This window comes from Kribbella sp. NPDC055110 (assembly GCF_053607525.1).
In genome coordinates, this window is the sequence record NZ_JBSGTS010000014.1 from 34,858 (window position 1) to 92,292 (window position 57,435).

General features: G+C 69.2%; 51 protein-coding genes (1 of these 51 only partly in view). 15 read left to right on the plus strand and 36 right to left on the minus strand.

What is annotated here, in order from left to right:
* Positions 1-126 precede the first annotated feature (126 nt).
* The 4 genes from pyk to gltB all read right to left on the minus strand — a co-directional run bounded on the left by pyk (position 127) and on the right by gltB (position 9,327).
* Positions 127-1,578 (minus strand): pyruvate kinase, encoded by a 1,452-nt coding sequence (pyk, locus tag ACWF0M_RS22320; RefSeq protein WP_452237600.1) that lies wholly within the window; start codon positions 1,576-1,578, stop codon positions 127-129.
* Positions 1,579-1,677: 99 nt separating this feature from the next.
* Positions 1,678-3,228, minus strand: a complete 1,551-nt coding sequence (locus tag ACWF0M_RS22325) for a metallophosphoesterase family protein (RefSeq protein WP_452237601.1) — start codon at positions 3,226-3,228, stop codon at positions 1,678-1,680.
* Between the two features lie 94 nt (positions 3,229-3,322).
* Positions 3,323-4,789 (minus strand): glutamate synthase subunit beta, encoded by a 1,467-nt coding sequence (locus tag ACWF0M_RS22330; RefSeq protein ID WP_452237602.1) that lies wholly within the window; start codon positions 4,787-4,789, stop codon positions 3,323-3,325.
* The gene (gltB, locus tag ACWF0M_RS22335) at positions 4,789-9,327 is read right to left on the minus strand and encodes a glutamate synthase large subunit (protein ID WP_452237603.1); all 4,539 of its coding nucleotides are present in this window, start codon (positions 9,325-9,327) and stop codon (positions 4,789-4,791) included. The genes ACWF0M_RS22330 and gltB overlap by 1 nt, the downstream gene beginning before the upstream one ends.
* Positions 9,328-9,671: 344 nt before the next feature.
* Here gltB and ACWF0M_RS22340 point away from each other — a divergent pair, with 344 nt between their 5' ends.
* From ACWF0M_RS22340 to ACWF0M_RS22350, 3 genes are all read left to right on the plus strand, one after another.
* Positions 9,672-10,280 carry a phosphotransferase family protein gene (locus tag ACWF0M_RS22340; RefSeq protein WP_452237604.1) on the plus strand — a complete coding sequence of 203 codons (609 nt, stop codon included), beginning with the start codon at positions 9,672-9,674 and terminating at the stop codon, positions 10,278-10,280.
* On the plus strand, positions 10,274-10,402 hold the full coding sequence (locus ACWF0M_RS22345; protein WP_452237605.1) for a hypothetical protein: 129 nt from the start codon (positions 10,274-10,276) through the stop codon (positions 10,400-10,402). The genes ACWF0M_RS22340 and ACWF0M_RS22345 overlap by 7 nt, the downstream gene beginning before the upstream one ends.
* A 135-nt stretch (positions 10,403-10,537) precedes the next feature.
* Positions 10,538-11,002, plus strand: coding sequence for a hypothetical protein (locus tag ACWF0M_RS22350; RefSeq protein WP_452237606.1), 465 nt, complete (start codon positions 10,538-10,540; stop codon positions 11,000-11,002).
* Here the strand turns inward: ACWF0M_RS22350 and ACWF0M_RS22355 are convergent.
* Positions 10,912-11,718 (minus strand): hypothetical protein, encoded by an 807-nt coding sequence (locus ACWF0M_RS22355; RefSeq protein ID WP_452237607.1) that lies wholly within the window; start codon positions 11,716-11,718, stop codon positions 10,912-10,914. The two genes, ACWF0M_RS22350 and ACWF0M_RS22355, sit on opposite strands and share 91 nt — an antisense overlap.
* A 26-nt stretch (positions 11,719-11,744) precedes the next feature.
* Between ACWF0M_RS22355 and ACWF0M_RS22360 the strand changes: the two genes are divergently transcribed.
* The gene (locus ACWF0M_RS22360) at positions 11,745-12,794 is read left to right on the plus strand and encodes a 1-aminocyclopropane-1-carboxylate deaminase (protein ID WP_452237608.1); all 1,050 of its coding nucleotides are present in this window, start codon (positions 11,745-11,747) and stop codon (positions 12,792-12,794) included.
* Here ACWF0M_RS22360 and ACWF0M_RS22365 read toward each other — a convergent pair.
* From ACWF0M_RS22365 to hisI, 12 genes are all read right to left on the minus strand, one after another.
* Entirely contained in the window at positions 12,755-13,423 is a 669-nt protein-coding gene (locus ACWF0M_RS22365) for a VIT1/CCC1 transporter family protein (protein WP_452237609.1), read from the minus strand. The two genes, ACWF0M_RS22360 and ACWF0M_RS22365, sit on opposite strands and share 40 nt — an antisense overlap.
* A 49-nt stretch (positions 13,424-13,472) precedes the next feature.
* A complete protein-coding gene (gene lgt, locus ACWF0M_RS22370) occupies positions 13,473-14,582 on the minus strand; it encodes a prolipoprotein diacylglyceryl transferase (protein WP_452237610.1) in 1,110 nt (369 codons plus the stop codon).
* 51 nt (positions 14,583-14,633) lie between these two features.
* Entirely contained in the window at positions 14,634-15,338 is a 705-nt protein-coding gene (locus ACWF0M_RS22375) for a DsbA family protein (RefSeq protein ID WP_452237611.1), read from the minus strand.
* Positions 15,335-15,805 carry a DoxX family protein gene (locus ACWF0M_RS22380; RefSeq protein WP_452237612.1) on the minus strand — a complete coding sequence of 157 codons (471 nt, stop codon included), beginning with the start codon at positions 15,803-15,805 and terminating at the stop codon, positions 15,335-15,337. The genes ACWF0M_RS22375 and ACWF0M_RS22380 overlap by 4 nt, the downstream gene beginning before the upstream one ends.
* Entirely contained in the window at positions 15,802-16,458 is a 657-nt protein-coding gene (locus ACWF0M_RS22385) for an SCO family protein (protein WP_452237613.1), read from the minus strand. Before ACWF0M_RS22385 ends, ACWF0M_RS22380 begins: the two co-directional genes overlap by 4 nt.
* A gap of 7 nt (positions 16,459-16,465) precedes the next feature.
* A complete protein-coding gene (gene trpA / locus ACWF0M_RS22390) occupies positions 16,466-17,290 on the minus strand; it encodes a tryptophan synthase subunit alpha (RefSeq protein WP_452237614.1) in 825 nt (274 codons plus the stop codon).
* On the minus strand, positions 17,283-18,485 hold the full coding sequence (gene trpB, locus ACWF0M_RS22395) for a tryptophan synthase subunit beta (RefSeq protein WP_452237615.1): 1,203 nt from the start codon (positions 18,483-18,485) through the stop codon (positions 17,283-17,285). Before trpB ends, trpA begins: the two co-directional genes overlap by 8 nt.
* A 74-nt stretch (positions 18,486-18,559) precedes the next feature.
* Positions 18,560-19,366, minus strand: a complete 807-nt coding sequence (gene trpC / locus ACWF0M_RS22400; protein ID WP_452237616.1) for an indole-3-glycerol phosphate synthase TrpC — start codon at positions 19,364-19,366, stop codon at positions 18,560-18,562.
* Positions 19,367-19,379: 13 nt separating this feature from the next.
* Positions 19,380-19,637 (minus strand): HGxxPAAW family protein, encoded by a 258-nt coding sequence (locus tag ACWF0M_RS22405; protein ID WP_452237617.1) that lies wholly within the window; start codon positions 19,635-19,637, stop codon positions 19,380-19,382.
* A gap of 56 nt (positions 19,638-19,693) precedes the next feature.
* Positions 19,694-20,236, minus strand: coding sequence for a Trp biosynthesis-associated membrane protein (locus tag ACWF0M_RS22410; RefSeq protein WP_452237618.1), 543 nt, complete (start codon positions 20,234-20,236; stop codon positions 19,694-19,696).
* A complete protein-coding gene (locus tag ACWF0M_RS22415; protein ID WP_452237619.1) occupies positions 20,233-21,735 on the minus strand; it encodes an anthranilate synthase component I in 1,503 nt (500 codons plus the stop codon). The genes ACWF0M_RS22410 and ACWF0M_RS22415 overlap by 4 nt, the downstream gene beginning before the upstream one ends.
* Positions 21,736-21,853: 118 nt before the next feature.
* Positions 21,854-22,186, minus strand: coding sequence for a phosphoribosyl-AMP cyclohydrolase (gene hisI, locus ACWF0M_RS22420; RefSeq protein ID WP_130379534.1), 333 nt, complete (start codon positions 22,184-22,186; stop codon positions 21,854-21,856).
* A 65-nt stretch (positions 22,187-22,251) separates the two neighbouring features.
* On the opposite strand from hisI, the gene ACWF0M_RS22425 reads away from it, so the two are divergent.
* Positions 22,252-23,343 (plus strand): dipeptidase, encoded by a 1,092-nt coding sequence (locus ACWF0M_RS22425; RefSeq protein ID WP_452237620.1) that lies wholly within the window; start codon positions 22,252-22,254, stop codon positions 23,341-23,343.
* Positions 23,344-23,366: 23 nt separating this feature from the next.
* Here the strand turns inward: ACWF0M_RS22425 and ACWF0M_RS22430 are convergent, their stop codons facing one another.
* Positions 23,367-24,233 (minus strand): GNAT family N-acetyltransferase, encoded by an 867-nt coding sequence (locus ACWF0M_RS22430; RefSeq protein WP_452237621.1) that lies wholly within the window; start codon positions 24,231-24,233, stop codon positions 23,367-23,369.
* Positions 24,234-24,425: 192 nt separating this feature from the next.
* On the opposite strand from ACWF0M_RS22430, the gene ACWF0M_RS22435 reads away from it, so the two are divergent.
* Complete coding sequence (locus ACWF0M_RS22435; RefSeq protein WP_452237622.1) at positions 24,426-25,433, plus strand: hypothetical protein; 1,008 nt, start codon at positions 24,426-24,428, stop codon at positions 25,431-25,433.
* 124 nt (positions 25,434-25,557) lie between these two features.
* A complete protein-coding gene (locus ACWF0M_RS22440) occupies positions 25,558-25,857 on the plus strand; it encodes a Fe-S cluster assembly protein HesB (protein WP_452237623.1) in 300 nt (99 codons plus the stop codon).
* Between the two features lie 82 nt (positions 25,858-25,939).
* Here ACWF0M_RS22440 and ACWF0M_RS22445 read toward each other — a convergent pair whose 3' ends face one another.
* Complete coding sequence (locus ACWF0M_RS22445; RefSeq protein ID WP_452237624.1) at positions 25,940-27,730, minus strand: ABC transporter ATP-binding protein; 1,791 nt, start codon at positions 27,728-27,730, stop codon at positions 25,940-25,942.
* A complete protein-coding gene (locus ACWF0M_RS22450; RefSeq protein ID WP_452237625.1) occupies positions 27,727-29,496 on the minus strand; it encodes an ABC transporter ATP-binding protein in 1,770 nt (589 codons plus the stop codon). The genes ACWF0M_RS22445 and ACWF0M_RS22450 overlap by 4 nt, the downstream gene beginning before the upstream one ends.
* Before the next feature lie 180 nt (positions 29,497-29,676).
* Here ACWF0M_RS22450 and ACWF0M_RS22455 point away from each other — a divergent pair, with 180 nt between their 5' ends.
* The gene (locus ACWF0M_RS22455) at positions 29,677-30,318 is read left to right on the plus strand and encodes a TIGR03085 family metal-binding protein (protein ID WP_452237626.1); all 642 of its coding nucleotides are present in this window, start codon (positions 29,677-29,679) and stop codon (positions 30,316-30,318) included.
* Here the strand turns inward: ACWF0M_RS22455 and ACWF0M_RS22460 are convergent.
* From ACWF0M_RS22460 to ACWF0M_RS22475, 4 genes are all read right to left on the minus strand, one after another.
* On the minus strand, positions 30,304-30,885 hold the full coding sequence (locus ACWF0M_RS22460) for a DedA family protein (RefSeq protein WP_452237627.1): 582 nt from the start codon (positions 30,883-30,885) through the stop codon (positions 30,304-30,306). The two genes, ACWF0M_RS22455 and ACWF0M_RS22460, sit on opposite strands and share 15 nt — an antisense overlap.
* Positions 30,882-31,646, minus strand: coding sequence for an MBL fold metallo-hydrolase (locus ACWF0M_RS22465; protein WP_452237628.1), 765 nt, complete (start codon positions 31,644-31,646; stop codon positions 30,882-30,884). Before ACWF0M_RS22465 ends, ACWF0M_RS22460 begins: the two co-directional genes overlap by 4 nt.
* A gap of 3 nt (positions 31,647-31,649) precedes the next feature.
* Positions 31,650-33,749 carry an alkaline phosphatase family protein gene (locus ACWF0M_RS22470; protein WP_452237629.1) on the minus strand — a complete coding sequence of 700 codons (2,100 nt, stop codon included), beginning with the start codon at positions 33,747-33,749 and terminating at the stop codon, positions 31,650-31,652.
* 69 nt (positions 33,750-33,818) lie between these two features.
* Positions 33,819-35,117, minus strand: coding sequence for a family 43 glycosylhydrolase (locus ACWF0M_RS22475; protein ID WP_452237630.1), 1,299 nt, complete (start codon positions 35,115-35,117; stop codon positions 33,819-33,821).
* 218 nt (positions 35,118-35,335) lie between these two features.
* Here ACWF0M_RS22475 and dacB point away from each other — a divergent pair, with 218 nt between their 5' ends.
* The 4 genes from dacB (at position 35,336) to ACWF0M_RS22495 (ending at position 39,929) form a co-directional block, all read left to right on the plus strand.
* Positions 35,336-36,889 (plus strand): D-alanyl-D-alanine carboxypeptidase/D-alanyl-D-alanine endopeptidase, encoded by a 1,554-nt coding sequence (gene dacB / locus ACWF0M_RS22480; RefSeq protein WP_452237631.1) that lies wholly within the window; start codon positions 35,336-35,338, stop codon positions 36,887-36,889.
* Between the two features lie 40 nt (positions 36,890-36,929).
* Positions 36,930-37,883 carry a GNAT family N-acetyltransferase gene (locus ACWF0M_RS22485; protein WP_452237632.1) on the plus strand — a complete coding sequence of 318 codons (954 nt, stop codon included), beginning with the start codon at positions 36,930-36,932 and terminating at the stop codon, positions 37,881-37,883.
* A gap of 177 nt (positions 37,884-38,060) precedes the next feature.
* Complete coding sequence (locus ACWF0M_RS22490) at positions 38,061-38,648, plus strand: ArsR/SmtB family transcription factor (RefSeq protein ID WP_452237633.1); 588 nt, start codon at positions 38,061-38,063, stop codon at positions 38,646-38,648.
* A gap of 24 nt (positions 38,649-38,672) precedes the next feature.
* Positions 38,673-39,929, plus strand: coding sequence for an MFS transporter (locus tag ACWF0M_RS22495; protein WP_452237634.1), 1,257 nt, complete (start codon positions 38,673-38,675; stop codon positions 39,927-39,929).
* On the opposite strand, the gene ACWF0M_RS22500 is transcribed toward ACWF0M_RS22495, so the two are convergent.
* From ACWF0M_RS22500 to ACWF0M_RS22520, 5 genes are all read right to left on the minus strand, one after another.
* The gene (locus tag ACWF0M_RS22500) at positions 39,926-41,524 is read right to left on the minus strand and encodes an MDR family MFS transporter (RefSeq protein ID WP_452237635.1); all 1,599 of its coding nucleotides are present in this window, start codon (positions 41,522-41,524) and stop codon (positions 39,926-39,928) included. The genes ACWF0M_RS22495 and ACWF0M_RS22500 overlap by 4 nt on opposite strands.
* Positions 41,524-42,030 carry a MarR family winged helix-turn-helix transcriptional regulator gene (locus ACWF0M_RS22505; protein WP_452237636.1) on the minus strand — a complete coding sequence of 169 codons (507 nt, stop codon included), beginning with the start codon at positions 42,028-42,030 and terminating at the stop codon, positions 41,524-41,526. Before ACWF0M_RS22505 ends, ACWF0M_RS22500 begins: the two co-directional genes overlap by 1 nt.
* Before the next feature lie 987 nt (positions 42,031-43,017).
* Complete coding sequence (locus ACWF0M_RS22510; RefSeq protein WP_452237637.1) at positions 43,018-43,695, minus strand: MarR family transcriptional regulator; 678 nt, start codon at positions 43,693-43,695, stop codon at positions 43,018-43,020.
* Positions 43,692-44,453, minus strand: a complete 762-nt coding sequence (hisF, locus tag ACWF0M_RS22515; protein ID WP_452237638.1) for an imidazole glycerol phosphate synthase subunit HisF — start codon at positions 44,451-44,453, stop codon at positions 43,692-43,694. Before hisF ends, ACWF0M_RS22510 begins: the two co-directional genes overlap by 4 nt.
* A gap of 80 nt (positions 44,454-44,533) precedes the next feature.
* Positions 44,534-45,745, minus strand: a complete 1,212-nt coding sequence (locus tag ACWF0M_RS22520) for an aminopeptidase (protein ID WP_452237639.1) — start codon at positions 45,743-45,745, stop codon at positions 44,534-44,536.
* A gap of 74 nt (positions 45,746-45,819) precedes the next feature.
* Between ACWF0M_RS22520 and ACWF0M_RS22525 the strand changes: the two genes are divergently transcribed.
* Entirely contained in the window at positions 45,820-46,434 is a 615-nt protein-coding gene (locus ACWF0M_RS22525; RefSeq protein ID WP_452237640.1) for an ArsR/SmtB family transcription factor, read from the plus strand.
* A gap of 6 nt (positions 46,435-46,440) precedes the next feature.
* On the opposite strand, the gene ACWF0M_RS22530 is transcribed toward ACWF0M_RS22525, so the two are convergent.
* From ACWF0M_RS22530 to priA, 5 genes are read right to left on the minus strand one after another with little or no spacing between them, the layout of a single operon-like run.
* Positions 46,441-47,373 (minus strand): lysophospholipid acyltransferase family protein, encoded by a 933-nt coding sequence (locus tag ACWF0M_RS22530; RefSeq protein WP_452237641.1) that lies wholly within the window; start codon positions 47,371-47,373, stop codon positions 46,441-46,443.
* On the minus strand, positions 47,373-48,953 hold the full coding sequence (locus tag ACWF0M_RS22535; RefSeq protein WP_452237642.1) for a lactate racemase domain-containing protein: 1,581 nt from the start codon (positions 48,951-48,953) through the stop codon (positions 47,373-47,375). Before ACWF0M_RS22535 ends, ACWF0M_RS22530 begins: the two co-directional genes overlap by 1 nt.
* 34 nt (positions 48,954-48,987) lie before the next feature.
* Entirely contained in the window at positions 48,988-50,187 is a 1,200-nt protein-coding gene (locus ACWF0M_RS22540; RefSeq protein WP_452237643.1) for a zinc-dependent alcohol dehydrogenase, read from the minus strand.
* The gene (locus ACWF0M_RS22545; protein ID WP_452237644.1) at positions 50,184-52,472 is read right to left on the minus strand and encodes an HAD-IB family hydrolase; all 2,289 of its coding nucleotides are present in this window, start codon (positions 52,470-52,472) and stop codon (positions 50,184-50,186) included. Before ACWF0M_RS22545 ends, ACWF0M_RS22540 begins: the two co-directional genes overlap by 4 nt.
* Complete coding sequence (priA, locus tag ACWF0M_RS22550; protein ID WP_452237645.1) at positions 52,469-53,206, minus strand: bifunctional 1-(5-phosphoribosyl)-5-((5-phosphoribosylamino)methylideneamino)imidazole-4-carboxamide isomerase/phosphoribosylanthranilate isomerase PriA; 738 nt, start codon at positions 53,204-53,206, stop codon at positions 52,469-52,471. The genes ACWF0M_RS22545 and priA overlap by 4 nt, the downstream gene beginning before the upstream one ends.
* A gap of 500 nt (positions 53,207-53,706) precedes the next feature.
* Between priA and ACWF0M_RS22555 the strand changes: the two genes are divergently transcribed.
* Entirely contained in the window at positions 53,707-54,156 is a 450-nt protein-coding gene (locus ACWF0M_RS22555; protein ID WP_452237646.1) for a hypothetical protein, read from the plus strand.
* Between the two features lie 25 nt (positions 54,157-54,181).
* On the plus strand, positions 54,182-55,294 hold the full coding sequence (locus ACWF0M_RS22560; RefSeq protein WP_452237647.1) for a cytochrome P450: 1,113 nt from the start codon (positions 54,182-54,184) through the stop codon (positions 55,292-55,294).
* 30 nt (positions 55,295-55,324) lie between these two features.
* On the opposite strand, the gene ACWF0M_RS22565 is transcribed toward ACWF0M_RS22560, so the two are convergent.
* Entirely contained in the window at positions 55,325-56,035 is a 711-nt protein-coding gene (locus ACWF0M_RS22565) for a class I SAM-dependent methyltransferase (RefSeq protein WP_452237648.1), read from the minus strand.
* Positions 56,036-57,010: 975 nt separating this feature from the next.
* A protein-coding gene (locus ACWF0M_RS22570) for a hypothetical protein (protein WP_452237649.1) crosses the window boundary here: on the minus strand, positions 57,011-57,435 show its 3' portion. The gene runs 88 nt beyond the window's last position; the window shows 425 of its 513 coding nt (coding positions 89-513); the start codon falls outside the window, past its right edge; the stop codon is at positions 57,011-57,013.

Here is a 57,435-nt window from a genome sequence, read left to right on the forward strand (position 1 = left end):
GCGCCCCCCCCCCGCCCGCACCCGGCTTGGTGCCCCGCCGCCAACCGGGCCCTATTTGAGCTCGCCCCCGCACCTAAATTTCGGCGGGGGGGGGGCCCACCGCCCCCCCCGCCTCGACCACTTCTGTTACGGGTTGGGGCTGCGGTAGGCGGGGGCGTTGCCTTCGATGGCGTCGCCCATGCGGTGGACTCGGAGGGCGTTGGTGGAGCCGGGGATGCTGGGTGGGGAGCCGGCGACGATGACTACCAGGTCGCCCTTGTTCAGGATGCCGAGTTCCAGGAGGCGCTGGTCTACCTGGCGGACCATTTCGTCGGTGTGGTCGACGGTGGGGACGATGTGGGTGGTGATGCCCCACACGACGCTCAGCCAGGAGCTGACCGACGGGACCGGTGTGAACGCGAGCAGCGGCACCTCGGTGCGGTAGCGCGCGAGACGCAGCGCGGTGTCACCGGACTGGGTGAACGCGATCAGGTACTTCGCGTCCAGCCGCTCCGCGACATCCGCGGCCGCGCGGGCGATCACGCCGCCCTTGGTCTTCGGCTCCCACTCGATCGCCTGGACGCGGCTGAGGCCGTGCTCCTCGGTCGACTCCACGATCCGGGCCATCGTCTTGACGGTCTCGATCGGGAACCGGCCGACGCTGGTCTCACCGGACAGCATGACCGCGTCGGCACCGTCGAGTACGGCGTTGGCGACGTCGGACGCCTCGGCCCGGGTCGGCCGCGGCGCGGAGATCATCGACTCGAGCATCTGGGTGGCGACGATGACCGGCTTCGCGTTCAGCCGGGCCTGGTCGATGATCAGCTTCTGGACCAGCGGGACCTCTTCGAGCGGGAGCTCGACGCCGAGGTCGCCGCGGGCCACCATGAACCCGTCGAACGCCTCGATGATCTCGTCCAGGTTGGCGACCGCCTGCGGCTTCTCGATCTTGGCGACGACGGGGAGCCGCAGCCCCTCCTCGTCCATGATCTTGTGCACGAGCTGGATGTCGGAGGCGTCCCGGACGAACGACAGCGCGATCATGTCGGCGGGCAGGTGCAGCGCCCAGCGCAGGTCCTCGGCGTCCTTCTCCGACATCGCCGGCACGCTGACCGCGACGCCGGGCAGGTTGATGCCCTTGTGGTTCGACACCGGGCCGCCGACGGTGACCCGGCAGATCACGTCGGTCTCGGTGACCTCCTCGGCGACGAGCGCGATCCGGCCGTCGTCGATGAGCAGTTGGTCACCCGGCTGCACGTCACCGGCCAGACCGTCGTACGTCGTTCCGCAGATGGTCTGGTCACCCGGGACCTCGCGGGTGGTGATGGTGAAGCGCTCGCCGTAGGTCAGCGTGGCCTTTCCCTCGGCGAACTCGGCCAGCCGGATCTTCGGGCCCTGCAGGTCCACCAGGATGCCGACGTTCTTGCCGGTTTCCGCGGCAGCGGTCCGAATCCGCTGGTAGATGCGCTCATGCTCGGCATGGGCGCCGTGGCTCAGGTTCAGCCTTGCGACGTCCATGCCTGCTTGGACAAGTTCCATGATGCGCTCCGGGGCGGCCGTAGCCGGGCCGAGCGTACAAACGATCTTTGCGCGACGCACGTCACAAAACCCTACTCCTGCAAACCACTGGGTCCGCTGGTCCGCCCCCGTTACTGGTCAGTTAACAGTAGAAGACGAACCGCGACATCGCCTGAATCGTCAAGAACCCAAGGGGGTGTAGGGCCCGACGGTCACGTCGCCACTCGGCTGCGCGGTGACCGCCTGCAGACCGACCGGCAGCCCTTTCTGGTACGTGATCAGCGTGACCTCGCCCGGTCTCCGCAACGTGTAGCCCAGCGCGAACGCGTACGCCGCTCCCCCGGTAGTGCTGTTCGTGTACGTCGTGACCGCGCGGTCGTCGACCACCCGGTGCTCGGGCCCAACCTGGCGGTGCAAATGACCGGACAACAGCAACGTCGCGCACCCGCGGGCGGCGGTGTCGGCGTACGACGACGGGTCGTGCACCACCATCGTCGAGATCCGCTTGTCGTCCGGCTGGTCGCAGGCGACGTCCGCGAGCCGCTGCGACTGGTGCTCGATCGTCTCGTCCCCCGGGCTGTCCGCGCTGCCCAGACCGGTGCGCGTCGGGTCGCTGTCGCCGAGGAACCGGATCCCCTCGACCTCGACCGGCTTGCTGTCGAGCACGGTGAACCCGGCCTTGCGCATGAACTCCTCGACGTGGCCGCCGGCGTCGTGGTTGCCGGCCACCGCGACCACCTTGAAGTCCTTGAAGTGCTGCCGCAGCGAGTTGATGCTGAACGCTTCCCAGCTCTGCCCGGACGAGGTGTCGTCACCGGCGTCGATGAGCAGCTTGGCGCCGCCGCGCTTGGCCACCTCGGCCGCGAAGCCGTCGATGCCGATGTTGTCGTGCCGGTCCGCGACCAGCAGCGCGACCGTCTCGTTCTCGTTCGGCTTGTGCAGTTGCGGGGCGACGTCGGCGACCCGGTCCATGAGCTTGCCGTACAGTTCGGTGGACTTGCGGTACGTCTCGACCAGCGTCCGGATGATCCCGACCCCGCCGGTGGTGGAGAACCCGGACGCGACCTCGACCGACTTCAGCCGGTCGTCGAACGACATCTCCGGCAGCAGCTTGAACAACGGCTGCCACTGCGTCGTCGGCACCTCGGCGGTCCGCATCCGTCCCGGCCCGTAGATCGACGCGATGGTGATCAGCATCGCGACCAGGACGACGATCATCCGGTGCTCGGTACGCCGTTCGTGCCGGTGCACCAGGTGCCACAGCTCACGCCGCCGCCGTACCCCGAGCGCTGTCCACAGGGTCGCGACCACCACGACCATGAGCAGGCCGGATCCGGCCCCGGCGACCGCGTTGTCGACCGCCATCTCCTCGATGACCTGCTGGATCCGCCCGATCTCACCGTCGGGCTGGGAGGCGATCAGGGTGTCGCGGGTGAGCAGGTCGGTGAGGTTGTCGGCGTCGGTCTCCTGGACGTCGACGTTGACGCCGATGCCGCCCGGTGTACTCGTCGGGATCCGCAGCCGCGGCAGGATGGCGCCGAGGTCGAGCGTCGCGTGCCCGTCGAAGGTCGGTGACACGGTCGCCGCGTGCGCGCCGATCGTGACCCGCTCGGAGTCGTTCACGAACCCGAACAGCCCGACCACGACCGAGGTCAGCACGAAGAGCAGGCTCAACCCGGCCCAGGGCGCGATCGCCCGCAGCCGCTCCCTCGTCACCAGCCGTACCGCCATACTCACCAACCTACCGAGAAGCCCCACCTTGAGCACCGACCAACCGTTTCCCGTGGCGGGTTTTGGTTGCCCGGGGCCCAAGGTGGGGCCGCCGTCAGACGGTGAGGGGGCGGGCAGTGGGCGGGATCGGGGTGGGGAGCGTCGATGATCCGGTGAGGTGGGCGTCGACGCCGCCGGCGCAGGAGCGGCCCTCGGCGATCGCCCAGACGATCAGCGACTGGCCGCGGCCGGCGTCACCGCAGGCGAAGACCCCCTCGACCGACGTCTGGTAGTGGTTGTCGCGGCGAACGTTGCCGCGCTCGTCGAGCTCGACACCGAGCTGCTCGAGGAAGCCCTCGCGCTCCGGGCCGAGGAAGCCCATCGCCAGCAGTACGAGCTGCGCCGGGATCGTCCGCTCGGAGCCCTCGACCGGGTTGAACTTCCCGTCCTTGAACTCCACCTCGACCAGGTTCAGCCCCGAGACGTTGCCGTCGGCATCGGCCTCGAAGTTCACCGTGGAGACGGCGTACACGCGGTCGCCGCCCTCCTCGTGCGCGGAGGCGACCCGGTAGATCATCGGGTACGTCGGCCACGGCTGGTTGCCCGGGCGGTCGTCGGAGGGCCGCGGCATGATCTCCAGCTGGGTGACCGACCGCGCGCCCTGGCGGTGCGCCGTACCGAGACAGTCCGCGCCGGTGTCGCCGCCGCCGATGATCACCACGTCTTTGCCGGTGGCAACGATCTGGTCCGCGACGGTCTGCCCGAGCGAGGCCCGGTTGGACTGCGGCAGGTACTCCATCGCCTGGTGGATGCCGCCGTACTCTCGGCCCGGCACCGGAAGGTCCCGCGCGGCGGTGGCGCCGGTGGCGATCACGACCGCGTCGTACCGCTGCTTGAGCTGGGTGCCCGTGACGTCCACGCCGACGTTGACGCCGGAGCGGAAGACCGTGCCCTCTTCCTTCATCTGCTGGATCCGGCGGTCGACCTGGATCTTCTCCATCTTGAACTCGGGAATGCCGTACCGCAGCAGGCCGCCCGGGGCGTCGGCGCGCTCGTAGACCGCGACCGTGTGACCCGCGCGGGTCAGCTGCTGCGCGGCGGCCAGGCCGGCCGGGCCGGAGCCGACGACCGCGATCGTCTTACCGGTCAGCCACTCCGGCGGCTGGGGCCGGACGTCGCCGGTCTCCCAGGCCTTGTCGATGATCGCGACCTCGACGTTCTTGATCGTCACCGGGTCCTGGTTGATACCGAGCACGCACGCGGTCTCGCACGGCGCCGGGCAGAGCCGGCCGGTGAACTCCGGGAAGTTGTTGGTCGCGTGCAGCCGCTCGATCGCGCTCGACCAGTCGTCGCGCCAGACCAGGTCGTTCCACTCCGGGATCAGGTTGCCGAGCGGGCAGCCGTTGTGGCAGAACGGAATGCCGCAGTCCATGCAGCGGCCGGCCTGCTTGGTGATGATCGGCAGCAGCGCCTTGCCGGGCCCGCCGGGGTAGACCTCTTTCCAGTCCTGCACCCGCTCGCCGACCGGCCGCCGGTCGGCGACCTCCCGGCCGGTGGTCAGGAATCCCTTGGGGTCAGCCATCAGATGGCCTCCATCATCGCTCGCGTGGTGGCGTCCTCGTCCAGGCCGTCGCGCTCGGCGGCCGCCTTGGCCGCCAGCACCCGGGCGTAGTCGCGGGGCATCACCGTGGTGAATCTGGCAGCCGCGGCCGGCCAGTCGGCGAGCAGCTTGGCCGCCCGTTCCGAATCGGTCTCCTCGAAGTGCCTGCGGACCAGGTCGTGCAGCAGTTCGGACTCGTCCGTGGTGACCGGGTGCAGATCCACCAGCTCCGGGTTCACCAGGGTGTGGTCCAGGTCGAGCACGTGGGCCACGCCGCCCGACATGCCCGCCGCGAAGTTCCGGCCGACGGCGCCGAGTACGACGACGCGCCCGCCGGTCATGTACTCGCAGGCGTGATCGCCGACCGACTCGACGATCGCGGTCGCGCCGGAGTTCCGGACGCAGAACCGTTGCCCGACGCCGCCGCTGATGAACAGTTCGCCGGACGTCGCGCCATACGCGATGACGTTGCCGGCGATGATCTGGTCGGCCGCGTCGAACCGCGCGCGCCGGTCCGGCCGGATGACCACGCGGCCACCGGACAGGCCCTTGCCGACGTAGTCGTTCGCGTCACCCTCGAGTCGCAGGGTGACTCCGTTCGGCACGAAGGCGGCGAACGAGTTGCCGGCCGACCCGGTGAAGGTCAGGTCGATGGTGCCGTCGGCCAGGCCGGCTGCGCGGTACCGCTTGGTGATCTCGTGGCCGAGCATCGTGCCGACGGTCCGGTTGACGTTGCGGATCGCGAGCTGCGCCCGGACCGGTTCACCGTTGTCCAGGGCCGGCCGGCAGATCCGGATCAGCTCGTTGTCGAGCGCCTTGTCCAGACCGTGGTTCTGCTCGACGGTCTGGTGCAGCGACGCGCCCTCGGGCAGCGCCGGCACGTGCAGGACCGGCGACAGGTCGAGCCCGTCGGCCTTCCAGTGGTCGACGGCGCGCTCGACGTCGAGTACTTCGGCGTGCCCGATCGCCTCGTCCAGCGTCCGGAACCCGAGCTCCGCCAGGTACTCGCGGACCTCCTCGGCGATGAACTCGAAGAAGTTCACGACGAACTCGGGCTTGCCGGAGAACCGCTCGCGCAGCACCGGGTTCTGCGTCGCGACACCCACCGGGCAGGTGTCCAGGTGGCAGACCCGCATCATGATGCAGCCCGACACGACGAGCGGCGCGGTCGCGAAACCGTATTCCTCCGCGCCGAGCAGCGCCGCGATGATCACGTCCCGCCCGGTCTTCAACTGACCGTCGGTCTGTACGACGATGCGGTCCCGCAAACCGTTGAGCAGCAGGGTTTGCTGCGTCTCGGCGAGGCCCAGCTCCCACGGACCGCCCGCGTGCTTCAGCGACGTCAGCGGCGCCGCACCGGTACCGCCGTCGTGGCCGGAGATCAGTACGACGTCCGCGTGCGCCTTCGAGACACCGGCGGCGATCGTGCCGACGCCGACCTCGGAGACCAGCTTCACGTGGATCCGCGCCTGCGGGTTCGCGTTCTTCAGGTCGTGGATCAGCTGCGCCAGGTCCTCGATCGAGTAGATGTCGTGGTGCGGCGGCGGCGAGATCAGGCCGACACCCGGTGTCGAGTGCCGGGTGTTCGCCACCCACGGGTACACCTTCGGGCCGGGCAGCTGCCCGCCCTCGCCGGGCTTCGCACCCTGCGCCATCTTGATCTGGATGTCGTCGGAGTTCGTCAGGTACTCCGCGGTGACGCCGAAGCGACCGGACGCGACCTGCTTGATCGAGCTCCGCCGGGTCGGGTCGTACAGCCGGTCGGCGTCCTCGCCGCCCTCGCCGGTGTTCGACTTGCCGCCGAGCTGGTTCATCGCGATGGCGAGCGTGGTGTGCGCCTCGGCGCTGATCGAGCCGTAGCTCATCGCACCGGTGGAGAACCGCTTGACGATCGCGCTGACCGGCTCGACCTCCTCGATCGGGATCGACGTACGGTCGCCCTTGAAGCCGAACAGGCCCCGCAACGTCATCAGCCGCTCGGACTGCTCGTCGACCTTCGACGTGTACTGCTTGAAGATGTCGTACCGCCCGGTCCGGGTGCTGTGCTGCAGCCGGAAGACCGTGTCCGGGTCGAACAGGTGCGGTTCGCCTTCACGGCGCCACTGGTACTCGCCGCCGATCTCGAGCTTGCGGTGCGCCGCCAGGATGCCGTCGGCCGGGTACGCGCGCAGGTGGCGACGCCGTACCTCCTCGGCGATCGCTTCCAGGCCGACGCCGCCGATCCGCGACGACGTACCGGTGAAGTAGATGTCGACCAGGAACGGGGACAGCCCGTTCGCCTCGAAGATCTGGGCACCCGTGTACGACGCGACGGTCGAGACACCCATCTTCGACATGACCTTGAGCACGCCCTTGCCGAGCGACTTCACCACGTTGCGGACCGCCTGCTCGGGCTCGATGCCCGGCAGGTAGGTGCCGCGCCGGCACAGGTCCTCGACGGACTCCAGCGCCAGGTACGGGTTGATCGCGGCCGCGCCGTACCCCATCAGGAGCGCGACGTGGTGGACCTCGCGGACGTCACCGGCCTCGACGACCAGACCGACCTGCGTGCGGGTCTTCTCCCGCACCAGGTGGTGATGCACCGCGGAGGTCAGCAGCAGCGACGGGATCGGCGCGCTGTCGGCGTTCGAGTGCCGGTCGGACAGCACCAGGATGCGGGCGCCGTCCTCGATCGCGGCGCTCGCCTCGGCGCAGATCTCGTCGAGCCGGGTCCGGAGCGCCTCGCCGCCGCCTTCGACGTCGTACACGCCGCGCAGCACCGTGGTGGCCAGGCCGGGCATGTCGCCGTCGAGGTTGATGTGCCGGAGCTTGGCCAGCTCGTCGTTGGTGATCACCGGGAACGGGATCACCACCTGCCGGCAGGATGCCGGGCTCGGGTTGAGCAGGTTCGACTCCGGGCCGAGGCTGGACGACAGCGAGGTCACCAGTTCCTCGCGGATCGCGTCCAGCGGCGGGTTCGTGACCTGCGCGAACAGCTGTGCGAAGTAGTCGAACAGGAGCCGCGGGCGGTCACTCAGTACGGCGATCGGCGTGTCGGTGCCCATCGAACCGATCGGCTCCGCGCCGGACTTCGCCATCGGCGTGAGGATGACGCGCAGCTCCTCCTCGGTGTACCCGAAGACCTGCTGGCGCCGGGTCACCGACGCGTGGCTGTGGACGACGTGCTCACGCTCGTGCAGGTCCTCGAACCGGATCAGGCCGGCGTGCAGCCACTCGTCGTACGGGTGCTCGGCGGCGAGCGCGTTCTTCACCTCGGCGTCGGTGATGATCCGGTGCGCGTCGACGTCGACCAGGAAGATCCGGCCCGGCTCGAGCCGGCCCTTCTCGGTCACCGTGGCCGGGTCGATGTCCAGGACGCCGGCCTCGGAGGCGAGTACGACGAGACCGTCGTCGGTGACCCAGTAGCGCGAGGGACGCAGGCCGTTGCGGTCCAGGACCGCGCCGACCTTGGTGCCGTCGGAGAAGACCACCGACGCCGGGCCGTCCCACGGCTCCATCAGCGTCGAGTGGAACTCGTAGAACGCGCGCCGCTGCGGGTCCATCGTGGCGGCGTTCTCCCACGCCTCCGGGATCATCATCAGCATCGCGTGCGGCAGCGAGCGGCCGCCGAGGTGCAGGAGCTCGAGGACCTCGTCGAAGGACGCCGAGTCCGACGCGCTCGGCGTACAGATCGGGTAGAGCTGCTCCAGGTCACCCGGGATCAGGTCGCTGGCGAGCAGCGCCTCGCGGGCGCGCATCCAGTTCCGGTTGCCCTGGACGGTGTTGATCTCACCGTTGTGCGCGATGTACCGGTACGGGTGGGCCAGCGGCCAGGACGGGAACGTGTTCGTGGAGAACCTGCTGTGCACGATGCCGATCGCCGAGGCGAGGTCCGGGTCGGTCAGCTCGGGGAAGAACTTGTCCAGCTGGTCGGTGGTCAGCATCCCCTTGTAGGTGATGGTCCGGCCGGACAGCGACGGGAAGTAGGTGTCGGTCTCCTTCTCGACCCGCTTCCGCAGCCGGAACGCCATCCGCTCCAGCGCCAGACCGAGCACGCGGCCCGTCTTCGCGGTCACGAACAGCTGCCTGAAGGTCGGCATCACCGAACGCGCGGTCGCGCCGAGCAGGCCGGGCGTGGTCGGGATGTCCCGCCAGCCGATCACCGTCAGCTGCTCCTCGTCCGCCAGCTCCTCGATCCGGTCGATCGCCTTCGCGGCGTCGTCGGCGTCGGCCGGCAGGAACGCGATACCGGTCGCATAACTGTGCGGCGCCGGCAGCTCGAACTCGCACACCTTGCGGTAGAAGGCGTCCGGTACCTGGATCAGGATGCCGGCGCCGTCGCCGGAATCGGGCTCGGCACCGGACGCGCCACGGTGCTCGAGGTTCCGCAGGGCGGTCAAGGCCTTGGCCACGATGTCGTGGCTGGGAACACCCGTCAGGGTCGCCACGAACGCGACACCACAAGCATCGTGCTCGTGGTTCCCGTCGTACAGACCCTCGCTCGGGCGGTGCCGGTTTTGGGCAGGGGGGACACCAAACATTCAGGAGCTCCCGTCGTCCTACGGTCAACACAACTGGCCGCGGGACAACACTGGCCCAAGCCGGGAGTCCCGAGACTACCTCATGACGCCCGCCAGTTGGACTTCCTGTCCACCGCGCAACGCCTTGATGACCCTCAGTAAGCAAGCGCTCACTACTAGCCTCCCATCATCCCAGCCCACCTCCCTGACAACCACCCACGCGCCCCTGAAATTCACCTGCTGAGACCGCCGGATCCTGATAGACGAGCTCTATGCCCTGGCACCCGTCCCCCGACTGGCAACCACTCACCTCCGGCACCGGCCAAGCGACAGGCGGCGTCTGGCGAACCTCAGACGACGAAGTGGTGAAGCGCCTGGTCCCCGGCGTACAAGACCCTCGGCACCACGCCTACTGGGAACGGCAGGCGCTGGTCGCCGAATCCGGTGTGGTCGCAGGTACGCCGGGACTTCGCGCACCCACCTGTTTGGGCGTCGAGCGGGACGCTGACGGCATCACGCTCCGGATGGCCTACATGCCCCCCGCTGAGCGGCCTCCCGAGGCGCTGGCCGGGGCCCTGGGGCGCTTTGCGACCTCCTCCGTGGCAGAGCCTCGCTGGGCCGCTCACGACGTACTACGTGACCGTCTGCGGACTGTAGAGCGGCGCGGCGGGTGGGCGTCGCTGAACCGGGCCGGACTCGCGTCGCCCGCGATTGACGAGCTGTGGAGGCAGCGGGACAGCGCACTAGCAGTGCTAGACGGTCTGCCTCGGGTGCCGACGCATGGTGATGCGCATCCGGTGAACCTGCTCGGCCGCGACGGCGACGACGTGGTCGCGATCGACTGGGAGCAGTTCGGCCTCGGCCCTGCCGGGTTCGACCTCGGCTACCTTCGCTCGCGGTCGACGTCCCGCTCGACGAACTGGTGGCGGCGCATGGCGGTGACGTGGCTGCTGTACGGCGTGGAGCTGTGCTGACTGCGGCGTACACCTGCGTGTCGCGTGCGGCGTGGGCGCTCGCCCAGCCGGAGCCCGGCGATCACGTACGGCGCATGCTCGACCTGTCCCCCGTTGTGGAAGAGGCCGCCGGCTATCTGTGATGCGTACCGAAGGACGGGTAGTGGTGTGCCGAGTCCAGGGGTTGCGGATGGGCGCGTGCGGGCGCGGAGCCGTCGGGCCTGACCACTACCCGTTCTTCGGTACGGAGTTGACCAATCGTTTGATAGATCTGCTCGATGGTTTGGCGACCGGGGCGTGACTGGATCCTGCTCAGCGTGGGCAACGGACGGGCGGACGGCGGCGTGTGGAGCACGCCGGAGGGCTTCGTCGCCAAGCGGCTGGTGCCCGGCGAGGGGCGGCCCAGTCACTACGCGTACTGGCGGCGCCAGGCCGACGTCGCCGCGAGTGGTCTACTCGAGGACCAGTTCGGCATCGGCCCCTTGGGCTTCGACCTCTCGTACCTGCTGCAGTTCACCGAGGTGCCGATCGCCGACCTGGTGACCGCCTACCAGACGGGCAGCGCAGCCACGTGGCCGCGCGATTTGGTACGGCGTGGCGCCGTGCTGATCGCCGCCGTCACCCTTGTCGCCCGCGCGGCGTGGGCGCTCGCTCAGCCCGATCCCGGCGTGCACCTGGAGCGGTTGGTGAGGCTGTCCGCGGTCGTCGACGAAGCCGTCAGCCACGCCTCGTGGAACGCCTGATAGCTCGAGAACCGCGCAGTCGTCGCCTCGAGGAGAACGTCTTCGAGCGCCGGCGGCGGGTCGGGCAGGAGGATCAGGCCGGCCCGCGCGAGGGCGTACGCGGTGGTTCGGGAGTCGATGGGAGCACCTAGGGCGAGCTCCTCGGGGGCCATGAAACGGGTGGAGCCGAACATGCGGCCCATGGTGTTGCGGTAGGCGCCGCGGTGGTAGGAGTCGAGGTCCATGACGGTGAGGCGATGGGCTGCGAAGTCGTAGAGCAACGACCCGTCGTAGAAGTCGCCCTGGACCCAGCCGGCTGCGTCCAGGGCGGCATGCAGGTCGTAGAGCGTGTCCAGGGCGGTGCGGATCTCCTCGGTCGGGAGGGCCTGGAAGCGCTCGCGGACGGCCGGGTCGTGGAGCAGGTCACCGTCGCGCCAGTCGTAGACCAGGAGCGGACCGGCCGGGGACTCGATCACGGCGTGCAGGGTCGGGAGCGCGGGGTGGTCGACCGAGCGGGCGAGCTCTGTCCCGTTGCGGAGGAGGGCTACGCGGTCGGCGAAGTCGAGGTACGGCTCGGCGTTGGCCGGGTCGCCTGCGGTCTTGACGAAGTACCTCGCGGTGGCGGTCTGCACGGCGTACGAGATGTTGCCGGAGTCCTGGGTGTCGAAGCGGGTGAAGATGGTGCCTAGTTGATCGAGGTACGTGGCCGGAAGGACATCGATCTCACCGGGGAACATTCCGCCGATCGTAATGGGAGGAACTGATGGGGCTCAGTGATTTTCCGAGGTATCCGTTGCTGTTCGGGCCGAGTCCGGTGCATCCGCTGGAGCGGCTCTCGGCGTACCTGGGTGGGGCGAAGGTGTGGGCGAAGCGGGAGGACTGCAACTCCGGGCTCGCGTACGGCGGGAACAAGACGCGGAAGCTGGAGTACCTGATCCCGGACGCGCTGGCGCAGGGCGCCGACACGTTGGTGTCGATCGGCGGGTACCAGTCGAACCACACCCGCCAGGTGGCCGCGGTCGCGGCGAAGGTCGGGCTGAAGGCGGTGCTCGTCCAGGAGAACTGGGTGAACTGGCCGGACGCGCTCAACGACCGGGTCGGGAACATCCTGCTCAGCCGGATCATGGGCGCCGAGGTGCGGCTCGACCCGGCCGGGTTCGGGATCGGGTTCAAGGACAGCTGGAAGCAGGCGCTCGCGGACGTCGAGGCTCGCGGCGGTACGCCGTACGCGATCCCGGCCGGCGCCTCGGACCATCGGCTCGGCGGGCTGGGGTTCGCGCACTGGGCGTACGAGGTGGAGCAGCAGGAGCGCGAGCTCGGAGTCTTCTTCGACACGATCGTGGTCTGCTCGGTGACCGGGTCGACGCACGCCGGGATGATCGCCGGGTTCGCAGGCCAGGACCGCCCGCGGCGCGTGATCGGGATCGACGCCAGCGCCAAGCTCCAGGAGACCCGCGACCAGGTCGAGCGGATCGCCCGCGGCACCGCGGAGCTGATCGGCCTCGGCCGGGAACTCCGCGCCGACGAGATCACCGTCTTCGAGGGCTGGGCCGGCGACGAGTACGGCGTACCTGTCCAGTCCACCCTCGACGCGATCCGGCTGACCGGCCAGCTCGAGGGGATGATCATCGACCCGGTCTACGAAGGAAAGTCCATGGCCGGCCTGATCGACCTCATCCGCACCGGCGACATCCCCAAGACCTCAACCGTCCTCTACGCCCACCTCGGCGGCCAACCCGCCCTGAACGCCTACAGCAGCCTCTTCACCCACACTCAGCCGATTCCGGGGCCGACCAGTGATCCGACGAAGTAGGTGAGGGCGGCGGCTGCGGCGCCGAGGAGGAGTTGGCGGAGGCCGGAGTACCACCAGGAGCGGCTGGTGACGCGGGAGACGACGGCGCCGCAGACGAAGAGGGCGGTCAGGGCGAGGATCAGGGACGGTACGACGCTGCCGGCGCCGAGCAGGTACGGCGCGAGCGGGACGAAGGCGCCGACGGCGAAGCAGATGAACGACGAGGCGGCCGCGATCACCGGGTTCGGGAGGTCGGTCGGGTCGATGCCGAGCTCCTCGCGGACGTGCTCCTCGAGGGCCTGGTCCGGGTCGGCGTGGAACTGCTTCGCGACCTTGCTGGCCAGGTCCGGGTCGAGGCCCTTCGCCCGGTAGGTCTCGGCGAGCTCGATCTCCTCGTCGATCGGGTGCTTCTTGATCTCGGCGCGCTCGACCTCGATCTCCGCGTGGGCGAGCTCGCGCTGCGACGCGACCGAGGTGTACTCCCCCGCCGCCATCGAGAACGCGCCGGCAGCGAGACCCGCGAGGCCGGCCAGCACGATGAACTTCGAGCCGGAAGTGGTGCCGCCGTCCATGCCGGCGATCAGCGCGAAGTTCGACACCAGGCCGTCCATCGCGCCGAACACCGCCGGGCGCAGCCAGCCGCCGTTCACATCACGGTGCGTATGGTCACCGTGATGCTCAGCAGAAACCTCCGGCGTCTCAGTCACGAGACCCGTCGCTGGCTTTAGCGGCGGTCGCGTCGCCGGTCGCGCTCTCCGTGTCCGCCTTTGCTTCGCTCGGCTCGGTGGCGTCCGCCTTCGCTTCGCTCGGCTTGGTGGTGGTTGTGCCGACCTGCGCGGGCACGCCGTCGGCCTCCGCGGCCGCGTCGCCCGCCTCCGGCGTCGTGCCGTCGTCCGCCGCGTCCTGCTTTGCGTCACTCTGCTTGGTGACGTCCTTCGCTGCGTCAGCCGGTTTGCCGGCGGCGGGGCCGGTGGCTATGTCTTCTTGGCCTGGGTGGCGCTTGGCGCTGATGACGAAGGCGACTACTGCGAGGACGAACAGGATGATCGCGGTCCAGACGTTCAGCCGGAGGCCGAGGACGTGGTTCACGTCGTCGATGCGCATGTTCTCGATCCACGCGCGGCCGGCGGTGTACGCCGCGACGTACAGGAAGAACGCCCGTCCGTGACCGAGCTTGAACCGGCGGTCGGCGAGCAGCACGAGGGCCACCACACCGAGGTTCCAGACCGCTTCGTAGAGGAACGTCGGGTGGAACGTGGCGAAGTCGGCGTACCCGGGCGGCCGGTGACCCGTCGCGATCTCCAGGCCCCACGGCTTGGTGGTCGGGCCGCCGAAGAGCTCCTGGTTGAAGTAGTTCCCGAACCGGCCGAAGATCTGCGCCAGCGCGATCCCCGGCGCCATCGCGTCCGCGACCGCCAGGAACGGCACCTTGGCGCGCCGGCAGGCGATCCAGGCGCCGAGCGCGCCGAAGCCGACCGCGCCCCAGACCCCGAGCCCGCCGTGCCAGATCTTCAGCGCGTCGATCGGGTGCTTGCCGGCGCCGAAGTACAGCTCGGCGTCGGTGACCACGTGGTAGATCCGCGCGCCGATCAACCCGAACGGGATCGCCCAGAACATGATGTCGGCGAGCACCGGCGCCGAGCCGCCGCGCGCCACCCAGCGCCGGCGGCCGAGCCAGTAACCGGCGAAGATGCCGGCCAGGATGCACAGTGCGTACGCGCGGATCGGCAGGGGGCCGAGGTGCCAGACACCCTGGCTCGGACTGGGGATGAACGCCGGAACCATCACGGCGGGAAGCAGACTAGACATGGCAAGTGGGAACGCTACTCGACCCACCAGACGACGGCCACCAACCCGGGGTCACGATGCGATCGCGTCGACGGCCTTTTGCAGGCCCTCGGCGGTGAGTTGGTCGGTCGCCAGTTGCTTGCCGTTGACGTAGACGGTCGGCGTACCGGTCACGCCGCGGTCGTCGGCCGCCTTGCCCACGGACTCCAGCCAGCTCGCGTACGTGTTGTCCTGCACCGCCTGCTGGAACTTCGCGTCGCCGACCCCGAGCTGCTTGCCGAGCTCGAGCAGCTGGTCGGTGGTCCAGGACTTCGAGAAGTCGCCGTACAGCTCGTCGGCGAAGCTCAGCGCCTTGCCGTTCGCGGCCGCCGCGGCGAACGCGTTCGCGAGCCGTGGTGAGGCGTCCGGGCTGACGAACTGGAGCGGCCAGTACGTGAGCGTCGCCGTACCGTCCTGGACGAGCTTGTCGACGGTAGCGCCGCTGGCTTCCTCGAACTCCGCGCAGTGCGGGCAGCGGAAGTCGAGGTACAGGTCGATGTTCACCTTCGCGTCGGACTTGCCGACCGTGACGCCCTTGCCGGACGTGCCGGGACCGGTGACGACCGCGGGCTCCGCACGGCCGTTCGAGCTCACCTCGACCTTGGAGTGGCCGCGGTAGTACTGCACGCCGACACCCGCGCCGAGGGCCAGCACCAGGACGATCACCACGATGATCCCGGGTGAGATCCGGCGCTTCTGCTGCTGCAGCAGCGGATTCACGGGGGCGTTCTTGCTCACGACGCGGTGGCTCCTTGCGGTTCGGATACAACAGCGAACTTACTGACCGGGTTCAACCACAGCCAGCCGGCCAGCACCAGCAGGCCGACGTCCCTAAGGATCTCCTGCAGGTACTTCGTTTGTCCCGGCGCGACCTGACCGCCGCCGCCGAAGCAGCCGCAGTCGATCGACAGGCCGCGGGCCCAAGCCGACGACACCGCGGCGATGAAGACGATCATGAAAACACCCGCGGCCGCCGCGGACGCGCGGACACCGAAGCCGATGATCAACAGCAACCCGATCGCGATCTCCAGGAACGGCAGCCCCCAGCCGACCGGTTCGACCAGGGCCGACGGGAGCAGCTCGTACGCGCGGACCGCCTGGGCGGCGGTCTCCGGATCGGTCACCTTGAGCGCGCCGGCGACCAGCATCACGCCGCCGAGCACCAGCCGCGCCACCAGGGAGACCCAGGGAATCCACGGCTTCACCGGTTGTCCTCCACCAGCTTCCCGAAGTCGTGCACGAGGTCGCCGATGGCGGCGTTCGACAACCAGAGCACGTTCGCCTTGTCGTTCTTCCCGAAGCCGATCACCTGCGCTCCGTGACCGACCTCGTACCCGCCGGAAGGAAGCTTCTGCATCCCTTCCACCGGTACGCCGACGGCCTTCGCGATGTCCTTGATCGAGGTGAGCGATCCGGTCAGGCCGACGAACGCCGGGTCGAACCGGTCCAGGTACTTGCGGATCACCGGCCCGGTGTCGCGCGCCGGGTCGGTGGTGACGAACAGCATCTGGATCTGGTCCTGCACCTGGTCGTCGAGCTTGGTGAGCGCCGACGCCACGTCGGCCATCACCGTCGGGCACACGTCCGGGCAGTTCGTGTACCCGAAGAACACCAGCGTGACCGGCTTCTTCGTGGACGTGACCAGGTTGAACGGGTTCCCGGCGGTGTCGGTCAAGGTGGCCGCGGGCATCGAGTACGGCCGGTCGAGAGTGGCGCCGCGCAGCCCGTTCGGGTCCTGGCTGCTGCGGATGATCGCGCCGCCGGGGTTGTTCGGCTTCTCTTCCTTGCCGCTGCAGCCCGCGAGGGCGAGCAGAGCCACCGCCGCCAACAGCAGCACGGCGTTCCTCGATCGACTCACGGCGGTTCTAACGTCCGGCGTTCGTGCGAGGTTCCCGGCGGACGCCTTCGGCCAGGTCCTCGGTGAGCGCGCGGACGCCGGCCGGGCCGCCGTCCTGGAGCGCCTTGACGAGCGCCGCGCCGACGATCGCCGCGTCCGCGAACGCCGCCACACCGGCCGCCTGGTCGCCGTTGGAGATGCCGAGGCCGACGCCGACCGGCAGACCGGTCGCCGCTTTCACGCGCGCCACCAGCGGCGCCGCGAGATCGGACGGCTTGTCCCGCGCACCGGTGACACCCATCACAGCAGTCGCGTACACGAAGCCGCGGCAGTTGGCCGTGGTCATCGCGATCCGCTCGTCGGTCGACGACGGCGAGACCAGGAACACCTTGTCGAGGTCGTGCTTGTCGGCGGCCGCGATCCACTCCGCGCCTTCGTCCGGAATCAGGTCGGGCGTGATCAGCCCCGCTCCCCCGACACCGGCGAAATCGGCCGCGAACCGGTCCACGCCGTACCGCTCGACCGGGTTCCAGTACGTCATCACGAGCACCGGTACGTCGGCGTACGCCGTGATCTTCTCGACCGTGCTCAGCACGTCCCGGGTCCGCAGCCCGCCGGCCCGTGCGATCTCGGTGGCGCGCTGGATCGTGACGCCGTCCATCACCGGGTCGGAGTACGGCAGACCGAGCTCGATCACGTCGGCGCCGCCGTCGATCATCGCCTTGACGCCGTCCACAGCACCGTCGTACGTCGGGAAGCCGGCCGGCAGGTACCCGATCAGGGCGCCGCGACCCGCGTCGTTCGCCTTCCGGATCGCGACCCCGGCGTTGCCCAGGGCAACCACGTCACTCATCAGAACCCCCCAGGCCGAACCACGTCGCGGCCGTGTCCATGTCCTTGTCGCCGCGACCGGAGAGGTTCACCAAGATGGTTGCCTCCGGCCCCAGTTCCTTAGCGATGTCGAGAGCGCCGGCGACCGCGTGCGCGGACTCGATCGCCGGGATGATGCCCTCGGTCCGGGACAGCAGCTTGAAGGCGTCCATCGCCTCGGCGTCGGTGATCGGCCGGTACGTCGCCCGCCCGGTCTCCGCCAGCCACGCGTGCTCCGGGCCGACACCCGGGTAGTCCAGTCCCGCGGAGATCGAATGCGACTCGATCGTCTGCCCGTCCTCGTCCTGCAAGAGGAACGACCGCGCACCATGCAGTACGCCGACCTGCCCGGCGGTGATCGTCGCCGCGTGCCGGCCGGTCTCGAACCCGTCGCCGCCCGGCTCGATGCCGTACAACTTCACGTCCTCGTCGGGAATGAACGCGGTAAACAGGCCGATCGCGTTCGATCCGCCGCCCACCGACGCGACCGCGGCGTCCGGCAGTTTGCCCAGCAGGGCGAGCGACTGCTCGCGCGCCTCGTCGCCGATCCCGCGCACGAAGTCGCGGACCATCGCCGGGAACGGGTGCGAACCGGCCGCCGTACCGAGGATGTAGTGCGTCTTGTCCACGCTGGCGACCCAGTCGCGCAGCGCCTCGTTGATCGCGTCCTTCAGCGTCCGGCTGCCGGTCTTCACCGAGATCACCTCGGCGCCGAGCAGCTTCATCCGGGCCACGTTCAGCGCCTGGCGCTCGGTGTCGACCTCGCCCATGTAGACCACGCACTCCAGGCCGAGGTACGCGCAGGCGGTCGCGGTCGCGACGCCGTGCTGCCCGGCGCCGGTCTCCGCGATCACCCGCGGCTTGCCCATCCGCTTGGTCAGCAGCGCCTGGCCGATCGCGTTCCGGATCTTGTGCGCGCCGGTGTGGTTCAGGTCCTCGCGCTTCAGCAGGATCCGCGCACCGGCGACGTCCGACAGCCGCGTCGCTTCGTACAGCAGGCTCGGGGCGCCGATGTAGTCGCGCAGCATCCGCTCGAACTCACCCGTGAACTCGGGGTCGGCCATGGCCTCGCGCCACGCCTGCGTGAGCTCGTCGAGCGGCGCGATCAGCGCCTCCGGCATGAACCTGCCGCCGAAACGGCCGAAGTGCCCGAACTGGTCGGGCAGCACAGTAGACATCCGACAAACCTTCCAACCCGGCACTACGGCGCGGGACAGTTACGGCCCCGCACCGTTTGGACCGGGCGGGAGTTCTAGTGCCGCTGCTGGATGGCGGGGTGCGATCCGGCGGCGACGAGGTCGGCGACCGAGGCGCGAGGATCGCGGCCGGTCACCAGGGTTTCACCGACGAGGACGACATCGGCCCCGGCGCGCGCGAACTCGATTACATCATGCGGACCGCGGACCCCGGACTCGGCCACCCGGACGAGCTCGGTCGGGATCGTCGGCGCGACCCGGGCGAAGGTGTCCCGGTCGATCTCGAGGGTCTTCAGGTTCCGGTTGTTCACGCCGATGAGCTGGGCGCCGGCGTCCACCGCACGCCGGGTCTCCTCCTCGTCGTGCACCTCGACCAGCGGGCACAGGCCGATCGACTGGGCCCGCTCGATCAGCGAGACCAGCGCCTCCTGCTCGAGCGCGGCGACGATCAGCAGCACCATGTCGGCACCGGCCGCCCGCGCCTCCCAGAGCTGGTACGACGAGACGATGAAGTCCTTGCGCAGCACGGGCACGTCGACCCGGCCGCGGACCGCGCGCAGGTCGTCGAGGCTGCCGTTGAACCGGCGCTCTTCGGTGAGGACCGAAATCGCCGCGGCGCCGCCCAGCTCGTACTCCCCGGCCAGCGCGGCCGGGTCGGTGATCTCGGCCAGCTCGCCCTTGGACGGGCTGGAGCGCTTCACCTCTGCGATCACCGCGATCCCGTCGCCGCGGAACACCGGCATCGGGTCCTTGGCGTCGGGCTTGCGCTGGGCCTCGAGCTTCAGGTCGTCCAGGCCGACAAGCGCCTGGCGCTCCGCGAGGTCGGCCTTGACCCCGGCGAGAATGTCGTCAAGCACAGTCATGTCCGTCCGCCCCTCAGTGGTCGCCGTCGGTCGGGACCCCGAAGCCCAGCAGCTGCAGCACCTTGCCGGCCAGCGCCCCCAGCACCGCGATCGCGACGGAGATCCAGAACAGCACCCAGTTCGGTCCCAGCACCATGGCGATGGCGCCGACCGTGAACGCGACCAGCACGATCGCGACCGCCGTCCACGCCGCCGGGCTGTTGCCGTGCAGATCGTGCGGAGCTTCCTCGTCGATCCGACTGGGCCCTTGATCCGCCACCGTATTGTCCATAGTTGGCGCCACTCCTCTTCGTCGTCCTGTCCTATTGTGGCGGTAGCCCGCCGCGATCAGAGAGTCGGGTCCTCCCCGGCGTCGATCGCCTTCCACTGATCCGCCCCATGATCCGATCCCGCGGCGGCCGGATCACGCTCGTAACGCTGGGTCGCGCCGCGCCAGCGATGCGCCGTCAGCACGGTGAGCAGACCGGCCGCGACGAGCGCGATCCCGCCGCCCAGCGCGAACCACGGCGCCGGACCGCCGGTCTGGACGATCTGGTCGGTCAGTACGTCGCTGAGCACCGGCCGGATCCGGCTCAGCTCGGGGCCGTCGGGCCGCACCAGCAGCGCGACAGCGACCGCTACGGCGCCCAGCACGACGACAAGCGCACCGAGCAGCCGGCGCAACGCCGTACCGGCGAGTTTGGTAACCACGACTGCAACCACCGACGCGAGCGCCAGCGCGACCGGCGCCTTGGTGATGGAGTAGCCGTTGAAGACCTCGTCCACGCGGCCGTTGCCGGGGTTGACCGACACCCAGGTCAGGTATCCCGAGAGGCCGAGTAGCACGAGCGCCACCAGGGCGAGCAGGTCTACCAGCCGTTGCGGTTTCACACGTCTCCCAGGACGTCGCTGAACGTTCCTGCGACCGCGATCGCGTTGAGTACGGCGGCTGCCTTCGTCCGGCACTCGGCGTCCTCCGCGGCCGGATCCGAGTCCGCGACGATCCCGGCCCCGGCCTGCACGTACGCCGTACCGCCGCGCAGCACCGCGGTGCGGATCGCGATCGCGGTGTCGGCGTCGCCGGCGAAGTCCAGGTAGCCGACCACGCCGCCGTACACGCCGCGGCGGGTGATCTCGAGCTTGTCGATGATCTCCATGGCTCGCGGTTTCGGTGCCCCCGACAACGTGCCTGCGGGGAACGCGGCGGTGAGCGCGTCGAACGCGGTCAGACCGGCCCGCAGTTGCCCGGTGACCGTCGATTCCAGGTGCATCACGTGGCTGTAGCGGCGGACGTCCATGAAGTCGACGACCTCGACCGTGCCGGGCGCGCAGACCTTGCCGACGTCGTTGCGGCCCAGGTCCACGAGCATCAGGTGCTCGGCGCGTTCCTTCACGTCCGCGCGCAGCTCCTGCTCCAGCGCGTGGTCCTCCTCCGGCGTCACGCCGCGGCGGCGGGTGCCGGCGATCGGGTGCAGGATCACCTTGTTCTCGGTGACCTTGACCAGGGCCTCCGGGCTGGAGCCGACGATGTCGAAGCCGTCCAGGCGGACCAGGTACATGTACGGGCTGGGGTTGGAGCGCCGCAGCACCCGGTAGATGTCGAGCGCCGACGCGCTGCTCTGCAGCTCGAACCGCTGTGAGACGACGATCTGGAACGCCTCGCCCGCGCGGATCTCCTCCTTCGCGTCCTCGACCGCCTGGCGGTACTCGGCGCTGGAGCGCTGTCGGTGCGGGTCCGGCCGGGCCTGCCGATCCGCGTGCACGACGTACGACGGGGTGGGCCGAGCGAGATCGCGCTCCATCGCGTCCAGGCGGCGTACGGCGTCGGCGTAGGCCTCGTCGACGCGCTCGTCGGAGTCGTCCCAGTTGACCGCGTTCGCGATCAGCCAGATCTCGCCGGTCTCGTGGTCGAGGGCGGCCAGGTCGGTGGCGAACAGGAACGTCAGCTCAGGCAGGCCGAGGTCGTCGATGGTCGTGTCCGGCAGGCGTTCCAGACGGCGTACGGCGTCGTACCCGAGGAAGCCGACCATGCCTCCGGTCAGCGGCGGCAGGTCCGGCAGCCGCGGCGTGTGCAGGATCTCGAGCGTCTCGCGGAGCGCCTGCAGCGGGTCGCCGGTCTGCGGCAGGCCGACTGGCGGATTGCCGGTCCAGACGGCCTCGCCGTTGCGCTCGGTCAGCGTCGCGGCGGAGCGGACGCCGATGAACGAGTACCTGGACCAGACGCCGCCGTTCTCCGCGGACTCCAGGAGGAACGTGCCTTCCCGCTCGGCCGCGAGCTTGCCGTAGACACCGATCGGCGTCTCCGCGTCAGCCAGCAGCCGCCGCGTCACCGGGATGACCCGGCGGTCCTTCGCATACTCGCGAAACGTCTCGAGCGCTGGAGCGGTCACGGGGCCTCCCGGTCTGGACTGAGGAGTGGAGGGAGCGAAGCGACCGGAGCGACGAGGGAAGACCGGGAGTCACAGCCCCGGGACCACGCCGGTGCCGAAGGCCCGGCCAAAAGCAGGGTCACGCTGCCTTCACCTCGATCTCGCCGTGCTCGAAGCAGCTGCGGGTCCCGGTGTGACAGGCCGGGCCTTCCTGGTCGACCAGGACGAGCAGGGTGTCGGCGTCGCAGTCGACGAGGATCTGCTTGACGTGCTGACGGTGGCCGCTGGTCTCGCCCTTCACCCAGTACTGCTGCCGGCTGCGCGACCAGAACGTGCTCCGGCCGCTCTCCGCGGTACGGCGTACCGCCTCGGCGTTCATCCAGCCCACCATCAGGACCTCGCGCGTGTCGTACTGCTGCACCACTGCCGGGATCAGACCGGCCGCGTCGAAGGTCAACTCGTCGATAATCACCCACCCATTGTCCCCGATCCGGGGTTGCCTTCTGACCACGGTCCCGAACTTGCGAGGATGGCCCGATGAGTCGGATCGAGCAGTTGCTGGCGGCGCATCCGGTGATCGACGGGCACAACGACCTGCCGATCGCGTTCTACGAGCTGTGCGGGTACGACCTGGACGCGTACGACCTGGCCGGGTCCGTGCCTTCGTTGAACACCGACCTTCCGCGGCTGCGCGCGGGTCACGTCGGCGCGCAGTTCTGGTCCCTCTGGGTGCCGCAGGACGAGCACGCGGTACGGCGTACGTTCGAGCAGGTCGACTTCGTCCGGCGACTCGTGGAGCGGTTCCCGTCGGATCTCCAACTGGCGGATACAGCCGACGACGTGGACGCGGCGATCAAGGCCGGCCGGGTCGCGTCGCTGATGGGGATGGAGGGCGGCCACTCGATCGGTGAGTCGCTCGGCGTCCTGCGGGTGATGCGGGCGCTCGGCGTGCGGTACATGACGCTGACCCACAACAACAACGTGTCCTGGGCGGACTCGGCCACCGACGAGCCGGTACTCGGCGGGCTGAACGAGCTCGGCGAGGACGTCGTCCGGGAGATGAACCGGATCGGCATGCTGGTCGACCTCTCGCACGTCTCCGCGGACACGATGCGGCACGCACTGCGGGTGACGAGCGCACCGGTGATCTTCAGCCACTCGTCGGCGCGCGCGGTCTGCGACGTACCGCGGAACGCGCCGGACGACGTCCTCGAGACGCTGGCCCGCAACGACGGCGTCTGCATGGTGACGTTCGTGCCGTACTTCGTCTCGCAGGCGTACGTCGACTGGCTCGACGGGATGCGCGCGCTGGCGAAGGAACACGGCCTCGAGGACAGCGAGCATCGCGAGAAGGTCGAGGCGATGTACGGCGTACCGCGACCGGCGATCACGCTCGCGGACGTGGTCGAGCATGTCGAACACGTCCGCGAGGTGGCAGGCGTCGACCACATCGGCCTCGGCGGTGACTACGACGGCTGCCCCGAATTCCCGGTCGAACTGCCGGACGTGGCGTCGTACCCGGTGCTGTTCAGTGCGCTGGCCGACCGCGGCTGGAGCGACGAGGAGCTCGGCAAACTTGCCGGCGGCAACATCCTGCGCGTGCTCCGGGCCGCGGACGACTTCGCTTAGGCGTCTCGGCAGCGGATCTCGCCTTAGGCGTCCCGGTACTGGGAGCGGATCTCGGCCTGGGGTTCGAGCCCGGCGGCCTGGTACGTCGCGACGGCGCCGACGTTCGTTGCCGGGGTGACCGTGTAGACGCTGGACGCGCCCATCTCCCGGAGTACGCGGGCGCAACCGAGGACCATCGCGGTGCCGTACCCGCGACCGCGGTGCATGCGGTGGACGCCCATCGGCTCGATGCACCCGGGGCGTCCCTCGCCGGCCGACCACACGGTGGCGGCGGCAACGGACTCGCCGATCTCGTTGCGGAGCAGGAGATCGCGCGCGTCGGCGTACGGCAGGCCGTCGGCCATCGCGAACCAGCGGTCGTTCGTGAACGTCGACCCGTCGAACGACGCCCGCTGTACGCCGGTCCGCTCGTGCGCCTCCTCCGGGCCGACCACATCGATCCGGACACCCGGATCCGGCACCGGATCGGTCAGGTCACGCCACACCGGGACCCACGGCACGTCCGCGTTCCACCCCTCCTTGAACAGCAGGTCCTGGACGAGCGCGCCCATCGGCGTCTCGACGTACACCTTGCCCTCGATCAGCACACCCTTCGCGGGCACCGACACGTCCGCGGCGATCCGCTGCGCCAACTCCTCGTCCCGCTGCAGATCCGGCGCGATCGACATCCGCAACCAGTCCGGCTCGTCCAGCATCCCGATCGCGACGACCTCACCACCCCGTCGCCAGATCCGCGTCGCCGCCGCCGTCCGCTCCTGTCCGAACCGCCAGAACCACCCAAGATCCCCCGGATGCAACTGCGAAGCCACCCCCTCCCGCTGCCACTCCCGCAGCACCCCCACAACCTCCGCCAGTTCCCCAGCCCCCGCCACACCCATCTCAATACCCATCCCCCGATCACACACCATCACCCCCACCCCCCGCACCCCACTTTGAGCTCGCACCAACCACTCGACCGCACTTTGGGCCCCCACCAACCAAAATCCACCGCGAGATTTGGTTGGTGGGTGCTCAAAGACGTTTTCCACAGGGCGGGGGTTGTGGGGATGCGGAGGTTGGGGCAGAGCGGGGAGGCTGGGGGGATGGATCGGCTTGGGTACGGCGTGGGCGAACGGCTGCTCGTGATGGCGCGGAGGCCTCGGCGGCGCGCGGCACTGATTGAGCTCGGGCTCGGCGACGCGGACCTTCGGCGGCTGGTACGGCGCGGCGCGCTGCAACACCACCACGGCCAGTACGTCGATGGACGACTCGACGAGCAACTCGCGACGATCGCTTGTGCACACGCGGCGTACCCGGGCTCGGTCGTGAGTCATTTCAGCGCGGCCCGGTTGGCAGGCATCCCGGTGTGGACCGACCGCGGTCGTCCGAGTGGCGCCCCGATCGACGCCGCGTGGCTGACCCGTCCGCCGGAAGCGCCGCGCAATCAGCGACGCGCGGACATCGTCGTACGGCGTGCCGGTCTGACGGCTGCTGATCTCACGGGTCATGGATGGTTGCCTGTCACCCGCATCGCCAGGACCGTGGTCGACCTGGCTCGGGAGCTGCCGCTGCGCGAGTCGATCGTCTCTGTCGACGGCGCACTGCGGGCGGGTACACCGTTGGCGGAGTTGCACGCGGTTGCCGAACGCCAGCAGCACTGGCCGGGGATCCGGCGGGCCGAGCACGCCATCGGCTTCGGTGATCCCTCGGCGGAGTCCGTCCTGGAGTCGATCGGCAGGGCGGTGTTCGCGGCGGCCGGTCTGCCCGCCCCACTGCTCCAGGTGCAGTTCTTCGACGGATACGGCTGGATGCCCGAGCGCGTCGACTTCTGGTGGCCATGGTTCCGAACTGTCGGGGAGGCCGACGGGCTCGCGAAGTACGAAGCGAACAGCCCGGCGGAGCGGCGGCTGCTGCTCCGCAAGAGCCATCGCCGTGACCAGCGCCTCAGCGACCGTGGCGTCGAACTGGTTCATTTCGGGTGGGAGGACGTGGTCGATCCGCGCTCGGATCTGATCGCGCGCCTCCGGGCCGCCTTCGTCCGCGGCGAGTCCCGCACCACGGAGCCACCCCGCTGGCGCGCCGTACCGCCGCCGCACGCCGACGCCGCGTGACCTTGAGCACGGGCCAACCATTTTCCGGGTGCGTTTGTGGTTGGTGCGGGCACAAGGAGGGTTTGGGGTTTTGGTGGTCGGGCACGGGGCGGGGGCTAGTGACAATCGACGGATGGAGTGGGCTGTGCTGACCCTGACTGAGAACGCGACGCTGGTGATCAAGAGCATCACCGGGGTCGAGGGTGCGCCGGACGGGGCCGGGGTGCGGATCTCGCAGGAGAACCCGGCGGATCCGGCGCTCGCGGTGACCACGACCGAGGCTCCGCACCCGGGTGACCAGGTCGTCGAGGAGGCGGGTGCCCGGGTCTTCCTCGAGCAGAACGCCGCGAACGCGCTCGACGACAAGATCCTGGACGCCGCGGTCGACGACAAGGGCGGTGTCGAGTTCCTGCTGGTACCTCAGCCGGGCGCACCGACCCCCTGACGAAAACGCGTCACGGCGTACCGAAGGACGCTCTCCCGTTCTTCGGTACGCCGTACCGCGCCAGCGGGCGCTCCCGAGCGCGTCAGGGGGCGCTGCGTTGGGCGATCCAGCTGTCGTGTAGGCGGGTGTAGACGCCGCCTGCGGTGACGAGCTCCGCGTGGGGGCCGCGTTCCACGATCTCCCCTTCGTCGAAGACCAGGACCTCGTCGGCTGCCTCGGCGGTCGAGAGGCGGTGTGCGATGGTGACCGACGTACGGCCGGACATCAAACGCTCCAGCGCCGCGTTCACCCGCACCTCGGTGCCGGGGTCGACTGCTGACGTCGCCTCGTCGAGCACGAGGAGGTCCGGGTCGGCGATGTTCGCGCGTACCAGGGCCACCAGCTGTCGCTCTCCCGCCGACAGCGACTCGCCGCGCTGACCGACCGGCGACTGCAGCCCGTCCGGCAACGACTCGAGCCACTCTGTGAGCCCGAGCGACTCGAACGCCGTGACCAGCTCCGCGTCCGTCACCTCGGGCCGCCCGAACCGCACGTTCTCCGCCAGCGACGCGTCGAACAGGTACCCGTCCTGCGGCACCATCACGACCCGCTCCCGCAGCGACTCGAACGAGATCTCGCGAGCGTCGACCCCGTCGAGCCGCACCGCCCCAGACGTCGGATCCATCAACCGCGTCAGCAGCTTCGCGAACGTCGTCTTGCCGGACCCGGTCTCGCCGACGACCGCGACCCGCCGATGCGGTTCGATCCGTACGTCGACATCGCGCAGTACCAATTCGCCTTCTGGATAAGCGAAATTCACGTCGTCGAACTCGACCGTGATCGGCCCGCGCGGCTGCTTCACGCCGTCCTCGCCCGGGTCCGCGACATCGGCCGGCGTCGCGATCACGCCCAGCACGCGCCGCCAGCCGGCGAATGCACTCTGCGCGTCGGTCAGCACCTGCGTGGCGATCTGCACCGGGTCGGAGAACAGGGCGACCAGGAACATGAACGCCAGCAGCTCACCGAGCGTCGCCTGCTTGTGGACGCCGAGCAGTACGCCGACCGACAGTACGCCGGCGTTCGCGAGACCGGCGGCCAGACCACCGATCGAGAACGTGAGGCCGGTGAGCCCCTGCGCCTTCGTCGCCGTCCGCCGGTAGTCCTCGATCGACGCGTCGATCCGGTCCTGCGTGCGCTGCTCGATCGCGTACGAGCGGACCACCTGCGCGCCGACGACCGGCTCCGCGATCGCGGACAGCATCTCGCCGACCTTCGCCCGGACCACGCCGTACGCCGCCGACATCGCGCGCTGCAGGTACTTCAGGCTGGCGAACAGCGGGATGAAGCACAGCAGCACGACCAGCGCGAGCTGCCACGAGTAGAAGAACATCACCACGGTCGCGAGCACCATCTGCCCGATGCTGACCAGGAAGATGAACCCGCCGAACTGCAGGAACTGCGACACCGTGTCCACGTCCGACGTGACCCGGCTGACCAGCGCCCCGCGCCGCTCGGTGCTCTGGGTCAGCACCGGCAGGTCGTGCACGTGCCGGAACGCCTTGATCCGCATCGTCGCCAGCCCGTGCTCCGAGTTGACCGCGAGCCGCACGGTCGTCAGGTACGACGCTCCCGCGGTGAGGATCACGCCCAGCGCGCAGATCAGGCACATCCAGGCGACGTACGACATGTTCGGACCGCCCGGACCGGACAGGCCCTTGTCGATCGTCTGCTGGACGGCGATCGGTACGACGATCCGCCCGCCCGTCATCGTCAACGCGAGGAGCCCGGTCAGCCACCACCCACGCGCGAGCTCGGGCGAGACTTTCAAACCGTCTTTGAGGGTCTGAAGACCGCCCGCGTTGTCACCGTGGTCCAACCGCGACGCGGTGCTCATGCTGACACCCCTTCAGCCTCTTCCAAACGACGCTCGGCGTCCTTCTCATAGGCGTCGACCAGATCCCGATAGGCCGCCGTCGAAGCCTGCAGCTCGGTGTGCGTTCCGTGCGCCTGGATCCGGCCCTCGTCGAGGAACAGCACCTCGTCGGCGAGCGAGATCGTCGCCTTCCGGTACGCGATCACCAGCACGGTCGTCGCCGCCCCGGACTCGTCGACAACGGCGGCACGCAGCCCGGCGAGGATCCGCGCCTCGACCTGCGGGTCCACCGCGCTCGTCGCGTCGTCGAGGATCAGCAACCGCGGCCGCCGTACCAGCGCACGCGCGAGCGCGATCCGCTGCCGCTGACCGCCGGAAAGCGTCGTACCGCGCTCGCCGACCTTCGTGTCGAGCCCGTCCGCCAACGCCTTCACGAACCCGTCGCCCTGCGCGATCCGCAGCGCGTCCCACACGTCGTCGTCGCTGTACTCCCCGCCGAGCGTGATGTTGCCGCGAATCGTGTCGTCGAACAGGAACGCGGTCTGTGCCACCAGCGCGACCGATCCGGCGAGCTCGTCGCGCGCCAGGTCCCGCAGGTCGATCCCGTCGATCTTCACCACACCCTGCTCCGGGTCGACCAACCGCGTCAGCAGCGTGGTCATCGTCGACTTCCCGACCCCCGTCGGCCCGACGACCGCGACGGTCCGGCCCGGCTCGATCGTGAAGTCCACACCGGCGAGTACGTCGCGCTCCGGCAGGTACCCGAACCGGACGCCGGCCACTTGCAACCGGGCCGCTGAAGTCGACGTCAACCGCGCCTCGCCGTACTCCGTCCCGCCTTCGGCCGTCAGCACCCGCTGCACGCGGTCCCACCCGACGACCGACCGCGGAAGCTCACCGAGCACCCAGCCGAGCGCCCGGATCGGGAAGCCGATCAGCGTGAACAGGAACGCCACCTGGACCACGTCACCCGCGTCCGCGCCGCCGGACCGCACCCGCCCGACACCGACCAGCAGCACCGCGAGCACGCCGAGCCGCGGCAGGCCGTCGATCACCGGGTCGAACATGCCACGGGCCTTGTTCACCGCGATGTTCGCGTCCCTGAGCGCGTACGTCGGCGCACGGAACCGTTCCGTCTCGGCGGCCTCCCGTCCGAGCGTCTTCACCACCAGCGCACCGTCGAACGACTCGTGCGCGACCTCGGACACGTCCGCGCGGAGCTGCTGCGCGCGGGTCGCGAGCGGCTGCAGGTAGCGCTGGAAGATCACGTTCGCGACGAACACCAGCGGGAACACCAGGCATCCCACCAGCGCCAGCCAGACGTCGGCCGCGAACATCGCAATGGTCGCGAACACCAGCATCGCGATCACGCCGATCGCCATCGGCAGCGGCGCGATCACGAACCAGGTCGACTCCACGTCGGCGTTGGCGTTCGACAGCAACATGCCGGTCGAGTGCTGGTGGTGCCACTCCAGCGGCAGCTTCAGGTACTGCCGGGTGACCCGGCGGCGGTACGTCGCCTGCAGGCGGAACTGCATCACGCCGGCCCCGAGCCGCCGCCCGACGACACCGATCGCGTTCAGGATCGCGATCCCCATGAACAGCGAGATCAGGGCCGCGATCGTGCCGCCGGTGGTGTCACCGCGCTCGAACGACGGGCGGATCAGGTGGTCGGTGGACCAGCCGAGCGCCCAGCCGCCGGCCACCGTCATCGCGCCGTACAGCATGGCGGCGAGCACGGACAGCGCGAAGACGCCCGGCTCCTCCCAGATCGCGACCCGCAACACCCCGAAACCTCTCCGGGTGACGCCGCCCTTGTCTGGGACCCGGGGGCCTGGGGGTCGGCCCCCAGATGACGCTGTCGGGACAGGCAAGACACACTCCAGGGCAGTCAGGTGCATACGCGGGACACAGACATGACAACGATTGACATTCTGCCATTCCCGTCCGACAACTACGATCGAGTTGTGACCGACTACAGCCGGATAGAACGACTCGCTCTGTGTGATCTGTTCGAGGAAGTCGGACCCGCCGCTCCGACGCTGTGTGACGGCTGGGACGCCTACGACCTCGCCGTCCACCTGTACGTCCGGGAGGCGGACCCGATGGCGGGCCCCGGGATCATGATCCCGGGGCTCGCGGACACCACCGAGAGACGGATGAGGCGGGTCAAGGAGCGCTACAGCTTCGCGGAGGTCGTCGGCAAGGTCCGCAACGGTCCGCCGCCGATCTCGATCTACGCCCTGCCGAAGCTCGGTCACCAGCTCAACACGACCGAGTACTTCGTCCACCACGAGGACGTCCGCCGCGCGCAGGCGTCGTACGACGTCCGAGACCTTCCAACAGAGCAGCAGGAGGGCCTCTGGAAGGCGGTCCGGCTGGCGTCGAAGTCGATGACCCGAAAGTCACCCAGCGGTCTGGTACTCAGACGGCCCGACGGTACGACGTCCGTCGCGAAGCGGCCGACCGCGCTCGGCTCGGTGACCGTGACAGGTGAGCCGGCCGAGCTGGTGCTGTTCTGCTTCGGGCGCCAGCAGGTGGCCGACGTGGAACTGGACGGGGACGCGGACGCTGTGGATCAGCTCCGCAACGCGTCATTCGGAGTGTGATTTCCGCCGGGCGCGCTGGATCAGGCTGCTCACCACGGTCGTGAGGACGACCAGCACGATCGCTGCCACCACGCCCTGCCACGGCTCGTCGAAGAGCAGGTAGCCGAGCAGTCCGATCGCCATGTAGACCGCCGCCCACAGCGACGACGCGAACAGGTCGACGAGCGCGAACCGCTCCCACCTGTACCCGGCCAGCCCCGCCGCGAGCAGCACCGGCACCCGGCCGCCCGGGATCAGCCGGGACGTGAGCAGCACGCCGATCTCGTGCTCGGCCAATCGGTCCCGGAGCGCGTCCAGCGACGCGTTGTCGCGCAGCCAACCGATCCGCTTCGCCAGCCGTTCGCCACCGAACCGGCACCCGGCGTACACGATCAGGTCCCCAATGTACGCCCCAGCCGCGCCCGCGATCAGTACGCCGACCAGCCCGATCGGGTTGCTGTGCGACGCCAGTACGGCGCCCGCCGACACCGCGGCACCGGTCGGCAGCACGGGCAGCACCGCGCCGATCAGGACCGCCCCGGCCAACGCGAACAGATACCAGAGATCGAACGTGGTGTCACCAGTCACGTCGGCACCTCGATCGACTCACCCGGCACCAGGACCTCCACCTTCACCGCGGGATCCACCTCGGTCATCGCGGCCTTGAACCTGTCCCCCGGTGGCAGGAACAGCTCCGGTTTGATCCAGTCGAGACCGATCGGCCAGAACGTCCCGAAATGTACCGGGATCGCCGTCGACGCACCGACCCGCCGTACCGCCTCGGCAGCACGCAGAGGGTCCAGATGCCCCGGCCCGAGCGACGGCCCCCACCCGCCCACGGGCACCAGCGCGAGGTCGACCGCACCAGTCTCCGCCGCGAGGTCGTCGTACAGATCGGTGTCGCCCGCGAACCAGACACTCAGGGAGCCGTCGACCCGGTACCCGAGCGGCTGGGCGGCGTGCGACGACCACGGCAGCCGCCGCTCGTCGTGGTGGGCCGTGACGGCGGTGATCTCGAGCGACCCGATCCGCACTTGATTGCCGGGAGCAACCTCGATGCAGCGGTCCGAGTACGCCGGACCGCTGTCGGCGTGGATGAGCTTGGCCGCACCGCGCGGCACGATCAGCGCGGCGTCCGGCGCGATCAACGGCAGCGACGTGAGGTGCAGGTGGTCGGCGTGCAGGTGCGAGATCAGGACCGCGTCGCAGCGCCCCGCCTCGGCCGTCGGCGTCGGGCCGCGGCGGCGGCGCAGGTGGGCGATCCGCGACGTCAGAACCGGATCGGTCAGGAGCCGCGTGCCGTTCGCCTCGATCGTGGTGGTGGCGTGCCCCCACCAGGTCACTCGCACGCGTCAGGCCTCCACCTTCGACTCAACCGGAAGGTCCTTGCGCTGCCCCAGCTTCTCGAGCCAGTCGATCAGAACTTCGTGGACCGCGTCGGAGCCTACGGGAGGCTCGTTGAGCACCCAGCGACTCGGGTGCACCAGGACCGCCTCGGTCTGCCAACCGCCGATGCCGCCGTGGCATCCGACCAGCTCCTCGAACGCCGCCACCTCATGGGTGTACTCGTCCAGCCGGCTGACCACGACCAGGTCGCCGTTGTGCGGCATCTCGGCCTGGCGCAGCAACGACGGCGCCGCAAGTTCGCCGTACGGCGTGAGCGGGTCCTCACCTTCCACCCGGCCGGAACGCAGTACGCGGACCCCGGCCCGACCGATCGCGACCGGCCCCTCGGCGAGCGAGTCGACGACGACGAACCCGATCCCGGGATGGGTCGCGAGGCCCGGGATCAGCTTCGGGTGCAGCAGCTCGATCTCCTCCAGCGGCACCCGGCCGGGCGTCGTCGCGAGGTAGATCAGCGCCAGGTTGCCGGATGCGGTGACGACCATCTGCTCGTCCGCGGCGACCGGCGGCTCGCAGTCCTTCGGCCCCAGCTCAACCTCACCCCTCTTCACGTGCAGCGCCTTACGGGTGACGGATCCGGCGACAGTGCGGCGCATGCTCAACTCGGTGAGGAATGCGTTGACCGGACCCCAGCCCTCGGACTTGCCGACGGCCGCGACCGGCTCCTTGGTGGTGTCGACGAGGTCGTCCACCACCTCGACGAGCGTCCGGCCGTAGCGCTGCAGGAACGTCGATCCCTGACTCTGGCCGTGGTCGGACAGCACGACGATCTCGTACGAGTGCGGGAGGATCTCGATGATCCGCTGCAGCGCGCCGAGCACCCGGTCGAGACCTTCGAGCGTCTGCAGCGACTCGGCGCGGGTCGGGCCGGCGTGGTGCGCGACCTCGTCGTAGTCGACGAAATCGCAGTAGATGACCGGGGTGCCCTTGGCCAGCTCGTCGGTGATCAGCGAGACGTTCAGGTCGCGGAGCAGGACGTTGGTGATCGCGCGCAGGAAGATGTAGCCGCCGCCGCGCTTCACCCGCGGGACCAGGTGCCGGACACGCTGCCGGCGGGCCTGGTGCAGCTCCTTGACCATCTCGGCCACACACAGCACCAGACCGCGCGCGGCGCCCTGCGGACTGGAGAAGAACCGCACGTACCCGCGGCTGCGACTGTTCGGCAGGGCGGCCCGGCTGAACACCAGCTCGCACCGGTCCGCGTCACCGGACCAGTTGTTGCTGATGCTGACGCCGCCGTCCGCGAGCAGGCCGCGGCCGGTCGACATCCGGTCCTCGATCTCGGCGGCGTCGCGGGCGCGGTTGGTCACCATCACCCGCCCGGTCTCCTTCTCGTACCACCGGAAGGCCGGGATGTGCCGGGAGCCGCCGTGCAGGATCCCGGCCTGGCTGGCCGGGGTGGTGGCCGGTACGCCGGTGTGCCAGGCGAGCATCGAGTGGTTGCCGTCCCGGATCCAGCCGCCGAGGTTCGGCAGGTTGCCGGCCAGGACCATCCAGTTCAGCAGCGGCGCGGACAGCCCGTCGATCTGGATGATCAGCATCCCGGTCTTCGGCGCGGGCTGGATCCGCCGGGCCCGGCGGTGCACGACCCGCATCACCTCCGCGACGTACGCGTCGTCACTGCCCGCGTACGCGACCCAGCCGACGAAGGCGCTGACCGACGCCATCCAGATCGACACCAGCAGCGGCGCCTCGACCCCACCGTGCAGATCCACCCCGGGATCGACCGTGATGGCGAGGTAGACGACTCCGAACTGTGACAGCAACCCGCCGATCAGCACCCCGAGAGAGCCGATCAGCACCGCGACGCCGGCCAGCACCCAGCGCATCAGCACCGAGAACACCGCCAGCAGGACGACCAGCCGGAGGATCGGGAGGCGGCCGTCGCTGCTGATCTGGGGCAGCGTCCAGAACGTGATCACCAGCGAGATCAGCGAGGCGAGGCCGCCGTACAGCATCGCCTGCAGGCCGCGTCCGGTGCGGCGGCGCAGGTCCAGCCACGCCGGACGTCGCCGGTTCTCGGAAACCTGTTCTGGTGGTTTTGCCATCGCCTGCTTCTTGCTCCCCGTTCAGTTCTCGCCGTGCAGGTACGAGAGTACGGGGTCGCGCAGACAGACCTACTGCACCTCGAGGTAGTCGACCTCCGTGTACAGGTTGCCCTTCGTCAGCCGGATCGTGTTCCAGCCGGCGTCGAGCGTGACGGAGACCGAACTCTGCTGCCAGTTGTCCCAGCCGGTGACCGGATAGCTGACCGAGCCGGCGTTGTTGCCGTTGACAACGAGACCGTGACTCGCGGTGGACGCCGAACCGTTGGCGTACCCGACGTACAGCGTGTAGCTGCCCGCGACCGGCGCGAACACCGTGTTCTCCACCCACGAGTCGGCGTAGTCGATGTACGCGACCACCTTCCCGTCCGACGCGCCGGCCGCGTTGGACCGCACGACGCAGTGGTTCAGCGTGCCGCGCTCTGCCTCGTACCGGACCCGGCTTCCGCGCACCACCGGGTAGTCGTTGGCCCACCCGACGTCAGCGACGTACAGATGCCGTCCGCCGTTCACCCAGCCGTGGACGAACACCTTGTCCCCGACGAAGTCCGCACCGCCCGGCCCGCAGACGTGACTGTCGAACGTCGCCGTCGTCATCAACGGCCGGTACGCCGTGGTCCACGGCCCACTCAGACTCGTCGAGGTCGCGTACGACGTCAGGTAGTTGCAGTCGTTGTACCCGCCGCCGGAGAAGAACAGCACGTACTGGCTGCCGCGCTGGACGAGATCCGGCGCCTCGATCACGCCGCTCGACGTGAGCATCGCGGTGTTGCCGCCGACCAGGGTCCGGCCGTTGTCCGCCGTCCGGGTCAGCCAAAGGGTCGAGGGCTGGCTGATCGCATTGCCGTCGTTCTTCCAGACGAGGTACCGGGTGCCGTCGCTCGCGACGAACGTGTTCGCGTCGATCGCGCCGCCCAGATCGAGCGGGCAGATCAACGGCGCCGTACCGACCGGCTGGAACGGGCCGAGCGGGTTCGTGGCCGTGGCCACGCCGATGCACTGGCGGCCGGAGGCCTTGTGCCAGGCGGTGTAGGTCAGGGTGAAGGTGCCGTCGGAGTTCGGGTAGACGTCCGGCGCCCAGGTGCGGCCGGGCTGCGCCCACGCGCTGGACGGGCCGCCGGGCATCGCGTCACCGCGGACCGTCCACGGCCCGTTCGCGCTCGGGGCGGACGCGACCGGGAGTGTGCCGCGGCTGCCGTTGGTCGCGTACGCGTACCAGGTGCCGTTCTGCTCGAAGACGTCCGGATCGGGGAAGTTCTCGCCGATGATCTCGCTCGGGAAGACCGCCGCCGTGGTCGCGGCGTGAACTGCGGGCGAGAGGAAGGCGGAGAGGCTGAAGACGGCCAGAGCGGCCGCCAGAAGTCGTCGCATGGTGGTACTCCTCAGGTGGGGCGGATACCTGTGAACCAAACTTTTCCATCGATTCACCCCCTCCTCCACCTCTTTCCTTTTCTTTCCTTCACCCCTCCCCCTCTTTGTTCACCCCTCCCCCTCTTTTCCTTCTTTCCTTCCTTCAATCCCTGGACCGCGGGGATTGCGGGGTGTTGACTCCCGCTTGTTGGATTCCGCCTGGGTTGAGGGAGAGTCTCGTGAGTCGTTTACCGAGAGGGATGATCGCCGCGGTTGCCGCGGTCGCGGCCGCTGTGGGTGGGGTCGTGACACAGTCCGTGGCCGCGCCCACCGCCGTACAAACGACGGCTTTACAGCAGCGGCTGGACGGTCTGCTGAACGACAGCCGGTACGACGGTTCGCAGGTCGCGCTCGTGGTGCGCGACGCGACCACCGGCGAGACGCTGTACGACCGCAACGGCGCCCAGCGGATGCTGCCCGCGTCGAACACCAAGCTGTTCAGCTCGACCGCCGCGATGCACGTCCTCGGTCCGTCGTACCGCTTCCACACCGACGTACTCGCCGGCGCTCCCGTCCGTGATGGACAGCTGCTCGGCAACCTCTACCTCAAGGGGTACGGCGACCCGACCGCACTCGAGTCGGACTACGCCGCGTTGGCGAAGCAGCTGAAGACAGCCGGCGTACGACGCGTGCACGGCGACCTGATCGCGGACGACACGTACTTCGACCACGTCCGCCTCGGCGACAGCTGGGCCTGGGACGACGAGCCGTTCTACTACAACGCGCAGATCTCCGCGCTCACGCTCGCCCCGAACACGGACTACGACTCCGGTACGGCGATCGTCGAGAGCCGCCCCGGTGCGACCGCCGACGCGCCGGTCCAGCTCGACCTGGTGCCGGCGAACGGTGTCATCACGCTGATCAACACGGCGACGACCGGCGCGGCGGGCTCGTCGAACACGCTGAACATCGAGCGTGACCACGGCACCAATATCGTCCGGGTGACCGGCTCGGTACCACTGGGTGCTTCGACAGGTCAGGAATGGGTGACCGTCTGGGAGCCCGAGCTGTACGCCGCCGACGTGTTCCGGCGCGCGTTGACGGCGCAGGGCATCTCGGTCAGCGGCCGGATCAAGAACGCGGCCACCCCGGTGACCGCGACGCGCCTGGCACGGGACGAGTCGATGACCGTCGGCGAGCTGATGACGCCGTTCCTCAAGCTCTCGAACAACATGCACGCCGAGACGCTGGTCAAGGCGATGGGCGCGGTCGTCGACGCGGACGGCAGCTGGTCGGCCGGGCTGGGCGTGGTGACCGACTACGCGAAGAGCATCGGCGTCGACACCAGCCGGATCCGGCTCTCCGACGGCTCGGGCCTGTCCCGCAAGGTGAACGTGACCGCCGACTCGATCACCGACGTCCTGATCGGCGCGCAGCAAGAGACGTGGTGGAAGCAGTGGTACGACGCCCTGCCGATCGCGGGCAACCCGGAACGGTTCGTCGGCGGCACGCTGCGCAGCCGGATGCGGAACACACCGGCCGCCAACAACCTGCACGGCAAGACCGGCTCGCTCACCGGCGTCACCTCGCTGTCCGGCTACGTGACGAACAAGGACGGCCGCAAGCTGGTGTTCTCGATGATCAGCAACAACTATCTGGCCAGCCCGCGTTCGATCGAGGACGCGGTCGGCGTCACGCTCGCCTCCTGGTCCGACACGGCACCGCCCGCGGCCGTGTCAGCTCTGCGGACCGCACAGACCACCTGTGAGCTGGAGTGGGACAAGGCCTGTTAATGGCTTGGACAGTACGGCGGTCGTTCACCACCATGTGGGAATGACCGTCGTACTGCCAGACACGTACACCGTCCGTCCGCCGAAGCTGGAGGACGCGCAGGCGGTCCTCGAACTGGTGTCCGACCACAACACCTCGGTGGTCGGTTTCGCCGACTACACCCTGGACGACGCGCAGGACGAGCTCTCCGAGCCCGGCTTCGACCCTGCGACGGACGGCTGGCTGGTGTTCGACGACGGCCGATTGGTCGGGTACGGCTCGATCTTCGGCAAGGGCGATCATCGCCAGCTCGACCTCGATGTCGTCACCACCGACCCGGTCGTCGAGCGCTACCTACTCGACCAACTCGAGCGCCGCGCGGTTGCCATCGGCACGGAGTACGGGCATGCGGCGGTGCAGGTCGACATCGTCAACTACCAGGCCGACGCGGCGCGCCAGGAACGGCTGGCCGGCTACGGGTTCGAGCGCGGCACGATCTTCCACCGGATGCGGATCGACCATCACCAGCCGGTATCAGTGCCCGCGGTTCCGGCCGGGGTCACGGTACGGCGGGGCGCGCCGGACGAGGCGAGCCGCCGGGCGGCGCACGACGTACTGAATGCCAGCTTCGCGGGGCAGTTCGGGTTCTCGCCGCGAACGTTCGAGGAGTGGCAGGACGCGCAGGAGAACTTCTCCGCCTTCGACTGGTCGCAGTTGACGTTGCTCGAGCTCGACGGCGACGCGGTCGCGATGCGGTCCTGCTCGAACCAGTTCGTCGAGGACGAGAACTGCGGCTACATCGGCCGGCTCGGCGTCCTCGAGAAGGCCCGCGGAAAGGGCCTCGCGAAGTTCCTGCTCCGCGACCAGTTCGCCCTCGACGCCGCCGCCGGCCGCACCGGCACGATCCTGCACGTCGACACCAACAACCCAACCCCCGCACTCGGCGTCTACCTCTCGGTCGGCATGCAAGCGGTGCTGGTCATGGAGGTCTGGCGACGCGAAGTGATTGTCGCCTGAGTCTGCCGGCCGGCTACACGAACCCTTCGTAGCGACAGGAGGTAGTTGTCCCCGGCGTCTACTCCACGGGCTCATCTCCGCCTGATCGCCCCATCCAGAGCCCGCCCCAAGCGACTACTTCCTGTCGTTAGCGGTTCCTCCTTGCTCTCGGGAGATCTGAGAGATTACTCTCGAAACATGTCTCTCAGGAATCCGTACGGCGATTTCGAGATCACCGACCCGCAGGCCATGCGGGCGCTGGCTCACCCGGTGCGGCTGGCTGCGCTCAGCTACCTGCAGAAGAACGGGCCGGCGACGGCGACGCAGTTGTCCGAGCACGTCGGGGCCTCCCCCTCGGTGACCAGTTGGCATCTGCGGCACCTGGCCGAGTTCGGGCTGGTGATCGACGTACCGCCGCCGAGCGGAACCGACCGGCGGCAGCGCTGGTGGAACTCGGCCGCCCGCGGATTCCGGTACGAGATGCCCGACACCCCGGAGGGCGCCGAGGCCGGCCGGCTGCTGCGGACCGAGATGCTGAACCAGGTCCTCGAGGCCGCCCAGCAGTGGCTGGTCGAGACCGAACCGAACCTCGAACCCGAGTGGAGCCGGCTGGCCGGGTCGGCGAACACCCTGCTGGCCCTCACCCCCGCCGAGGCCGAAGCGCTCGAGTCCGCGATCGAGCAGCTGATGGCGCCGTACATCCAGCGCCGCGACGCCGGCGAGACCCCGGACGACGCCCGCCCGGTCCGCTACCTGCGCATCTCCTTGCCCGAAGCAACTACGTGAGGCTTTCCCTTGGGGGGAACGATTGTGAGCACCCTGTCCACCACCAGCTTGTGGCGTGATCGCCGGTTCCGGACCTTCTGGTCCGCGCAAGGCGTCTCCGAGTTCGGCGATCGGATCACCGAGCTCGCCCTGCCGCTGATCGCGGTCACGATGCTCGACGCCTCCCCCAGTCAGGTCGGGTTCCTGACCGCCGCGGTCTGGCTGCCGAACCTCGCCTCGCTGTTCATCGGCACCTGGGTCGACCACCGCCGCGACAAACGCCCGCTGATGATCGCCGCCGACCTGACCCGGACGGTCCTGCTGCTCTCACTTCCGGTCGCCTATTGGCTCGACGTACTGACTCTTGGCCAGCTCTACGCGATCGCCATCCTCGCCGGTACGGCGCATGTCGTCTTCACCACCGCCTACGTGTCGTTCTTCGTCCGGCTGGTCGAGCGCGACCAGTACCTGGAGGCGAACAGCAAGCTGTCCGCGACCAGATCGATCTCGTTCATGGGCGGCCCGGCGGTCGGCGGCCTGCTGATGCAATGGCTGACGGCGCCGGTCGCGATCGTCGTGGACGCGTTGACGTTCGTGTTCTCGGCGGCGCAACTGTGTCGGCTCAAGGTCGCGCCGGCACCGCCGGAGGAGTCGAGCGAGCCGCTGCTTCGCCGGGCCCGCGCCGGGATGCGCTACGTGTTCAAGCACCCGTACATCCGGCGCAGCCTGGGCTGCGCGACGACGGTGAACTTCTTCAACCTGATGAGCACCGCGCTGCTCGTGCTGTTCGCGAGCCGCAACCTCGGCCTGTCGGCAGGCGTGATCGGGGTCGCGTTCGGCGTCGGCGCGTCCGGCGGTCTGCTCGGCGCGGTCGCCGCCGCCCCGCTCAGCCGCCGGTTCGGTGCCGGTCCGGTGATCGCCTTCGGGGCGGTCGTCTTCCCGGGTTCGATCGCGATCGCCGCGCTCGCGGACGGGCCGACCTGGCTCAAGGCGGTCGCGCTCGCGGGCGCCGAGTTCATCGGGGCGTTCGCCGTGATGTGCTTCGACGTACCGCTGAACTCGTTGCAGGCGGCGGTCACCCACGACCACATGCGGAGCCGGGTCGCGGGGGCGTTCAGCAGCATCAACTACGGCATCAGGCCGCTCGGCGCGGTCGTCGGAGGGTTCCTCGGCACCTGGATCGGTGTCCGCGAAACCCTCCTCGTCTCCGCCGCCGGCGGCCTGCTCAGCGTGCTGTGGCTGGTCGGCTCACCGATCATCCGCACCCGCGAACTGACCGGCCTGGAGCCACCCGAGCTCTAGTCGTGGACGGCGCGGTCCGCCAGGTCCTCGACGTCGTCGACCTTCGTGACGGTCGTGCGGAGGGGGACCTCCTTGATGAAGACAACCGCGAGCAGGCTGACGACCGCACAGGCAGCGGCGATCAGGAAGATCCGGCCGGTCGCGTCGCCGTACGCGTGCCGGACCAGTTCGGCCAGTTGCGGCGGCAGGTGGTTGACGTCCAGCAGGCTCGTACCGCCGCCTTCCTGCAGCTTGCGCGCCGCCTCGGCCCCGTTCGGGCCGGCGAGGACACCGGCGACGATCAGGTCCTTGACGCGGGCCGCGAGTACCGCACCCAGCACCGAGACGCCGACCGCACCACCCAGGCTGCGGAAGAACGCGACGGTCGCAGACGATGCCCCGATCTGGGTGACGTCGACAGTGTTCTGTACGGCGAGCACCAGGTTCTGCATCGTCATCCCCATGCCGAGGCCCATCGCGAGCATGCCGAGCCCGACGAACCAGTACGGCGTGCTGTGGTCGATCGCGCCGAGGATGAGCAGACCGCCGAGCAGCAGTACGCCGCCCGACACCAGGTACCGCTTCCACTTGCCGTAGCGGGTGATCAGCTGACCGGAGCCCGCCGATCCGACGAACGAACCGAGCATCATCGGGATCGTCAACAGGCCGGCCTCGGTCGGGCTGTAGCCGCGGGCGATCTGGAAGTACTGACCGAGGAACAGCGCGCTGCCGAACATCGCGACACCTACCGCGAGGCTGGCGATGATCGCCAGCGCCGTGGTCCGCTCCCGGACGACCTTCAGCGGGACCAGCGGCTCGGCCACCCGACTCTCGACCATTACGGCGAGGAAACCGAACAGCAGGGTGCCGCCGACGAACAGCGCGGACTGCCACGACATCCAGGCGAAGTCCGAGCCGGCGAACGTGACCCAGAGCAGCGGGAGGCTGGCCGTGATGCTGATCAGCACCGCGCCGACATAGTCGATCCGGACCTCACGCTTCAGCACCGGCAGGTGCAGGTACTTCTGCAGGATCACCAGGCTGACCACGGCCAGCGGGACACAGACGTAGAAGCACCAGCGCCAGCCGAGCCACGAGGTGTCGACGATGACGCCGCCGATGAGCGGGCCGCTGACGGTGGCGACCGCCATCACGGCGCCCATGTAACCGGAGTACCTGCCCCGCGACCGGGGTGGGATCGCGGCGCCGATGATGGCCTGGGCGAGCGCCATCAGACCGCCCATCGCGAGCCCCTGCAGCACCCGGGCGCCGATCAGGAACGGCACGTTGTGGGACAGGCCGGCCAGCGCGGACCCGACCACGAAGATCGAGATCGCGAGCTGGACCAGCAGTTTCTTGCTCATCAGGTCCGAGAGCTTGCCCCAGATCGGGGTGGACACCGTGGTGGCCAGCAGGCTCGCGGTGAGGACCCAGGTGTACTGCGTCTGGGAACCCTCGAGGTCGGCGATGATCGTCGGCAGCGCATTGCTGACGATCGTCGAACTCAGCATCGCCGTGAACAGCGCGGCGAGCAGGCCGATCAGGATCTCGAGGATCTCGCGGTGGGTGAGTTCCGGCGCGCTGGGCAGTTGGCGCCGGGTCTCGGTGACAGTCATCAGTCTCCAGTCTTGGGGGTACGCCTCACGACCTTGTTGGCCTCGACGATCGCGACCGCGACCCGCTGCATGGTGGCTGCGGCCGCGGTCATCGCGTCGTCGTCGAGGTCCGCCAAGGCGGTTCTCAGTTGCCGGGTGTAGGACGAATAGAGCGCCTCGAGCTGGGCCTTGCCCTGGGACGAGAGGCTGACCAGCCCCACGCGGGCATCGGCCGGGTCAGGCCGACGGCTCACCAGTCCGTCGGCCTCCAGCGCGGTCAGCTGCCGGCTCACCACCGACGCGTCGACGCCGAGCTTGGCCGCGATCTCGCCGCCGCGCTGCTCGCCGTCCTTCATCAGCACCTTGAGCACACTCGCGTCCGAACGGCGCAGTCCGCCGTCGCCGGACAGGTGCCGGTGCTCGATACACCGCACGGCGCGCACCAGCGAGCTGACTCCTTCGAGCAGCTCCTGCGCGGCCGCATCCCGCTCTACCCCCGGGACAAGGGGTTGCTGAGCTAGTTGCATAACCCAACTATATACCTGGATAGTTGGTTTCCGCAACCATATGCGCAGCCTGTGGACGACTGGTTACAGATGGTGAGACTGGTCAGGCACGAGCGACCCTGAGCCTCCAGCGCACGCAGCGGACGTCCACCGAGAAAGCGCGGGCTTGAACACCAAATAACCTGTCCACCCCCACCGCAACACCGCCACCCGCACCACGTCGACCCAACAGCTCGACCTGCGCAACTACACCTGATCTCGCCGGAGCGGGGTGCTCCTCGCACATAGGTCCCCAACGCCCACGAAAGCGGGGCGTTGAACAGCACATAACCTGTCCAACCCCACCGCAACGCCGGCTCCCGCACGCAACAGCTCACCCCGCACCCCGGCGAAGCCGCCAACAGACAGCCGCGCCGAAGGCGTGACCTTTCACCGCAACTGCAGCTCATCTCGCCGGAGCGGATGTCGTCGCACAGCAGGTGCCCAACGCCCACGAAAGCGCGGCGTTGAACAGCAAATAACCTGTTCAACGCCACCGCAACGCCGGCGCCCGCACCCAACAGCGCACCCCGCGCCCGGCGAAGCCGGCAACAGACAGCCGCGCCGAAGGCGTGACCTTTCACCGCAACTGCAGCTCATCTCGCCGGAGCAGATAGTCGTCGCACAGCAGGTCACCAACGCCCACGAAAGCGGGGCGTTGAACAGCAAATAACCTGTTCAACGCCACCGCAACACCGGCTCCCGCACGCAACAGCTCACCCCGCGCCCGGCGAAGCCGCCAACAGGCAGCCGCGCCGAAGGCGTGACCTTTCACCGCAACTGCAGCTCATCTCGCCGGACCGGACAGTCGTCGCACAGTAGGTGCCCAACGCCCACGAAAGCGGGGCGTTGAACAGCACATAACCTGTTCAACGCCACCGCAACGCCGGCGCCCGCACCCAACAGCGCACCCCGCACCCCGGCGAAGCCGCCAACAGGCAGCCGCGCTGAAGGTGTGTCCTGCTGGCGTCAGCCGAGGTCGGTGTTCAGGCGGCCGAGTAGGCGGCCGAGGTCGGCTAGGTCGGTGGGGTTCCAGCGGTCGAGGATGGCGCGGAATTCTGTACGGCGTTGTGTGCGCATCGCCTCGTAGCGCTCGGCGCCGGTGGTGGTGAGGCGCAGGAGGCGGGCGCGGCCGTCGTCGGGGTCGCCTACGCGCTCGATCAGGCCGAGGTTCTCGAGTTGGGTGATGCCGCGGCTGACGGTGGACTTGTCGAGGCCGAGCACCTGGGCGACGTCCGACGCGCGGACACCGGCGCCGCCCCCGGTGCCCATCTCGATCTGGGAGATCAGGGCGTAGCCGGCCGCGTCCATCTCCGGGTGTACGCGACGGGCGAGCCGCAGCGAGGCCGACCGCGAGCGGCGGAACAGCGCCGACAGCTCCTGCTCGATCGCCGCAACCATCTGCTCCGACCGCTCAGCAGACGCGGCAATCTGCTCCGACCGCTCAGCAGACGTGGCCGGCTGCTCCGACCGCTCAGCAGACGCGGTCGGCTGCTCCGAGAGATCACCAGGCGAGACGGGCTGTTGCGAGAGCTCGCCAGGCGAGACGGGCTGTTGCGGGTGCTCGGCGGGCGTGGCTTGCTGGTGCGGATGTTCCGCGGGTGTGGCTTGCTGGTTTGGGTGCTCGACCTCGGTGGGTGGGGTCACCGGACCACGATCCCGGCGTCGCGAAGGGTCTTCTTCACGTCGGCGATGCGGAAGTCGCCGAAGTGGAACACGCTCGCGGCGAGTACGGCGTCCGCGCCCGCCTCGACCGCGGGCGGGAAATGTTCCGGCGCGCCCGCTCCGCCGCTGGCGATCAGCGGTACGTCGACCACCGCGCGGACCGCCTTGATCAGCTCGAGGTCGAACCCCTGCTTGGTCCCGTCGGCGTCCATCGAGTTCAGCAGGATCTCCCCCGCGCCCAGTTCACAGCCGCGCTGCGCCCACTCGATCGCGTCCAGTCCGGCCGACTTCCGGCCGCCGTGGGTGGTGACCTCGAAGCCGCTCGGCTGCTCCGCGGCCCGGCGTACGTCGAGGGACAGCACCAGCACCTGGTTACCGAACCGGTGCGCGATCTCGTGGATGACCTCCGGCCGCGCGATCGCGCCGGTGTTGATCCCGACCTTGTCCGCACCCGCCCGCAGCAGCCGGTCCACGTCGGCGACCTCGCGGACTCCGCCGCCGACCGTCAGCGGGATGAACACCTGCTCGGCCGTACGCCGGACAACGTCGTACGTCGTCTCGCGCGATCCCGACGACGCCGTGATGTCGAGGAACGTCAGCTCGTCGGCACCCTCCGCGTCGTACACCTGCGCCATCTCGACCGGGTCCCCGGCGTCCCGCAGATCCGCGAAGTTGACGCCCTTCACCACCCGCCCGGCATCAACGTCCAGACAGGGAATCACCCGCACAGCAAGACTCACGCGGCAAGCGTACCGACTCGGGCTCGAGAACCCGCCGCAGATGTCCGGCGGCGGGTTTCTCACGGTCAGGACACCGGCAGTCAGGACACCGGCAGCACCCAGGCGTCGTCACGCAGCAGATCCACCGGCCCGCCCGGCGTCGTGGCGGTCACCGTCAGACCGTCGCCACCGACAACGACATCGGTGTGCACTGTCGAGTTGTTCAGCCCGAGCTCGTAGCGCTCGTCTGCCGTCAGCTCCAGCCCCTTCTCGACGGCGAACGGAAAGCTCTGTCCCCAGGCGATATGACAGCCGGCGTTCTCGTCGAACAAGGTGTTGTGGAAGACGATCCCGGCCTGCGCGATCCGCGACTCCCGGTCGACCAGCGCCACCTCGCCGAGGCTCCGTGCCCCGGGATCGCCATCGAGTTGCGACCGGACCAGGTCCGCTCCGCTCGTAGCCGAGACGTCGGTGATCCGGCCACCCGCGATCGTGAGCCGGAGGCCCTCGATGACCTGACCGGAGATGACGACCGGTCTGGCCAGCCGAACCACGCCATCCGCGCGTCGCCTGTCCGGGCTGGTGAAGACCTCTTCGGTCGGGATGTTCGGCAGGTACGCGACGCCGGCCGGATCGACCACGGAGCCACCGGTCCAGCGGCAGTCGGGCAGCAGACCCACCGTCAGATCCGTCCCCTCCCCCACATACCTGAGCTCGCTGATCTGCAAGGCATCCAGAGCGTCGCACCGAGCGGCGAGGGCCGCCGACCGTTCCCGCCACGCCGCGACCGGATCACTCTCGTCGAGGCGCATGGCTCGGGCGACTACGTCCCAGAGCCGGTCGACGTCCGGCTCGCCGTACACCTGGGTGGCCCAGCGAGGGTTCGGAGCGGCCACGACCGTCCAACGCCATCGCCCGCCCATGACCGCCTGCTGCCTGGCCATCGTCTCCTGCCGGCGTAAGGCCGCCACCCGGACGGGATCGATGCCGGCGTACAGGTCCGGATCGGGTGTGTCGACCAGGGCGATCGTCGCGATCCCCTGCTCCGTCCAGTCGCGGGTGCGTTCCAGCGCCCAGGGCCGGTCGGCCGTCAGCGTCTCCAGGTCGGCATGCGTGAGCTCGGAGCGACGGGCGACCGCGTCCGACCAGAGCACCTCCACCCAACCCGCCCCGGCGACGTACGCCGACTCGACCACCTCGCGGGCGATCTCGGCCTGGGCCACGTCGGCGGACACCACCACGCCCTGCCCGGGCTGCACATTCACGCCGACCCGGACCACCAGTTCGGCGAATCGCCGCAACACATCGTTCACTTCAGCCCCCAGACGAAGGTATTCACGTTAGAGTGAACATTGTCAGATGGGTGAACAAAGGGCAAGGAGTCGCCATGGAACAGCCGGCTGCAGCACAACCGGTCCGGGTGATCACCGACCTCGAGACGATGCGGACGCTGTCGGATCCGACCCGGATCGCGATCCTGCGGCTGCTGATGAGCGGCGGCCGTTCCGCGCCGGTGATGTCGGCGAAGGAGCTTGCGGCGGCACTTGGCGAACCGCAGACGAAGCTCTACCGCCACCTCAAGCAACTGGAGGCGGTAGGCCTGATCCGGGTGGCCGAGACCCGGCTGATCTCCGGCATTCAGGAGCAGCGCTACCGCACTGCTCAGCTGGGCTTCACGCTCAGCCGGGAACTGGTCGCGAACGATGCGTCGGCATCCGAGTTTGCCGACACCCTGTCCGCGGTGCTCGGCGAGTTCCACGCCGAGCTGATCGGCAACCTCAGCGCGGGGCGGGTGCCGATCGGCTCGGAGCAGGAGACGGCGCTGGGGCTGCTGATCGGGCGCGGGATGGCGGCCAGGGTGAGTCCCAGCCGCGCCGCCGAGTTCCGGCGGCGGCTGCTGGCACTCCAAACCGAGTTCGACACTCTCGCCGACGACGACCCGGACGGCATCCCGGTGCACCTACTGATCGGCTGGTACGCCGTCACCGAGACAAGCGACTGACCCTCGCTACTTCCAGGCGCGGCGGCGGTTGTCGGTGGACTTCATGGGGCGGGTGGACTCCCAGACGCGGCGCCAGCGGGCTGCTTCGGGGCCGGTTTGTGAGGGGGAGGCGCCGATCGCTGCGCGGCGGCGGGACTCGTACCAGGTGGTCGACTCCTCGTCGAGCAGCGCCGAGACCGCGGCCGCGATCCGGGGCGCGAAGTCCCGGGCGCTCTCACCCGCCAAAGGACGCAGCGGGTCGCCGTACCGGACGTGCACCGCCGGGCGGCCCGGGATCGGCCAGCCGCGGCCGCGCGGCATTGCGGCGAACGAGCCCTTGATGCCGACCGGGATCACCGGTACGTCGTGCTCGACGGCCAGGTACGCCGCGCCCATCCGGAACCGCTGGATCCAGCCGTCCGGCGAGCGCGTGCCTTCCGGGAAGACGACGACGTTCCAGCCGTCCGCGAGCAGGTCGCCCGGGGTCGAGCTCAGATTGCCGCCACGCCGCTCGATCGGGAACGTGTTGAACACGATCGCCGAACCGGCTGCCCGCCACCAGGTGTCGAAGAAGTAGTCCGCCGCGGCCGCGAACGCCGTACGACGACGCATCGCGTCCGGCAGCGACAGCAGCAGCAGCGGGGTGTCGAGGTGCGACGAGTGGTTCGCGACGATGATCGCGGGGCCGTCGAGCTTGAGCAGCGAGTCGAGTCCGCTGACCTGCGGGCTGACCTCGAAGTTCAGGATCGCGTTCAGCGGACCCTTCTGGAGCAGGTCGCGGACGGCGATCGCGGCCGGCGTCCGGGCCCACTTCGTCGGGAAGACCGTGGTCTCCTTCGGGATCACGTACGGCTCGGCCGACCGCGGTACCTGCGGCCGCCGGCCCCACCGCCACCCACGGGCGACCTGCTTCACGTCGCGTGCGGTGTCGCGGCCGAACTTCACCAGGCTGGTGCCCATCAGCGCACGTCCGCGAGCAGGTGCGGCGGGTTGTGCAGGTAGGTGATCGACGGCGACCGGCCGACCGAGTGGCTGACCATCTCGAGCGCGTCGGACAGCGTCGACGCGGACCGGAAGCCCATCCGCTCGACCGTCTTGCGGTTCGCGCCGACCCAGACGATGTCGCCGCAGTGGTCCAGCGCGTGGCTGATCCAGTACCACATGTAGAACGGGTGTACGCCGTGGTACGCGTACGACGTCCGGTACAGGTGGATGTACCACGGGTCCTCGGCGTACTGCTTCTCGAACTTCGCCTCGATCGTTGCCGGATCGGTCGACTCCGACAGCACTTCCTCGAAGAAGTCGACGTACGACGGGTGGTGCAACTGGCTGAACTCGTAGTCGACCGGGTGGTACAGGATGACCGCGCCGTCCTTGCGGACGACCGGGTTGCCCCGGTACGAGTTGAAGTAGTAGCCCAGGCCCATGCACGCGGCCAGGATCGGGTTCATCACCGAGTTCACGTTGTACGGGCCGATGAACGGCACGCCCATGATCGCGACGTCGGACTGGCCCTGGACCTCGACCATGTGCTGACGGTGCACGTTCTCGAGGGTCTTGTCGTGCACCGGCTCGATCTTGCCGGCGTGCACCCCGGTCAGCCCGTAGTTCGAACGGACGTCGGTGAAGATCCTGTGCCGCAGCTTGCCCGGCGCCGCGGCGAGCGCCCGCTTGGTGCCGAGCATCGAGGCCTGGTCCTTGAGCGACCACTCCCACTCGCGCTTCTGCAGGAACTCCAGCGGCCCGCCGAAGATGTCGTTGTTCAGCGTCGTCTCGATCTGGAAGACCTTGACGTGCTGGGTCAGCACCTCACCCATCCGCCAGGCGGAGTGGTGCATCTTCGACGCCTTGTGGTCCATGAAGGAGCGCGAGTGGATCATCGTGTGGCTGTTGTGGTGGTGCTTCAGCGACTTGTACGACGCCAGCCCGATCGACGTCGACTTGTGGCCGCCGTCCATCGCCACCAGGTTCACGTTCACGTAGACCAGCAGGTCGGACTCGGCCGCCCGCTTGGAGATCTCGACGTCCTCGCCGTGCTTGGTCTGGCCCAGGTGGGTCAGGTTCGCGGTGTCCTCGGCGTCGAAGTTGTAGAGCTTCCCGTCCGGGAAGAACGACCGGAAGACCCGCTCGCCGACGATGTCGCGCAGCTCGTTCGGGGTGAGCCGGCGGTGCAGCGCGTTCGCCGAGATCAGCTCGACGTCGTCGACGCCCGCGTCCGCGGCCATCGTCAGCACGGCCTCGATGATCCGCTGCCGGATGTCCGGCTTCTTCATCGGCGGCAGCGGGATGGAGATGTCGTCGAACGCGATGGTCAGCCGCATCCCGGCGTGCAGCAGCTCCGGCAGCGGCTCGGACTCGAGCGGGTGCAGCAGCGCGTTCTGGATCGCCTCCTCGACGTCCCGGACCGGCGGCAGCGCCTCCGGCGGGTACACCACCCGGGTACCGAGCGGGAACCGCTCCAGCAGGAAGCCCTCACCGTTGTGCACGAGCAGCGGCGGCGTTCGGTCGTCCACCTCAAGCACGAAACCTGGCCGAGACATGTTCAGAACCTCTCTCGTCGTACGTTCAGCGCCCTCATGAGGCCCTCACATCGAAAGCAACCTTGACCGTGCCGAGTCGGCCGGCCGAATGCGCGTGGTCCAACGCCTCGCGCCAGCGGTACAGCGGATAGCGCGCGCCGACGATCCCGTCCAGCGGGGCGCGGCCGGCGAGTTCCAGCGCGGTCTCGAACGCCGGGCGGCCGTTCGGCTCCTCCCGCGCGGACGCGTACGTGCCGGTGACCTCGAGCTCGCGGAACCACACCGGCGACAGGTCGGCGCCGCTGGCCGGCATCCCGGACAGCACCACCCGGCCGCCGGCCTTGGTGACCCGCAGCACGGTGTCGATCGAGTTCTTGCTGCCGACCGCGTCGACTGCGACGTCGACACCGCCCAGCAGGAACTCGCCGCCGCTGAAGTCCTGCTTCAGCCGGAACGCCCCGGTCGATCGCCGTACGCCGCGGAACACCTCATCCGGCGCCACGACGTCGCTGGCACCGAACGCGCGCGCCAACTCGCGCTGCTTCGGGTGCTTGGCGACCACGGTGATCCGTCCGGCCTGCGTCAGCTCGCGCAGCGCGAGCGTCGCGAAGAGCCCGACCGCACCGGCGCCGCTGACCAGCACCGACTGTCCCGGCTGGACCTTGGCCCGCAGCGCGGCATGCACCGCACCCGCCAACGGCTCGACCAGTACAGCGCGCTCGTCGGACATCCCGTCCGGTACGGCGTACAGCTGGCTGCGATGCGCGACCATCAGGTTGCCCCAGCCGCCGCCGGTGTCCCGGCAGAACCCGGTCTGCAGACCCGGCGCCACATGGCCGACCGTGATCCGGTCGCACCGGTTGGTGTTCCCGGTCACGCAGTTCTCGCACAGCTCGACGCCGCGCGCTTCGCAGGTCAGCACGGAGTCCATCACGACCCGGGTGCCCTTCGGCAGGTCCTCGCAGTCGTCGAGCAGCTCGCCGACGATCTCGTGACCGGGGACGAACGGCATCGAGACGACCGCGGAGAAGTACAGCTTCGTCGCGCCGGTGACCATGCCGAGGTCCGAGCCGCAGATGCCGGACAGGATCGGCCGGATCCGCGCCCAGCCGTCCCGCTCGGCCTTCGGCTCGTTGATCGTGACCAGACGCAGCGGCGCGGCCGGACCGGTCAGGATACCGGGGATCCGGCCGCCGACCGCCTTGGCCGCGAGGTACTTGGCCGGCGACCGGTACATCTCGAGAGCGAGCATCATCGGGCGTTCACCCCAGGGAGCTCCAGACGGGACGACGTGGACGAGGTCTTCCAGTCGACGATCTGCCAGCGCGCGGCCCGGGCGGCCCGGAACAGCGACACGTCCGGCGAGACCGCGACCGGGTTGCCGACCACCGACAGCATCGGCAGGTCCGAGTGGCTGTCGGCGTAGGCGTACGACTTGGACAGGTCGATGTTGGTCTGCCGCGCGTGGTGCTTGAGCCACGCGGCCCGCGACTCACCGACCAGCGGCGGTCCGGACAGGAAGCCGGTGCAGCGGCCGCGATCGTCGACGGCCAGTTCGGCGGCGACGATCTCGTCGAACAACGGCTCCAACGGACGGGTCAGCGGCCGGACGGCGCCGGTGATCAGGATCGTCTTGTGCCCCGCGGCGCGGTGCTCGCGAATCCGTCGGACAGCGGAACCGCTAAGTCGTTCCAGCACGTGCTCGGCGAGGATCTCGTCGACGATCTGGTTCAGCTCCTCCAGATCCGCACCGGCGTACCGGCGGTAGATCGTGCGGAGGAACGTGCCGCGGTCCTTGCGCTCGGCCGCGATCAGCTTCGGGAGCTTGCGGAGCATCGCGCCGATCTCGCCGGCCCGCTGGGGGCCGTCCAGCTCGGGCAGCCGCATCCACAGGTAGGTCTCGATCACGTTCGACGACAGCAGCGTGCCGTCCATGTCGAACGCCGCGACCACCTTCGCCTCGGACGGCTCGACCTTCTTCAGGACGCCGGCGGACTCGGCGAGCGCCTTGTTCCGCTTCTTGCGGACGACGTCGAGGCGGCGCATCGACTCGGTGACGCTCGGGCAGTGCAGCTCCTGCAGGTAGTACTGCCAGTCGACGACCGCGGTGTCGCAGGCGAACTTCTCCTTGTCGTCACCTTCGAGCCCGTTGTGCAGCGCGAGCACGTTGTCGTCGACGAACTGCAGTTCGGCCTGCGCGTACTCGGAGTACAGGTCCATGTAGCGGCGCAGGAAGTCGAGGCGGCGCTTCTGTACGTCGAGTTCGCGCGCGTACTTCCGGGTCCGCTCACCCCGCGGGATGGTGGTGATGATCTTGTCGGCGATCTTGTGCGCGCGTTCGCCGTACCTGAGCATCGTCTCGACCGAGTCGCCGCCGGGGAACTTCCACACCGGCAGTCGTACGGCGCCACGCTCGCCGAGGTCGAACGGGTGCTTGGAGAAGTACGCGCGGACGCCGGCGTACAACTGCTCGAACGTCAACGGGTTCCGGGAGCCGGAGCCGATGTGGTAGTACTCCGGCTTGCTCAGCTCGGGCTCGGTCGCCATCACCGCGCAGATCGCGCCGACCACGTGGTCGACCGGGATGATCTCGATCACCGAGTCCGGCGACGCCGGGAACTCGGGCAGCTCGCCGCGACCGTAGGCCAGGATCAGCGGCTCGGCCATCTTGAAGCCCTCGATCCAGCCCGGGTGCGGGCTCTGGAGCGCGGACTCGATGATCGCCGGCCGGACGATCGACGTCGGCAACTTGCCGGAGAACTCCTCCACCACTCGCTCGCCGAGCGCCTTGGTGAACGTGTAGCAGTCGGTCCAGCCGAGGCTGCGGGCGCGCTCGGTGCCGGTCTCGACGAGCCGCTTCGCAACCCATTCGGTACGCCGGCGCTCGGTGTCGGCCGCGGCCGTCAGGTGACCGGCGCGCCGGTGCAGCTTCTCGGACTCCTTGCGGAACTTCGCCAGCATCGGCGCGGACCGGGACTGCTCCTCGACCCGGGCCTTCATCGCCATCCCGGCCTCGGCCTCGGTCCGCCAGTCGACGAAGTGGTCAACCGAGGCCTCCGGGATCGCGCCGCGGCGGCGGCCGGCCGTGTACGCCGTGGAGATGTGCACGTAATGCACCGGCCTGCCGGTTTCGACGATCCGCTCGAGCAGGCTCTTGGTGCCGAGCACGTTGGTCGTGAACGCCTCGTGGATCGGCGGGTCGAAGCTCACGTCGCCGGCGCAGTGCACGACGATGTCGAGATCCTTCGGCAACTCCGGTACGTCGGACAGGTCGCCGTCGATGACGTGGATTCGGGCCGCGGACAATGCCTCGGCGTCGGCGTACTCCGTGCCCTCGCCGTAGAACGGCTTGAAGATGTCCTTGCGGAGCAGCTGCGCCATCCGGTCAGCGCCGGTCAGCGAGCCCTTCGGCCGGATGATCGCGGCCACGGTCGTGCCGGGGAGCTCGCCGATGATCCGGTGCAACAGCGCCTCACCGACGAATCCGGTGACGCCGGTGACCAGGACCTTCTTGTCCTTGAGCTTGTCGGCCAGACTCACTTGTTGCCTCCACGCGTGAGTTCGAGTGCCTGTTCCAGGGTGAACGCGCCGGCGTACAGGGCTTTGCCGACGATGACACCTTCGACGCCGTCCGGAACCAGTGTGCTCAGTGCCTTGAGGTCATCGAGGCTCGAGACGCCGCCGGACGCGACGATCGGCTTGTCGGTCCGTGCGCACAGGTCGCGGTACAGGTCCAGGTTCGGGCCCTGGAGCATGCCGTCCTTGGTGACATCGGTGACCACGTAGCGCTCGCAGCCGGCCGTCTCCAGCCGGGCGAGCACCTCGTACAGGTCGCCGCCTTCCTTGGTCCAGCCGCGGGCGGCCAGCGTGCGGCCGCGGACGTCTAGCCCGATCGCGACGCGGTCGCCGTACTGCTGGATGATCCGGTCGCACCACTCCGGGTCCTCGAGTGCGGCGGTGCCGATGTTGACCCGTCGCGCACCGGTCTGCAGCGCGGCTTCGAGGGAGTCGTCGTCGCGGATGCCGCCGGACAGTTCAACCTGTACGTCGAGCTTGCCGGTCACCTCGGCGAGCAGTTCACGGTTGCTGCCGCGACCGAACGCCGCGTCCAGGTCGACCAGGTGGATCCACTCCGCACCCGCGTCCTGCCAGGCCATCGCGGCAGCCAGCGGATCGCCGTACGACGTCTCGCTCCCGGCCTCGCCCTGCACCAGCCGAACCGCCTGCCCGTCCGCCACATCGACGGCAGGCAGCAGCACCAGGTTGTCTGACATGGCCCACACCCTAGAGGGCATTACTGAGAGATCCGTAACCCGGAGCCCTGCTGAGTCGTTTGAAATCGATCTGTCTCAGCAATACCAGTACGTCAAGTGGTCTCATCCTATCCGGCACTCCCAGCCGCCCCCCAGGCGGGGCACAGAGACCTCCCAGGAACGCGCGGCACGCTCGGTCGTGACACCACCCAGAGAGGCTCTCCATGAATGTGAACGCGCAGACCAAGTCGACGAGGAAGCGGCGATGGATCGTTGCCGGGGCGATGTGTGCGGTGCTCGCACTCACCGCAGCCTGCTCGGCATCGACCTCATCGTCCTCGTCACCCACGTCTCCTTCGTCCTCGTCGACCGCGCAGCCACCGGGGCCGGGCGGTGGTCGGGGTCCTGCTGCCGGCGGTGGGTCCAACGCACGGTCCGGTCCGGCCGCGGGAGGCACCGCCGGCACGGTGACCGCGGTGTCGAGCTCGGGCTTCACCCTGACGACCCCCGCAGGACAGTCCGTGACCGTCACGGCGGCATCGTCCACGACCTACCTGAACGGGACAACGTCGACCACCGCGAGCGCCGTCACCAAAAGCGCGAACGTTGTTGTCCTCGGGACGGCGAACGGGACGGCGATCACGGCCGCGCAGGTGATCCTGCAACCGGCGGGCAGTGACGGTACGGCGGCGTCCACCGCGGCCGGTGTGGTTCCGTTCCAGCGTGGCGCGCAAAGTGCGGCGAAGACGGTCGGCCAGATCCCGGCGAACTACACCGAAGGCGAGGGCACGATCGTCAGCGGGACCACCGCGTACCAGGCCGCCGAAGCCGCGCTGGCCGCGTACCCGGGAGGGGTCGTCGACCGCGTCGTGAAGCTGAGCAGCGGCGAGTACGAGGTCCACTACATCGGCGTCAACTGGCCGCACCACATCTTCGTCGACAGCAGCTTCAAGGTGGTCGGCGCCTCCTAGCGCGCGGGTCCGTACGCTCGTGGGCATGATCACCTTGGCAGAACTGGAGGACGATCCGCACCCGGCACTGGCCGCGCTGCGGCCGGTGGCGTGGGTGGAGGCCCTCCAGGCCTGGGTGGTCGCCGGCCGGGGCCTGGCGCTCGAGGTCCTGCGGGATCCGGAGACGTTCACGGTCGACGACCCGCGCTTCTCCACCGCGCAGGTCGTCGGCCCGTCGATGCTGTCCCTCGACGGCAACCCGCACAAGACCCACCGGGCCCCGTTCGAGACACCCTTCAGCCTGGCCGAGACGCGTCGCCGCTTCACGCACCCAGTGCAGCAAACGGTCGATGAACTGATGTCAGCCCTGAAATCGCCCGCCGATCTGCGCACCGGCCTGGCCGGTCCGCTCTCGGTGGCCGTGGTCGCCTACTCACTCGGCCTGCCGCCGGCCTCGGCGTCGACAGTGCTCGACTGGTACACGGCGATCTCTTCCTCGGTCTCCGGGATCTCCGCCGGTCTGCCCGCAACCGCCGAAGGGCGCGCGGCGTTCGCCGAGCTGCACAAGCACGTTGCCTCCGGCATCGATTCCTCCGACTCGCTGCTCGCCGCGGCTGCGCACGCCGGACTGGGCGTCGACGAGATCGTCGCGAATGCCGGCGTACTGATGTTCGGCGGGATCGAGACGACCGAGGGCATGATCACCAACGCGCTCTGGCACCTCCTGACGCATCCCGACCAGCTCGACCTGGTGCTGGCCGACCCGTCGCTGCTGCCGAACGGGATGGAGGAGTCGCTCCGCCTCGAACCGGCCGCGGCCGTCGTCGACCGCTACGCAACCCGCGACGTCGAGCTCGCCGGCCGGCAGATCCGCCGCGGCGACATGGTCACCGTGTCGTTGGCGGGTGCCGGTCGTGATCCCGAGGTGTTCGAGTCGCCCGACAAGTTCGACGTACGGCGGGCCAACGCCCGTCGGCATCTCGCCTTCGCGAGCGGACCGCACATCTGTCTCGGCATGCATCTGACCCGCCTCGAAACGCTCGTCGCGCTGGAGGCCGTCCTGAAACTCCCCGGGCTCCGCCTGGCCGCGGACTCGCCTCCGCCGCGCGGTCTCGTGTTCCGCAAGCCGACGGCGCTGCGGGTCAGCTGGGACGCGTGAGCACGAGCATCGTCGCGGAATAGACCGGCATCACCCGATCCGGATCCCGTTCCGCGTCCTCGGCGAACCTCGCGAACCCGGCGTCCATCTGTCCGCCGGCAGATGCTCGAACGTCGACAGCGCGCGATGACTGAGCCGCTGGTACCGCTCCCGCAGCGTGCGCGGCTCCTCGGCGGCGATGTGTACGACGTCGTCGCCCGGCGTCAGCCCGGCCTCGACCGCGAGCGCCTGAGTTTCGGGTAGCGAGATGTACATCGCGGCGTCGACCTCCCGCGCCGACGGGAAGTACCCGTACCAGAACAGGTCCGGCATCAAGTCCGCGAACTGCGTGCGCAGCAGCGCGACTCCCCCGGGCCGCAACACCCGCCGTACCTCACGGAGACCCTGCAACGGATCCGGGAAATGATGGAACGACAGGAACATCAACACCGCGTCAACCGATGCCTCAGGCAACGGAATGTCCTCGGCGCTGCCCTTCAGGTACGTCACACCCGGATGCGGCGCCTCCTCGGCCGCCGCCCGCATCCGGTCCGACGGCTCCACGCCGTACACCTGCCCCTGGAACCGCGCGGCCAGACCCGGGGTGAGCCGACCGGTCCCGCTACCCAGATCGAGAACGTCCAACGGCCGCCGCTCCGGGAGGTACGCCGCAAACGCGCCGGTCCAACGCCCTACCTCAGCAGACGAAATCCCCCGACCCGCAACATACACACGCCCCATCCGCCCGTCGTAGTCGACCATGCTCAGAGGCTATCCGGCTCTTGCGACTGATGTGCGGATGGTCGACGGGGTTCTGGGGCGGTGCCGGGACCCGCTGGGATCCGACATGTCGGTCGGCTGGGTAGTGCACCTGAGCACGAACGCACCCACGCGTACACCGTCCCACCAGCGCACTACCTGTCGAGCTTGCACATCCGACCACCGCGAGTCCCGCCACCGCGAGCAACCGCGCTGCCACCAACCCGACCACCCAGCCAGCCAACGCTGCAGCCCCATGCCAGCCCCCGTGCCAACCCGCCGACAGGCCACCGTTGGGCGGCTCATGTCACCGCCGGCCACCTACTCCCCCGCCACCGCACACACAACCCACCAGCCGACACCACAACACCCACCCACCCATCCGTCCAGCAGAAGACCGGATATCCCCTCGTGTTGTGGGTTCTCCCCTCTAGTACCAACAGAGAACCCACAACACCGCCGGATATCCCCCCGCGTACGGAGACCCTCGCCGCACCCGACCAGGGCCCGACCGGTGGCACGGACCTGAGCAGTGCGTGCCGGGCGGTGCCGGGCGGTGCCGGGCGGTGCCGGGCGGTGCCGGGCGGTGCCGGGCGGTGCAGCGCGGCGCAGCGCCTGCGGGGCGCGCGAGCGGTGCGTCCGGTGCGTCCGGTGCCTGCCGTGAGCCCGGTGCGTGCGGTGCGTCCCGGGGAGCCCAGAGCCTGCGATGAGCCCGGTGCATGCAGTGCGTGCGAGCGGAGGGTGCGGTGCGTGGTGCGTCCGGCAACTGCGGTGCGCGCGGGGCGCGCGGGCGGTGGGTGCGGTGGGTGCGGTGGGTGCGGTACGGGCGGTGGTGCGGTGGGTGCGGTGGTGCGGTGGGAGTGGGGACAGGAGCTGGGGGGCGGAGACAGGACATGTTGGGTTGCAGCGCTCCACGGCCTGTGTCAGGTTCGCGGATGCCGCCACCGACGCCCACATGTCGGGCAGGAGTGCCGGTTGTCAGCTTTGGCCGAGCATTGCGGCGACGGACAGTAGGGCCGCTAGCAGTGCTAGGACTGCGGCGGCGTACGCCAGGATCTTGGTGGACAGCGCGAGGGCTCGGGTGCTGGTCTGGTGTTGCGTCTCCTCGCGGACGGCGTGCGCGCAGCGGACTGCCGCGATGGCGATCAGGAGGCCGGGTATGGGTTGGAGGAGGAAGCCGGGCGCGTCGAACGACGGGTCTGAGTATGCGAGGTCGTACATCGTCGTGAAGCTGGCCCAGATCACCAGCGGCGTGGACAACGCGAGCAGCACGGCCGCCGGAGCAGCCGGTACCCAGAGCGGTCCGTCGGGAGTCGAACGACCTACCGACGGTCGGCGACGGCGGTTCGCACCGATCACCGCCGCCAGGCCGAAGGCGACCAAGCCGATGAAGGTCCAGAGCG

Bases quoted from the DNA above. Each gene is read 5' to 3' on its own strand.
- ACWF0M_RS22325 (WP_452237601.1), bottom strand. From the start codon at position 3,228: ATGGCGGTACGGCTGGTGACGAGGGAGCGGCTGCGGGCGATCGCGCCC.
- ACWF0M_RS22330 (WP_452237602.1), bottom strand. From the start codon at position 4,789: ATGGCTGACCCCAAGGGATTCCTGACCACCGGCCGGGAGGTCGCCGAC.
- gltB (WP_452237603.1), bottom strand. From the start codon at position 9,327: ATGTTTGGTGTCCCCCCTGCCCAAAACCGGCACCGCCCGAGCGAGGGT.
- ACWF0M_RS22350 (WP_452237606.1), top strand. From the start codon at position 10,538: ATGGTTTGGCGACCGGGGCGTGACTGGATCCTGCTCAGCGTGGGCAAC.
- ACWF0M_RS22355 (WP_452237607.1), bottom strand. From the start codon at position 11,718: ATGTTCCCCGGTGAGATCGATGTCCTTCCGGCCACGTACCTCGATCAA.
- ACWF0M_RS22360 (WP_452237608.1), top strand. From the start codon at position 11,745: ATGGGGCTCAGTGATTTTCCGAGGTATCCGTTGCTGTTCGGGCCGAGT.
- lgt (WP_452237610.1), bottom strand. From the start codon at position 14,582: ATGTCTAGTCTGCTTCCCGCCGTGATGGTTCCGGCGTTCATCCCCAGT.
- trpA (WP_452237614.1), bottom strand. From the start codon at position 17,290: ATGAGTGACGTGGTTGCCCTGGGCAACGCCGGGGTCGCGATCCGGAAG.
- trpB (WP_452237615.1), bottom strand. From the start codon at position 18,485: ATGTCTACTGTGCTGCCCGACCAGTTCGGGCACTTCGGCCGTTTCGGC.
- trpC (WP_452237616.1), bottom strand. From the start codon at position 19,366: ATGACTGTGCTTGACGACATTCTCGCCGGGGTCAAGGCCGACCTCGCG.
- ACWF0M_RS22405 (WP_452237617.1), bottom strand. From the start codon at position 19,637: ATGGACAATACGGTGGCGGATCAAGGGCCCAGTCGGATCGACGAGGAA.
- ACWF0M_RS22425 (WP_452237620.1), top strand. From the start codon at position 22,252: ATGAGTCGGATCGAGCAGTTGCTGGCGGCGCATCCGGTGATCGACGGG.
- ACWF0M_RS22430 (WP_452237621.1), bottom strand. From the start codon at position 24,233: ATGGGTATTGAGATGGGTGTGGCGGGGGCTGGGGAACTGGCGGAGGTT.
- ACWF0M_RS22435 (WP_452237622.1), top strand. From the start codon at position 24,426: ATGGATCGGCTTGGGTACGGCGTGGGCGAACGGCTGCTCGTGATGGCG.
- ACWF0M_RS22445 (WP_452237624.1), bottom strand. From the start codon at position 27,730: ATGAGCACCGCGTCGCGGTTGGACCACGGTGACAACGCGGGCGGTCTT.
- ACWF0M_RS22470 (WP_452237629.1), bottom strand. From the start codon at position 33,749: ATGGCAAAACCACCAGAACAGGTTTCCGAGAACCGGCGACGTCCGGCG.
- ACWF0M_RS22475 (WP_452237630.1), bottom strand. From the start codon at position 35,117: ATGCGACGACTTCTGGCGGCCGCTCTGGCCGTCTTCAGCCTCTCCGCC.
- ACWF0M_RS22485 (WP_452237632.1), top strand. From the start codon at position 36,930: ATGACCGTCGTACTGCCAGACACGTACACCGTCCGTCCGCCGAAGCTG.
- ACWF0M_RS22490 (WP_452237633.1), top strand. From the start codon at position 38,061: ATGTCTCTCAGGAATCCGTACGGCGATTTCGAGATCACCGACCCGCAG.
- ACWF0M_RS22500 (WP_452237635.1), bottom strand. From the start codon at position 41,524: ATGACTGTCACCGAGACCCGGCGCCAACTGCCCAGCGCGCCGGAACTC.
- ACWF0M_RS22505 (WP_452237636.1), bottom strand. From the start codon at position 42,030: ATGCAACTAGCTCAGCAACCCCTTGTCCCGGGGGTAGAGCGGGATGCG.
- ACWF0M_RS22525 (WP_452237640.1), top strand. From the start codon at position 45,820: ATGGAACAGCCGGCTGCAGCACAACCGGTCCGGGTGATCACCGACCTC.
- ACWF0M_RS22530 (WP_452237641.1), bottom strand. From the start codon at position 47,373: ATGGGCACCAGCCTGGTGAAGTTCGGCCGCGACACCGCACGCGACGTG.
- ACWF0M_RS22535 (WP_452237642.1), bottom strand. From the start codon at position 48,953: ATGTCTCGGCCAGGTTTCGTGCTTGAGGTGGACGACCGAACGCCGCCG.
- ACWF0M_RS22540 (WP_452237643.1), bottom strand. From the start codon at position 50,187: ATGATGCTCGCTCTCGAGATGTACCGGTCGCCGGCCAAGTACCTCGCG.
- priA (WP_452237645.1), bottom strand. From the start codon at position 53,206: ATGTCAGACAACCTGGTGCTGCTGCCTGCCGTCGATGTGGCGGACGGG.
- ACWF0M_RS22560 (WP_452237647.1), top strand. From the start codon at position 54,182: ATGATCACCTTGGCAGAACTGGAGGACGATCCGCACCCGGCACTGGCC.
- ACWF0M_RS22565 (WP_452237648.1), bottom strand. From the start codon at position 56,035: ATGGTCGACTACGACGGGCGGATGGGGCGTGTGTATGTTGCGGGTCGG.